The 57,671-nt window shown below is 70.7% G+C and carries 30 protein-coding genes and 1 pseudogene (2 of these 31 running past the window's edge); 26 read left to right on the top strand and 5 right to left on the bottom strand.

The window, feature by feature from the left end; genetic code table 11:
* The 5 genes and pseudogenes from ACFYTQ_RS20665 to ACFYTQ_RS20645 form a co-directional block, all read left to right on the top strand.
* Positions 1-3,902, top strand: the 3' portion of a protein-coding gene (locus tag ACFYTQ_RS20665; RefSeq protein ID WP_387363039.1) for an amino acid adenylation domain-containing protein. 3,475 nt of this gene lie to the left of the window's left edge; the window shows 3,902 of its 7,377 coding nt (coding positions 3,476-7,377); its start codon lies off the left edge, out of view; it ends in the stop codon at positions 3,900-3,902.
* 145 nt (positions 3,903-4,047) lie between these two features.
* Positions 4,048-16,272 (top strand): annotated as a pseudogene (locus ACFYTQ_RS20660) (amino acid adenylation domain-containing protein); the annotation flags it as partial.
* Between the two features lie 142 nt (positions 16,273-16,414).
* Positions 16,415-33,850 carry an amino acid adenylation domain-containing protein gene (locus tag ACFYTQ_RS20655; protein ID WP_387363037.1) on the top strand — a complete coding sequence of 5,812 codons (17,436 nt, stop codon included), beginning with the start codon at positions 16,415-16,417 and terminating at the stop codon, positions 33,848-33,850.
* A 137-nt stretch (positions 33,851-33,987) separates the two neighbouring features.
* The gene (locus ACFYTQ_RS20650; RefSeq protein ID WP_387363034.1) at positions 33,988-35,016 is read left to right on the top strand and encodes an alpha/beta hydrolase; all 1,029 of its coding nucleotides are present in this window, start codon (positions 33,988-33,990) and stop codon (positions 35,014-35,016) included.
* Positions 35,017-35,124: 108 nt separating this feature from the next.
* Positions 35,125-36,372: an Nramp family divalent metal transporter gene (locus tag ACFYTQ_RS20645; protein ID WP_387363032.1), complete on the top strand. Its 1,248-nt coding sequence runs from the start codon at positions 35,125-35,127 to the stop codon at positions 36,370-36,372.
* On the opposite strand, the gene ACFYTQ_RS20640 is transcribed toward ACFYTQ_RS20645, so the two are convergent.
* Positions 36,348-37,226, bottom strand: a complete 879-nt coding sequence (locus ACFYTQ_RS20640; RefSeq protein WP_387363029.1) for a polysaccharide deacetylase family protein — start codon at positions 37,224-37,226, stop codon at positions 36,348-36,350. The genes ACFYTQ_RS20645 and ACFYTQ_RS20640 overlap by 25 nt on opposite strands.
* Positions 37,227-37,290: 64 nt before the next feature.
* On the opposite strand from ACFYTQ_RS20640, the gene ACFYTQ_RS20635 reads away from it, so the two are divergent.
* Complete coding sequence (locus ACFYTQ_RS20635; protein WP_387363026.1) at positions 37,291-37,719, top strand: MerR family transcriptional regulator; 429 nt, start codon at positions 37,291-37,293, stop codon at positions 37,717-37,719.
* A 4-nt stretch (positions 37,720-37,723) separates the two neighbouring features.
* Here the strand turns inward: ACFYTQ_RS20635 and ACFYTQ_RS20630 are convergent, their stop codons facing one another.
* Positions 37,724-39,241: an aldehyde dehydrogenase family protein gene (locus ACFYTQ_RS20630; RefSeq protein WP_387363023.1), complete on the bottom strand. Its 1,518-nt coding sequence runs from the start codon at positions 39,239-39,241 to the stop codon at positions 37,724-37,726.
* Positions 39,242-39,521: 280 nt separating this feature from the next.
* On the opposite strand from ACFYTQ_RS20630, the gene ACFYTQ_RS20625 reads away from it, so the two are divergent.
* Genes ACFYTQ_RS20625 through ACFYTQ_RS20615 form a run of 3 tightly spaced genes read left to right on the top strand, consistent with a single transcriptional unit; the run spans position 39,522 to position 42,165 of the window.
* Complete coding sequence (locus ACFYTQ_RS20625; protein ID WP_387363020.1) at positions 39,522-40,511, top strand: ATP-binding cassette domain-containing protein; 990 nt, start codon at positions 39,522-39,524, stop codon at positions 40,509-40,511.
* Between the two features lie 41 nt (positions 40,512-40,552).
* Complete coding sequence (locus ACFYTQ_RS20620) at positions 40,553-41,320, top strand: ABC transporter permease (RefSeq protein WP_387363103.1); 768 nt, start codon at positions 40,553-40,555, stop codon at positions 41,318-41,320.
* Between the two features lie 5 nt (positions 41,321-41,325).
* Positions 41,326-42,165 carry an ABC transporter permease gene (locus tag ACFYTQ_RS20615; RefSeq protein ID WP_387363100.1) on the top strand — a complete coding sequence of 280 codons (840 nt, stop codon included), beginning with the start codon at positions 41,326-41,328 and terminating at the stop codon, positions 42,163-42,165.
* Here the strand turns inward: ACFYTQ_RS20615 and ACFYTQ_RS20610 are convergent, their stop codons facing one another.
* Entirely contained in the window at positions 42,166-43,371 is a 1,206-nt protein-coding gene (locus ACFYTQ_RS20610) for a TetR/AcrR family transcriptional regulator (RefSeq protein WP_387363017.1), read from the bottom strand.
* Positions 43,372-43,503: 132 nt separating this feature from the next.
* Between ACFYTQ_RS20610 and ACFYTQ_RS20605 the strand changes: the two genes are divergently transcribed.
* Both ACFYTQ_RS20605 and ACFYTQ_RS20600 read left to right on the top strand, forming a co-directional pair.
* Positions 43,504-44,304: an enoyl-CoA hydratase gene (locus ACFYTQ_RS20605; protein WP_387363015.1), complete on the top strand. Its 801-nt coding sequence runs from the start codon at positions 43,504-43,506 to the stop codon at positions 44,302-44,304.
* A 42-nt stretch (positions 44,305-44,346) separates the two neighbouring features.
* On the top strand, positions 44,347-45,369 hold the full coding sequence (locus ACFYTQ_RS20600) for an SDR family oxidoreductase (RefSeq protein ID WP_387363012.1): 1,023 nt from the start codon (positions 44,347-44,349) through the stop codon (positions 45,367-45,369).
* Here ACFYTQ_RS20600 and ACFYTQ_RS20595 read toward each other — a convergent pair.
* Positions 45,316-46,530, bottom strand: coding sequence for a lycopene cyclase family protein (locus ACFYTQ_RS20595; protein ID WP_387363009.1), 1,215 nt, complete (start codon positions 46,528-46,530; stop codon positions 45,316-45,318). The two genes, ACFYTQ_RS20600 and ACFYTQ_RS20595, sit on opposite strands and share 54 nt — an antisense overlap.
* A gap of 119 nt (positions 46,531-46,649) precedes the next feature.
* Between ACFYTQ_RS20595 and ACFYTQ_RS20590 the strand changes: the two genes are divergently transcribed.
* A complete protein-coding gene (locus ACFYTQ_RS20590) occupies positions 46,650-47,675 on the top strand; it encodes an alpha/beta hydrolase (RefSeq protein WP_387363006.1) in 1,026 nt (341 codons plus the stop codon).
* 2 nt (positions 47,676-47,677) lie between these two features.
* Complete coding sequence (locus tag ACFYTQ_RS20585) at positions 47,678-48,607, top strand: esterase/lipase family protein (RefSeq protein WP_387363003.1); 930 nt, start codon at positions 47,678-47,680, stop codon at positions 48,605-48,607.
* A 1-nt stretch (position 48,608) separates the two neighbouring features.
* Here the strand turns inward: ACFYTQ_RS20585 and ACFYTQ_RS20580 are convergent, their stop codons facing one another.
* Positions 48,609-49,085, bottom strand: a complete 477-nt coding sequence (locus tag ACFYTQ_RS20580) for a hotdog fold domain-containing protein (protein WP_387363000.1) — start codon at positions 49,083-49,085, stop codon at positions 48,609-48,611.
* Positions 49,086-49,135: 50 nt separating this feature from the next.
* Here ACFYTQ_RS20580 and ACFYTQ_RS20575 point away from each other — a divergent pair, with 50 nt between their 5' ends.
* The 13 genes from ACFYTQ_RS20575 to rpsC form a co-directional block, all read left to right on the top strand.
* Positions 49,136-49,528, top strand: coding sequence for a hypothetical protein (locus ACFYTQ_RS20575; protein WP_387362997.1), 393 nt, complete (start codon positions 49,136-49,138; stop codon positions 49,526-49,528).
* A 108-nt stretch (positions 49,529-49,636) separates the two neighbouring features.
* Complete coding sequence (locus ACFYTQ_RS20570) at positions 49,637-51,208, top strand: hypothetical protein (RefSeq protein ID WP_387362994.1); 1,572 nt, start codon at positions 49,637-49,639, stop codon at positions 51,206-51,208.
* Entirely contained in the window at positions 51,205-51,633 is a 429-nt protein-coding gene (locus ACFYTQ_RS20565) for a hypothetical protein (protein WP_387362991.1), read from the top strand. The genes ACFYTQ_RS20570 and ACFYTQ_RS20565 overlap by 4 nt, the downstream gene beginning before the upstream one ends.
* Positions 51,633-52,748 (top strand): hypothetical protein, encoded by a 1,116-nt coding sequence (locus ACFYTQ_RS20560; RefSeq protein ID WP_387362988.1) that lies wholly within the window; start codon positions 51,633-51,635, stop codon positions 52,746-52,748. Before ACFYTQ_RS20565 ends, ACFYTQ_RS20560 begins: the two co-directional genes overlap by 1 nt.
* Positions 52,745-53,278: a hypothetical protein gene (locus ACFYTQ_RS20555; RefSeq protein ID WP_387362985.1), complete on the top strand. Its 534-nt coding sequence runs from the start codon at positions 52,745-52,747 to the stop codon at positions 53,276-53,278. The genes ACFYTQ_RS20560 and ACFYTQ_RS20555 overlap by 4 nt, the downstream gene beginning before the upstream one ends.
* 416 nt (positions 53,279-53,694) lie before the next feature.
* Entirely contained in the window at positions 53,695-54,000 is a 306-nt protein-coding gene (rpsJ, locus tag ACFYTQ_RS20550; protein WP_387362982.1) for a 30S ribosomal protein S10, read from the top strand.
* 14 nt (positions 54,001-54,014) lie between these two features.
* Complete coding sequence (gene rplC / locus ACFYTQ_RS20545) at positions 54,015-54,680, top strand: 50S ribosomal protein L3 (RefSeq protein WP_387362979.1); 666 nt, start codon at positions 54,015-54,017, stop codon at positions 54,678-54,680.
* Positions 54,677-55,351, top strand: coding sequence for a 50S ribosomal protein L4 (gene rplD / locus ACFYTQ_RS20540; protein ID WP_387362976.1), 675 nt, complete (start codon positions 54,677-54,679; stop codon positions 55,349-55,351). Before rplC ends, rplD begins: the two co-directional genes overlap by 4 nt.
* 2 nt (positions 55,352-55,353) lie before the next feature.
* On the top strand, positions 55,354-55,665 hold the full coding sequence (gene rplW, locus ACFYTQ_RS20535) for a 50S ribosomal protein L23 (RefSeq protein WP_387362973.1): 312 nt from the start codon (positions 55,354-55,356) through the stop codon (positions 55,663-55,665).
* A gap of 33 nt (positions 55,666-55,698) precedes the next feature.
* On the top strand, positions 55,699-56,529 hold the full coding sequence (gene rplB / locus ACFYTQ_RS20530; RefSeq protein ID WP_387362970.1) for a 50S ribosomal protein L2: 831 nt from the start codon (positions 55,699-55,701) through the stop codon (positions 56,527-56,529).
* A 15-nt stretch (positions 56,530-56,544) separates the two neighbouring features.
* Entirely contained in the window at positions 56,545-56,826 is a 282-nt protein-coding gene (gene rpsS, locus ACFYTQ_RS20525; protein ID WP_019931198.1) for a 30S ribosomal protein S19, read from the top strand.
* Positions 56,823-57,227: a 50S ribosomal protein L22 gene (gene rplV, locus ACFYTQ_RS20520; protein ID WP_387362967.1), complete on the top strand. Its 405-nt coding sequence runs from the start codon at positions 56,823-56,825 to the stop codon at positions 57,225-57,227. Before rpsS ends, rplV begins: the two co-directional genes overlap by 4 nt.
* Positions 57,228-57,671, top strand: partial view of a 30S ribosomal protein S3 gene (gene rpsC, locus ACFYTQ_RS20515; protein WP_387362964.1) — the 5' portion only. 363 nt of this gene lie beyond the right edge of the window; only the first 444 of its 807 coding nucleotides appear in the window; it begins with the start codon at positions 57,228-57,230; the stop codon falls past the right edge of the window.

Here is a 57,671-nt window from a genome sequence, read left to right as displayed (position 1 = left end):
TGCCGATCGCGCTGCTGGGCGCGCTCGTCGCGGGCGCGGGCTACCTGCCGATCGACACCACCTATCCGCGGCAGCGACTCGAGTTCGTGCTCGGCGACGCCGCGCCCACCTGCGTCCTCACCACCGCCGAGGCGCTGGAGTCGCTGCCGCCCACCGACGTTCCGGTGGTGCTGCTCGAGGACACCGACACCCTCGCCGACGAGCCGGTGACCGACGAGGAGCGGATCGCGCCGCTGCGGCCGCACAACCTCGCCTACGTCATCTACACCTCCGGTTCCACCGGGGTGCCCAAAGGCGTGGGCGTCTCGCATCGCAACGTGCTGGAGCTGTTCGCCAACACCCAGCTGCTGTTCGAATTCGACGAGACCGACGTGTGGACGCTGTTCCACTCGTTCGCCTTCGACTTCTCGGTCTGGGAGCTGTGGTGCGCGCTGGCGAACGGCGGCGCGGTCGTGGTGGTGGACTACCCGACCTCGCGGTCGCCGGAGTTGTTCCGCGAGTTGCTGATTCGCGAACGGGTGACCGTGCTCAACCAGACGCCCTCGGCGTTCTACCAGCTCGCCGAGGCCGATCGGGCCGCCGGTTCGGACGCGGACAAGTTCGCGCTGCGCTATGTCGTGTTCGGCGGCGAGGCGCTGGATCTGCGCCAGCTGGCGCGCTGGTACGAGCGGCATCGCGCGAACGCGCCGCAGCTGATCAACATGTACGGCATCACCGAGACGACCGTGCACGTGTCGTTCCTCGAACTCGACGAGCGGCTCACCGACAGCCCGGCCAGCGTCATCGGCCGCGCGCTGCCCGGCCTCGAGACCTACGTGCTCGACGACCGGCTGCATCCGGCACCGGTCGGTGTGGCGGGCGAGATGTACGTTGCGGGACACCAGCTTTCGCGCGGCTACCTGGGCCGCCCCGGGCTCACCGCCACCCGCTTCGTGGCCAACCCGTACGGCGGGCCCGGTGCGCGCATGTACCGCACCGGCGACATCGGCCGCTGGGCCGGATTCAACGGCGAGGCCGCGCTCGAATACGCCGGGCGCAGCGATCAGCAGGTGCAGTTGCGCGGATTCCGCATCGAACTCGGCGAGATCGAGGCCGCGCTGCTGCGCTGCCCCGGCGTCAGCCAGGCGGTGGTGCTGGTCCGCGCCGACGAGCACGCCGGTGATCGGCTGATCGGGTACGTCGTCCCCGAGGGCGGCGCGGACCTCGATTCGGCCGCGCTGCGCGCGCGGGTGAGCGAATTCCTCACCGGCTACATGGTTCCCGACGCCGTCGTGGTGCTGGACGCGCTGCCGCTCACGCCGAACGGCAAACTCGACCGCCGGGCGCTGCCCGCGCCGGAGTTCCTCGGCTCGGCCGCCGCCTACCGCGCCCCGGGCACGCCGATCGAGCAGGCCGTGGCCGATGTGTTCGGCGATCTGCTCGGCGCGCCCGAGGTGGGCCTGGACGACGACTTCTTCGCCCTCGGCGGCAACTCGCTGCTGGCCACCCGCGCGGTGGCGCGGATCAACGAGGCGCTGGACGCGAATCTCGTGGTGCGCGAGCTGTTCGAGGCGTCCTCGGTGGGCGCGCTCGCGGCGCGCGTGGTGCCCGGCGCGGCGGGCGGCGCCGCGCGGCCGAAACTGCTCCCGGCCCCGCGCACCGACCGGGTGCCGTTGTCGCTGGCGCAGCAGCGGATGTGGGTCATCAACCAGCTCGACCCCGATTCGCCGTCCTACAACATCCCGTTGGCGATCCGGCTCTCCGGCGCGCTGGACGTGCCCGCGCTGCGGCAGGCGATCGCCGATGTGGTGGAGCGGCACGAGGTGCTGCGCACCCGCTACCCGGCCAGCGGGCCGGGCGGGCTGCCGTATCAGGAGATCCTCCCGGCCGCCGACGCGCTGCCCGAGGGCCTGACGGTGGAGACGACGGACGATCCGATCGGCCGCGTCACCGAGCTGATGTCCACCGGATTTGATGTGACGCAACAGGTTCCGGTGCGCGCGCTGCTGTTGCGCGGCGGCGACGAATATCTGCTGGCGCTCGTCGTGCACCACATCGCGGGCGACGGCGCGTCGATGGCGCCGCTGGCCCGCGACCTGGTGACCGCGTACCTGGCCCGCAGTCAGGGCAACGAGCCCGGCTGGGCCCCGCTCGAGGTGCAGTACGCGGACTTCGCGATCTGGCAGCGCACCGTGATCGGCTCCGACGACGACGAGAACTCCGTCGCCGCACGGCAATTGGCGTACTGGCGCGACCAGCTCGCGGGCCTGTCCACGACCCCGCTGCTGCCCGCGGACCGGCCGCGTCCGGCGGTGCCGTCGATGCGCGGCGGTTCGGTCGGCTTCCTGGTGCCCGCCGAGGTGCACGAGGGCCTGTTGCGCCTTGCGCGCGAACACAATTCGTCGCTGTTCATGGTCGTGCACGCGGCGCTGGCCGTGCTGCTGGCCCGGCAGTCCGGCAACGCCGACATCGCGATCGGCACGCCGATCGCGGGCCGCGGCGAGCGGGCGCTCGACGATCTGGTCGGCATGTTCGTCAACACGCTGGCCCTGCGGACCGGCGTGAGCACCGCCGACACCTTCGACGCGCTGGTGGAGAAGGCCCGCGAGACCGATCTGACCGCCTTCGCCAACGCCGACATCCCGTTCGAGCGGGTGGCCGAGGTGGTGGCCCCGGGCCGGTCCGGGGCGCAGAGCCTGTTCCAGGTGGTGCTGTCGTTCCAGAACACCGAGGCCCCGACCCTCGAACTGCCCGGCCTGAGCGTCACCGCCTTGGACTCGGACGCGGTGGCCGCCAAATTCGATCTCCAGGTGACCGTCGAGCCGCGCAACGGGCCCGACGGCGGGCCGGGCGATCTGATCACCGTGCTGACCTACGCGACCGATCTGTTCGACGAGTCGACCGTGCGGGCGCTGGGCCGCCGCTTCGAACGCATCCTGGCCGCGGTCGCCGCGGATCCGCAGATCCTGATCGGCGCGATCGACCTGTTCGAGGAGGGCGCGGAGCGGCCCGAGCCGGAGCGGACCGAACCGGTCGAATCCGCCACCACCATCGGCACCACGCTGCCCCAGGCGCTGGCCGCGGCCGTCGAGGACGATCCGGACGGGCCCGCGCTGGTCTTCGGCGAGGACGCGGTCAGCTACTCCGATCTCGACGCGCGGTCCTCGCGGCTGGCGCGGGTGCTGATCGGGCGCGGCTGCGGGCCGGGCGTCGGCGTCGCGCTGCGGATCGAGCGGGGCGTGGAGGCGGCCGTGGCCACCTGGGCGGTGCTCAAGGCCGGTGCGGCGGTGGTGCCGTCGCTGGGCGGCGCGCTGCCGACCGCGCTGGAAACCAAGGTGGGCCTGGCCGATTCGGCCGTGGTCGCCGGGGAGCCGGGCGGTATCGACTGGCTGGTGCTGGACGATCCGAACGTGGTCGCCGAGATCGCGGGGGAGTCCGCCCGCCCGGTGACCTACGCCAACCGCACCCGTGCCCTGCGGGGGGCCGATCCGGCCTTCGTGGCCGTCGGGCCCGTCCCGGACCCGGCCGCACCGGACCGGAGCGGCGTCGGGGCGATCGTGCTGAGTTACGACGGGCTGGCCGCGACGGTGGACCGGGTGCGGTCGCGCACCGACCTCACCTTCGAGTCGCGCACGTTCCGGCAGGGCCGGGCCGACGCCGTCGCCGGTCTGGTGGAGATCGTCGCGGCCGGGGCCACCGGCGCGTCGCTGGTGCTGCCCGCCGACGCGAGCAGTGCCGCGCTGGCCGACGAGTGGGTCACGCACCTGTTCACCGACGCGGACGGGCTCACCGGACTGGATCCGGAACCGCTCGAGGATCTGCGGGCCGTGGTGATCGAGCGTGGTCCGATACCGATGCCGGAATTCGGGGCCGCCGAGGTCGTCGTCGCCCTGGACGAACTGCTGCCGAAAGATAGCCGTTAGCTACCGATCGTTCGTGACCTCGGAATCTTGGGCGTGCGTAACCAGCAAGGATGCGGTATCGGCGCGAGCAAGGCAAGATTGCGAAGATTCGTTGTTTGCACATAGAAGGTTTCAGACTGATGTTCGGATTCGTAGCGTGACGCGCCCGGTCCGGCAGCGACCCGCGCGGACCCGTCGTCCCCGCGTGACCACGCTGCCGCGCCTGCTGCTGACGGCCGTCGAGGCGAATCCGGACGGCGTCGCGGTCGTCCTCGCGGACGCGACCGCCACGCTGGCCGAGCTGACCTATGCCGAACTCGACGAACGTTCCACGCGGCTGGCCCGCGCGTTGATCGAGCGGGGCATCGGGCCGGAGGATCTGGTGGCGGTCGGCATTCCGCGGTCGATCGAGTCGGTGGTGGCGGTGTGGGCCGTCGCCAAGACGGGCGCGGGTTTCGTGCCGGTGGATCCGAACTATCCCGCCGAGCGGGTGGCGCACATGGTCACCGATTCCGGTGCGGCGCTGGGCCTCACGGTGTCGGCGGTGCGGGACCGGCTGCCCGGTGGCGTGGAATGGCTGACCGTCGACGGCGGCATTCGCGCTCGGCTGGAACGCTGTTCGACCGAGCCGGTGACGAACGCCGACCGGGTGCGACCGCTGCGCGCCGAACATCCGGCCTATGTCATCTACACCTCCGGGTCGACCGGCAAGCCCAAGGGCGTGGTGGTCACCCAGGCCGGGTTGTCGAGCTTCTGCGACGAGCAGCGCGAGCGTTACCGCGTCGACAGCGCCTCGCGCGCACTGCATTTCGCGTCGCCGTCGTTCGACGCGTCGGTGCTGGAACTGCTGCTGGCCATCGGCGGCGCGGCGACCATGGTCGTGGTCGCCCCGACGGTGTACGGCGGCGACGAGTTGGCCGCGCTGCTGCGGCGCGAGCGGGTGACCCACGCGTTCATCACCCCGGCGGCGCTGGCCTCGGTGGATCCCGTGGGGCTGGACGAGCTGCGCGTGGTGGTGGCCGGGGGCGAAGCGTGTCCGCCGGATCTGGTGCGACGCTGGGTGATTCCCGTCGCGGGCGGCCGGAACCGGGAGTTCTACAACGGTTACGGTCCGACCGAGACCACCATCATGACCAATATCAGCGCCCCGCTGGTTCCCGGGGAGCTGGTGACGATCGGCGGCCCCATCCGCGCGATCACCGAATACGTTCTGGACGAACGGCTCTCGCCCGTGCCCCCGGGCGCGGTGGGCGAGTTGTACATCGCCGGTGCGCAATTGGCGCGGGGCTATCACGATCGTCCTGAATTGACGGCTGCCCGGTTCGTGGCCAACCCCTTCGGGGATGGTGGGGCGGCTAGCCGCCTCTACCGCACCGGCGACCTCGTCCGCTGGACCGCGAACGGTGAACTGGAATATCTGGGCCGCAACGACTTCCAGGTGAAGATCCGTGGATTCCGGATCGAGCTGGGCGAGATCGACGCGGTGCTGGCCGCGCACGAGACGGTCGACTTCGCCGTCACCGTCGGCCATGCCCTGCCCGGTGGGGCGACGGTGCTGGTGTCGTACGTGCACGCGGCCGGTGCCGCCGTCGACGTGGACGAGCTGCTGGCCTTCGCCGCGCGCAGCCTGCCCGCGCACATGGTGCCGACCGCGATCATGGTGCTCGACGAGATCCCGCTGACTCCGGTGGGCAAACTCGATCGCGCCGCCCTGCCCGCACCGGTATTGCAGGCCAAGCGTTTCCGCGCGCCGGAGGGCCGGTACGAGGTCCTGGTCGCCACCGCGTTCGCGGAGCTGCTGCATCGCGACACCGAGATCGGCGCGGACGACGACTTCTTCGAACTGGGCGGCAATTCGCTGATCGCCACCCAGGTCGCGGCGCGGGTGGGGGCCGAGATCGGCACCCGGGTGCCCGCCCGGCAGGTGTTCGAGGCCCCGACGGTCGCGGAGTTGGCGGCCCGGATCGCCGCGCTCGCGGGGGCGGGTGACCGGTTGCCGCTGGCGCCCGTGCAGCGGCCGGACCGGATTCCGCTCTCGCCCGCGCAGCAGCGGATGTGGTTCCTCAACCGCTTCGACACCGCCTCGGCCGCCAACAACATCCCGTTCGCCATCCGGCTCACCGGCGGACTCGACGTGGACGCGCTCGAGGCCGCGGTCGCCGATGTGGTGGAACGCCACGAGACCCTGCGCACCGTCTACCCGGCGGAGGACGGCACCGGCTATCAGCTGGTGCTCCCGCCCGAACGCGCCCTCCCCGACCTCGCCGCCAAACCCGTCGCGGCGATCGAACTCGAGGATTGGCTGACCGACTTCGCGCTGACCGGGTTCGATGTGACCGTCGAGGTGCCGCTGCGCATCGCGCTGCTCGAATTGGATTCGGGCGCATCCGATTACGTGCTCGCCGTCACCGTCCACCACATCGCCGCGGACGGCACGTCGATCGCGCCGCTGGTGCGCGACCTCATGACGGCCTACCTCGCCCGCCACACCGGCGAGGTTCCGGCCTGGGAGCCGCTGCCGGTGCAGTACGCCGACTACACGCTGTGGCAGCGCGCGGTGCTGGGATCGGAGTCCGATCCGGAATCCCTTGCGGCGAAACAGATCTCGTACTGGCGGGACGCACTCGCGGGCCTGCCGGATCGACTGGACCTGCCCGCCGACCGGCCCCGCCCGGCCACCGCCTCCGGCCGCGGCGGCGAGTTCGCCTTCGAGATCGACGCGGAAACCCATGCGGGGCTGCTGGATTCGGCCCAGCGCGCGGGCGCGTCACTGTTCATGGCCGTGCACGCGGCGTTCGCGGTCCTGCTGGCGCGGCTGTCGGCGACCGACGACATCGCGATCGGCACGCCGGTCGCGGGGCGCGGCGAGCGCGAACTCGACGATCTCGTCGGCATGTTCGTCAACACCCTGGTCCTGCGCACCCGCATCGACGCGGCGCTGTCGTTCGACGAGTTGCTGGCGGCGGTGAAGGACACCGATCTGGCGGCGTTCTCGCATGCGGAGTTGCCGTTCGAGCGGTTGGTCGAGGTGCTCGATCCGGTGCGGTCGCAGGCGCATCATCCGTTGTTCCAGGTGGCGTTGTTCTTCCAGAACATGGACAAGCCGCGTTTGGAGCTGCCCGGTCTGTCGGTGGAGGCGCTCGAATTCGACGGCGCGGTAGCGAAATTCGATCTGCAACTGACCATCGTGCCGCGCGCGGACGACGGCGCGCCGGCCGGTTTCTCGGCGCTGTTCACCTATGCGGCGGACCTGTTCGACGAGGCCACCGTGGCCGGATTCGCGGACCGGTTCGCGCGGGTGCTGCGGACGGTGACCACCGAGCCGCGGCTGCCGATCGGCGGGATCGAACTGCTCTCCGACGAGGAGCTGCGGCGAATCCTGCACGGCTGGAACGACACCCGCCAGGCCGTCCCTCAGGAACTGCTGCTGGACGGCTATCGCCGCGCGGTGTCGCGGTTCCCCGACGCGGTGGCGGTCGCCTACGAGGGCGACGAGCTGACCTACGCCGAGTTCGACGCCCGCGTGAATCGGCTGGCGCGCCTGCTGATCTCGGCCGGGGTCGGCCCGGAAACCCTGGTGGGGTTGGCGATTCGGCGATCGCTGGATCTGGTCGTCGGCATGTACGCGATCGTGGCGGCGGGCGGCGCGTATGTGCCGTTGGATCCGGATCATCCGGCCGAGCGCATCGCCCACATTCTCGACACCGCCCGGCCGCTGTGCGTGCTCACCACCGGGCGGGACGCCGTGGCGCTGCCCGGCGCCGAGGTCCTCGAGATCGATCGACTCGACCTGTCCGGCCACTCCGCCGCCCCGATCACCGCCGCCGACCGGCGCGCGACCCTGCGGCCGGGACATCCCGCCTACGTCATCTTCACCTCCGGTTCGACGGGCCGCCCCAAGGGTGTGGCCGTCTCGCACCGCGCCATCCACAACCAGATCGAGTGGATGCTCGCGCAGTACCCGCTCACGCCCGGCGATGTGTATCTCCAGAAGACGGCGACGACGTTCGATGTGTCGCTGTGGGGGTATTTCATGCCGTTGCGGGCCGGGGCGAAGTTGGTGGTGGCGACGCACGACGGGCATCGGGATCCGGTGTATGTGGCGGAAACGATTGCGGCGCAGCATGTCACGGTCACCGATTTCGTGCCGTCGATGCTCACCGTCTTCGCCGCGCACCTGAGCGCCGGCGCGTGCCCGACCCTGCGCGACATCTTCGTCATCGGTGAGGCGCTGCCGCCCGAGACCGTCGCGGCGCTGCGGCACGTCACCACCGCACGCGTGCACAATCTGTACGGCCCGACCGAGGCGGCCGTGTCGGTCACCTACTGGGAGGCCCGCGACAGCGACCGCGCGAGCGTGTCGATCGGCCTGCCGCAGTGGAACACTCGCGTGTACGTGCTGGACTCGTGGCTGCGTCCGGTTCCGGCGGGCGTCCCCGGTGAGCTGTATCTGGCCGGGGACCAGCTGGCCCGCGGCTATGTGCGGCGGCCCGATCTGACCGCGGATCGGTTCGTGGCCAACCCCTTCGGGAACGGGTCGCGCATGTACCGCACCGGCGACCTCGTGATCTGGCGGGACGCCGACGCCGACGCCCCCGCGCGGCTGGATTACGTGGGACGCACGGACTTCCAGGTGAAGTTCCGGGGTCAGCGGATCGAGCTCGGTGAGATCGAGACCGCCTTGCTGGCGCAGTCGTCGGTGAGTCAGGCCGTGGCGCTGGTGGTGCCCTCGACGCTGGGTGAGCAGCTGGTGGCCTACGCCGTGCCGGTGCCGGGCGACCGTATCGTCGCGGAGGAGCTGCGCGACGCCGTCGCGAAGACGCTGCCCGCCTACATGGTTCCGGCGACGATCGTGCCGCTGCCGGAATTCCCGCTCAATGCCAGCGGCAAGCTCGACCGCAGGGCGCTGCCCGAACCGGTCTTCGCCGCCCGCGAATTCCGCGCTCCCGCGACACCGGTGGAGGAACTGGTCGCGGAGGTCTTCGCCGAGGTGCTGGAGCTGCCGCGGGTCGGCGCGGACGACGACTTCTTCGCCCTCGGCGGCAACTCGCTCATCGCCACCCGGGTGGTGGCGCGGCTGGGCACCCTGCTCGACACCCGCATCCCGGTGCGCGCGCTGTTCGAGACCGCCACGGTCGCGGGGCTGGCGGCGGCCGTGGAATCGCGGTCGCACGGGCGTCGCACCGTCGAACTCGGCGGCGTCGAGCGGCCGGAGCGGCTGCCGCTGTCGTTGGCGCAGCAGCGCATGTGGTTCCTCAACCGCTTCGACGACGGCGCGGGGTCGGCGGCCTACAATCTGCCGTTCGCGTTGCGCCTGACCGGTAGCCTGGACGCCGAATCCCTCAGTGCCGCTTTGGATGACGTGGTGGCCCGGCACGAGGTGCTGCGCACCGTGTATCCCGAGACGCCCGACGGCGCGGTGCAGGTGATCCTGCCGCCCGACACCCGCTTGGGCGTGACCGTCGAGGCCGTCGCCGCGGCCGAGGTGCCCGAACTGGTGCACACGCTGGCCGCCACGCCGTTCGACGTGACGACCCAGGTGCCGCTGCGCGTACGGCTGCTGCGCGTAACCGATTCGCCCACACCGGAATACGTGTTGGCCGTGGTCGTCCATCACATCGCGGGCGACGCCTCGTCCATGGGTCCGTTGGTGCGCGATGTCATGACCGCGTACGCGGCGCGCACGTCGGGGGAGGCCCCGGCGTGGCCGCCGTTGGCGGTGCAGTACGCCGACTACGCGCTGTGGCAGCGCGCCGTCCTCGGCGACGAGTCGGATTCGGATTCCATTGCCGCCCAGCAGATCTCGTATTGGCGACGGGAACTCGCCGGGCTGCCGGAGCTGCTGGAACTGCCCACCGACCGCCCCCGGCCCGCCGTGGCCACCCTCGCGGGCGGACGGGTGCCGTTCGCCGTGGACGCCCGCACGCACGCGCGACTGGTGAGCCTGGCGCGCGAGCACGGGGCGACGGTGTTCATGGTGGTGCATTCGGCGTTGGCGGTGTTGCTGGCGCGGTTGTCGGGTTCCGACGACATCGCGGTCGGAACCCCGGTGGCGGGGCGCGGTGAGGCCGAACTCGACGATCTGATCGGCATGTTCGTCAATACCGTCGTCTTCCGGTCCCAGTTGGATCGTTCGGAGTCGTTCGCGGAACTCCTCGTTCGGCAGCGCGAGGTGGATCTGCAGGCGTTCGCGCACGCGGATGTGCCGTTCGAGCGGTTGGTGGAGGTGTTGAATCCGCGTCGGTCGACGGCGCATCATCCGTTGTTCCAGGTGGGTTTGTCGTTCCAGAATGTCGCCCGCACGCAGTTGGATCTGCCGGGTCTGGCGGTGCGGGGCGTGGACGCGGATCTGGATGTGTCGCAGTTCGATCTGCATCTGATCGTGGCGGACGCCTACGGGGAGGACGGGAGCGCCGACGGTATCGGCGGGTTCCTGACCTACGCCACCGACCTGTTCGACGAGCGCACCGCGGCCTCGATCGCGCACCGCCTCGCCCGCGTCCTGACCTGCGTCGCCGCCGACGCGAGCACGCCCGTCGGCGACCTGCCGCTGCTCGACCGCACCGAACAGCACCGAATCCTGACCCGGCCCAATGCCACCGGCTACCCGCTGGACTCGGCCACCCTGCGCGCCGCCCACGACCGCACCCTCGCCGGACTGCTCGCCGCCACCGTGGCCGCGACGCCCGACGCCGTCGCCCTCGTCGACGACGCCACCGGCGAATCGCTCACCTACGGCGAGGTGTCCCGCCGGGTGAATCGCCTTGCCCGCCACCTGATCTCGCTGGGCGTCGGCCCGGAATCGCGGGTGGCCCTGGCCCTGCGGCGTTCCGCCGATCTGGTCGTCGCCATGTACGCCGTGGCGACCGCCGGGGGCGCGTACGTGCCGGTCGATCCGGACCAGCCCGCCGAGCGCACCGCCTACATCCTCGACACGGCCGCGCCGGTGTGCGTGCTGTCCGATACCGCCGCCGCGTTCGCCACCACGGCCGCCCCGGTGGTGTGGCTCGAGGATCTGACCGTGGGCGAACTGGCCGACACACCGATCGCCGACGCCGAGCGCCGCGCGCCGCTGCGGCCGGAGAACACGGCGTACGTCATCTTCACCTCCGGTTCCACCGGTCGTCCCAAGGGTGTGGCCGTGTCGCACGCGGCCGTGGTCAACCAATTGCTGTGGAAGACAGCGGAATTCGGGCTCGGTGCGGATGACGCGGTGTTGTTGAAGACGGCCGCGACATTCGATTTGTCGGTGTGGGAGTTCTGGTCCGCGGCGGTCTGCGGTGGCCGCCTGGTGATCGCCTCGGCCGACGGCCACCGCGACCCCGCCTACCTCAACGAACTCATGACCCGGACCCGGGTGACCACCCTGCACGCGGTCCCGTCCATGCTCGACGCCCTGCTGACCGACGGTGGCATCCCCGCCCTGCGCCGGGTGCTCGCCATCGGCGAGGGCCTGCCCGGCGCGCTCGCCCAGCGCTTCCGGGCCGCGCGACCGCGCACCGAACTGTTCAACCTGTACGGCCCGACCGAGGCGGCCGTCTCCATCACCCGCCACCGCGTCACCGACGCCGACACCACCACGGTCCCCATCGGCGTGCCGGAGTGGAACAGCCAGGTGTACGTGCTGGATTCGCGGCTGCACCCGGTGCCCGAGGGCGTCTCCGGGGAGCTGTACCTCGCGGGCGCGCAGCTGGCGCGCGGGTACTTCGCGCGACCCGATCTGACCGCAGAACGGTTCGTGGCCGACCCGTTCGGAATCCCGGGCGCTCGCATGTACCGCACCGGCGACCTCGTCGCCTGGCGTGACGGGGAACTGGAATACCGGGGCCGCACCGACTTCCAGGTCAAGGTTCGCGGCTTCCGGATCGAGCTCGGTGAGATCGAGGCGGCGCTGCTGGCGTTGCCCGAGATCGCTCAGGTGGCCGTGCTGGCCAGATCCGATGAGCGGACCGGTGATCGGCTGGTCGCCTATCTGGTGCCGTCCGGCACGAATCTCGATGTGGCGCAGGTGAAGTCGGCGTTGTCGGCGGCGTTGCCGTCGTACATGGTGCCGTCGGCGTTCGTGGTGCTGGATGCGTTGCCGTTGAATGTGAACGGCAAGTTGGATCGTAAGGCGTTGCCGGAGCCGGAGTTCGAGAGCACGGTGTTCCGTGCGCCGTCGACGCCGATCGAGGAGGTCGTGGCGTCGGTGTTCGCCGAGGTGCTCGGGGTGGAGCGGGTCGGGGCGGACGACGATTTCTTCGCCCTCGGCGGCAATTCGCTGCTGGCGACGCAGGTCGCCGCCCGCGTCGGCGCGGCGCTCGAGACCCGGGTCTCCGTGCGCGCGCTGTTCGAGACCCCGGTGGTCGCGGCCCTCGCCGCGGCCGTGGAACGCTCCGCCGACGCCGCGCGGCCCCCGCTCGTCGCCGTCGAACGCCCCGACCGGGTGCCGTTGTCGTTCGCGCAGCAGCGCATGTGGTTCCTCAACCAATTCGACACCGCCGCGGCCGTGTACAACATCCCCGTCGCCATCCGGCTCTCCGGCGACCTCGACGTGACCGCGCTGCGGTGGGCCGTGAACGACGTGGTCGCCCGGCACGAGATCCTGCGCACCACCTACCCGCTCACCGGCACCGGTCCGGTGCAACTCGTGCACCCGCCGCGCGCGATCGACCTCGACACCGAGCCGCGCGAGATCACGCCCGCCGAACTCGAGCGCGTCGTCACCGAGATCGTGTCCGCGGGCTTCGACGTCACCGCCCGGGTGCCCGTCCGCACCGCGCTGCTGCGACTGTCGGAGACCGAGCACATCCTGGTGTTCGTGGCCCACCACATCGCCACCGACGGCTGGTCGCTGGGCCCGCTCACCCGCGACCTCGTCCTCGCCTACACCGGCCGCGCCGCCGGGGAACCGCCCGCCTGGGCGCCGCTGCCGGTCCAGTACGCCGACTACGCGCTGTGGCAGCAACGCGCCCTCGGCTCCGAGGACGACCCGGAATCGGCGCTGGCGCAACAGGTCTCGTACTGGCGCGAACGGCTGGCCGCCCTGCCCGAACAGGTGGACCTGCCGACCGACCGGCCGCGGCCCGCCGTCGCCAGCTACCGGGGCGCGACGGTCACCTTCGACATCGACGCCGACCTGCACGCCGCGTCCAAGGCGTTCGCCCGCGCCCACAACGCCACCCTGTTCATGGTCGTGCACGCCGCGCTCGCGGTGCTGCTGGCCCGGCTGTCGGGCACCCGCGACATCGCCATCGGCACCCCGATCGCCGGACGGGGCGAGGCCGCGCTCGACGATCTGGTCGGCATGTTCGTCAACACGCTCGTGCTGCGCACCGAGATCGACCCGGCCGGAACCGTCGACGAGCTGTTGAAGGCGGTGCGCCGCACCGACATCGGCGCGTTCGCACACGCCGACGTGCCGTTCGAACGCCTGGTGGAACTGCTCGAACCGGTCCGCTCCACCGCCCGGCACCCGCTGTTCCAGGTGGCGCTGGCCTTCCAGAACCTGACCACCGACGAACTGCGACTACCCGGGCTGACCGTGTCGGGCCTGGACGCGCTGCCCACCCCGGCCAAATTCGACCTCCAGCTCACCGTCGCCGAGAACACCGATCCGGACGGCCGACCGCGGGGGCTCGTCGCCGCCCTCACCTACGCGACCGACCTGTTCGACGAGGCGACCGTGCGCGGCTTCGCCGACCGCTTCCGCCGGGTCCTGACCGGTCTGGTGGCCGCCGACACCGCGCTCGGCGATATCGAACTGCGCACCGACGCCGAACGCGAACGCGCCCTGCGCGATTGGAACGCGCCGCTCGCGCCGCCGCGCACCGCGACCGAACCGTCACTGGTCGCGCTCATCGACGCCCAAGTCCGGCGGCGGCCCGACGCGACGGCCGTGCGGGCGGGGGAGCGGACGCTCACCTTCGCCGAACTCGACCGCCGCGCCAACCGGCTGGCCCGCGCCCTCATCGCGGGCGGCGTGGGCCCGGAAACCCTGGTGGCCGTGGCCGTTCCGCGCACCGAGGAACTGCCGATCGCGCTGCTGGCGGTGCTCAAGGCGGGCGCCGGCTACCTGCCCATCGACACCGGCTACCCCCGGCGGCGACTGGAGTTCCTGCTCGCCGACGCCGCCCCGGCCTACGTCCTCACCACCGACGAACTGCACGACGCCCTGCCCCCGCACGGCATCCCCACCCTGCTGACGCACCGCGCCGCGGGCTTCGACGACGGCCCGGTGACCGACGCCGACCGCCGCGGCCCGCTGCGCCCGGACGATCTGGCCTACGTCATCTACACCTCCGGCTCCACCGGCGTGCCGAAGGGCGTCGCGGTCTCGCACCGGAATGTGTTGCAGCTGTTGGTCAATGCGCAACCGCTGTTCGAATTCGACGACACCGACGTGTGGACGATGTTCCACTCGTTCGCCTTCGACTTCTCGGTGTGGGAACTGTGGGCGGCGCTGGCCACCGGCGGCAGCGTGGTCGTGGTCGACCACCCGACCTCACGATCGCCGGAAGCGTTCCGCGAGTTGCTGATTCGCGAACGGGTGACGGTGCTCGACCAGACGCCCTCGGCGTTCTATCAGCTCGTCGCCGCCGATCGGGCCGCCGCCACGCCCGGCGATTTCGCGTTGCGGCACATCGTGTTCGGCGGCGAGGCCCTCGATCCGCGGCGGGTCGCGCCGTGGCGCGCGGCGCATCCCGGGGCGCGCCTGGTGAACATGTACGGCATCACCGAGACCACCGTGCACGTGTCGTTCCAGGTGATCGACGACGCGCTGACCTCGGATCCGGCCAGCGTGATCGGGCGGCCGCTGCCCGGCCTGGCCGTGCACGTGCTCGACGAGCGGCTGCATCCGGTTCCGGCCGGGGTGCCCGGGGAGATGTACGTCGCGGGCGAACAGCTCTCGCGCGGTTACCTGAATCGTCCGGGCCTGACCGCCACCCGCTTCGTGGCCGACCCCTTCGGCCCGCCGGGCGCGCGGCTCTACCGCTCCGGCGACATCGGCCGTTGGCGCGAGACCGGCGACGCGGCGCGGCTCGAGTACGCGGGCCGCGGCGACCAGCAGGTCCAATTGCGGGGTTTCCGTATCGAATTGGGCGAGGTCGAGGCGGCGCTGCTGCGCTGCGCGGGGGTCGGACAGGCCGCCGCCGTCGTCCGGCGCGACGAGCGGACGGGCGAACGCCTCGTCGGCTATGTCGTCGCGGCCGACCGCGATCCGGCCGAACTGCGCGCCGAGGTCGCCGAATTCCTCACCGGCTACATGGTTCCCGATGTGATCATGGTGCTGGACGCGCTGCCGCTCACCCCGAACGGCAAACTCGACCGCCGCGCCCTGCCCGAACCGAAAGTGGTGCGCGGCAACGACTTCCGCGCACCGCGCACCCTGACCGAACGAGCCGTCGCCGCCGTCTTCGCCGATCTGCTCGGGGCCGACCGGGTGGGCGTGGACGACGACTTCTTCGCCCTCGGCGGCAATTCGCTGCTGGCCGCGCGGGCCGTCGCGCGGCTGCGCGAGGCGACCGGGTCCACCCACATCGAGGTGCCGTGGCTGTTCGGCGACGCCACCGTCGAGGGGCTGTCCCGCCGCATCGACGCGCACGACCCCGCGAGCTCGACCGCCTTCGACGTCGTCCTCCCGCTGAGCGGCGGCACCGGGGTGCCGGTGTTCTGTATCCATCCGATGGGCGGGCTGGCCTGGGCCTACTCCGGGCTGGCCGCGCACGTGCCGGGGGCCGCGCTGTGGGGCGTGCAGTCGCCCGCGCTGAGCGAGGACTACCTGCCGGAGTCGTTGCGGGAGATGGTCGTTCGCTATGCCGCCGAGATCCGCGCGGTGCAGCCGGACGGGCCCTACCGGCTGCTGGGCTGGTCGCTGGGCGGTGTGCTCGCACACGCCGTCGCCGCCGAACTCCAGGCGGCGGGCGCGGAGGTGGCGCTGCTGGCGATCCTGGACGGCTACCCCGAGTTGGACGTCACCGACTTCCGCGCCACCCTGCGCAACGCGTTCGCCGAACTCGGCATCAGCGAGGACGCGCTGCCCGAGGGCGATCCGCACGAGCTGAGCGAGGAGGCCCTCGCGGCCCTTCATGCCTCGGTTCCCGCCGACGTGATCACGCTGACAACCGAGGACGTGCTGCGGATCTATCGCGCCGCGGTGCGCGGGGTGGAACTCGCGGCCGACCATCGGCCCGGCGTGTTCCGCGGGACGGTCGAGTTCTTCCGGGCCGCGAACGACCCCTACAACGCCGCCCGCGGCCTGACCTCGTCCGATTGGGCGCCCTACGTGGACGGCCGGATCGTCGACCGCCCGGTGCCCACCACTCATCAGGAGCTGGCGGGCCCCGCCGGACTGGCCGAGATCGGCCCGGTCCTGGCCCGGCTGCTGGGCGGCGATCAGCCGGATGCGTGACCTGTCGCGCCCCGTCCGGGACAATGGTCGGGTCACGCGGCAGTAACAGTCGTGGTGGCTGTGCTCGATTGACCCTAGGGTGGCGCTGGGACAGCGCATGGGCGACGACAGGCAGGGTGAGAGACGTGGTTCGGGTGGTCGGGTGGTACGCGGCGTGGGAAGCGATCACGGCATGACCCGGCCCGCTCGTGTCCGTCCGACCCGTACCCGCAGACCACGTGTCACCACGTTGCCGCAACTCCTGGCGACCGCGGTGGAGGTGGATCCGGCCGCGCTCGCGGTCGTGTTCGCCGACGCCACCGCCACCCTCGCCGAACTGACCTACGCCGAACTCGACGAACGCTCCACCCGCCTGGCCCGCCTGCTGATCGAGCGGGGCATCGGGCCGGAGGATCTGGTGGCGGTCGGCATTCCGCGGTCGATCGAGTCGGTGGTGGCGGTGTGGGCCGTCGCCAAGACGGGTGCGGGATTCGTGCCCGTGGATCCGAACTATCCGGCCGAACGCGTCGCCCACATGGTCGCCGATTCGCGCGCGGTCGTCGGCCTCACCGTCGCCGCCGAACGCGCCGACCTGCCCCCCGAGGTCGAGTGGCTGACCATCGATGACGCCGCCCTCACCGCGCGGCTCGAGGAGTTCTCCGCCGATCCGGTCACCTACGCCGACCGGCTGCGTCCGCTGCGCGCCGAACATCCGGCCTATGTCATCTACACCTCCGGGTCGACCGGCAAGCCCAAGGGCGTGGTGGTCACCCAGGCCGGGTTGTCGAGCTTCTGCGACGAGCAACGGGAACGGTATCGCGTCGACGGTGATTCGCGCACACTGCATTTCGCGTCGCCGTCGTTCGACGCGTCGGTGCTGGAACTGCTGCTCGCCGTCGGCGGCGCGGCGACCATGGTGGTGGCCGCGCCCTCGGTGTTCGGCGGGGAGGAACTCGCGGCGCTGCTCGCCCGCGAGGAGGTGACGCACGCCTTCATCACCCCGGCCGCGCTCGCCTCGGTCGACCCCACCGGCCTGGACGATCTGCGCGTGGTGGTGGCGGGCGGCGAGGCGTGCCCGCCGGAACTGGTGCGGCGCTGGGTGTTCCGGATCGGCTCGACCGGGCGGCCGCGCGAGTTCTACAACGGCTACGGTCCGACCGAGACCACCATCATGACCAATATCAGCGCGCCGTTGCAGCCCGGCGCGCCGGTCACCATCGGCGGGCCCATCCGCAATATCACCGAATACGTTCTGGACGAACGGCTTTCGCCGGTTCCCGACGGCACGGTCGGCGAGCTCTACATCACCGGTGCGCAACTGGCGCGTGGGTATCACGCTCGGCCCGGGCTCACCGCCGCCCGATTCGTGGCCGATCCCTTCGGGGGTGGTGCGGGCACCCGCCTGTACCGCACCGGCGACCTCGTGCGCCGCACCGCCGACGGCGCGCTGGAATACTTGGGCCGCAACGACTTCCAGGTGAAGATCCGTGGATTCCGGATCGAGCTGGGCGAGATCGACGCGGTGTTGGCCGCGCACGAGGCGGTCGATTTCGCCGTCACCATCGGGCACACCCTCGACAGCGGCGCCACCATCCTCGCCGCGTACGTGCATCCCGCGCCCCGCGCGGCCATCGATGTCGCCGACCTGACCGCGCACGCCGAACGCAGCCTGCCCGGGCATATGGTGCCCACCTCGATCACCGTGCTCGACGAGATCCCGCTGACCCCGGTCGGCAAGCTCGATCGCGCCGCCCTGCCGGAACCGGTGTTGCAGACCAAGCGTTTCCGCAGCCCCGAGGGGCCACTCGAGCAGTTGGTCGCCGGGGTGTTCACCGAACTGCTCGATCCGCAGACCCCGATCGGCGCCGACGACGACTTCTTCGAACTCGGCGGCAACTCGCTGGTCGCGACCCGGGTGGCGGCCCGGCTCGGCGCGCTCGTCTCGGCCCGGGTGCCCGCCCGGCTGCTGTTCGAGGCGCCCACGGTCGCCGAACTCGCGGTGCGGCTGGAACCGCTGAAGGGCGAGGGCGATCGACTACCGCTGACCGCCATGCCCCGGCCCGAACTCATCCCGCTGTCGCTGGCCCAGCGCCGGATGTGGTTCCTCAACCAGTTCGATCCGGCCTCCCCGGCCGACAACATCCCGTTCGCCATCCGGCTCACCGGACATCTGGACGTCGACGCGCTCGCCGCGGCCGTCGCGGACGTGATCGAACGGCACGAGACGCTGCGCACGATCTACCCGGCCGTGGACGGCACCGGCCACCAGGTCATCCTGCCCACCGCGCAGGCCACCCCCGATCTGGCGTCGAAACCGTTGCGCGAGGACGAGATCGAGGAATGGGTCGCCGGATACGCGCTCACCGGCTTCGACGTCGCGAGCGAGGTGCCGCTGCGCATCGGCCTGGGCGAACTGGCCCCCGACGATCACGTCATCGCGGTCGTGGCGCACCACATCGCCGCCGACGGCGCCTCGGTCGGGCCGTTCATGCGCGATCTGCTGGCCGCGTTCCTCGCCCGCCGCAACGGGGCCGTCCCGTCGTGGCCGCCGCTGCCGGTGCAGTACGCCGACTACGCGCTGTGGCAGCGCACCGTGCTGGGCGCGGAGTCCGATCCGGATTCGCTTGCGGCGAAACAGATCTCGTACTGGCGCGACGCCCTGGCGGGCCTGCCGGATCGGCTGGACCTGCCCGTCGACCGCCCCCGCCCGACCGTGGCGTCCGGGCGCGGCGCGGAATACGCCTTCGAGATCGACGCGGAGCTGCACGCCGATCTCGAGCGGCTCGCCCAGCGCTGCGGCGGCTCGCTGTTCATGGTGGTGCACGCCGCGTTCGCGGCACTGCTGGCGCGGCTGTCGGCGACCGACGACATCGCCATCGGCACCCCGGTCGCGGGGCGCGGTGAACGCGAACTCGACGGGTTGATCGGCATGTTCGTCAACACGCTCGTGCTGCGCACCCGGGTCGACGGCGGCGCGTCGTTCGACGAGTTGCTGGCGGCGGTGAAGGACACCGATCTGGCGGCGTTCTCGCATGCGGAGTTGCCGTTCGAGCGGTTGGTCGAGGTGCTCGATCCGGTGCGGTCGCAGGCGCATCATCCGTTGTTCCAGGTGGCGTTGTTCTTCCAGAACATGGACAAGGCGCGGCTGGAGCTGCCCGGTCTGTCGGCCGAGGCGCTCGAATTCGACGGCGCCGTCGCCAAATTCGATCTCCAGCTGACCGTGCTGCCGCGCGCCGCGGGCATGTCGGCGCTGTTCACCTACGCCGTCGACCTGTTCGACGAGGACACCGTGGCCGGCTTCGCCGACCGACTGCTGCGCGTGCTCGCGGCGGTCGCCGCCGATCCCGTGCGACCCGTCGGCGATATCGAGCTGCTGCGCCCGGACGAGCGCGAGCGGATCCTGTACGACTGGAACGACACCGGCTATCCGGTCGAACCCGAACTGCTGCTCGACGGCTATCGGCGCGCGGTGGCGGAGTTCCCGGACGCGATCGCGGTGAGCTATGAGGGCGACACCCTCACCTACGCCGAGTTCGACGCCCGCGTGAATCAGCTGGCGCGGCTGTTGATTTCGCGTGGGGTGGGTCCGGAGTCGTTGGTGGGGTTGGCGATTCGGCGGTCGCTGGATCTGGTCGTGGGGATGTACGCGATCGTGGCGGCCGGTGGTGCGTATGTGCCGTTGGATCCGGATCATCCGGCCGAGCGCATCGCTCACATCCTGGACACGGCCCGCCCGGTCGTGGTGGTGACCACCGTCGCCGATTCGGTCGCGGTGCCGATCGACACCCCGCTGCTGCGGCTGGACACCATGGATCTGAGCCGCTTCGATCCCAGCCCGATCCGGGACGGGGAACTCGTGCGCCCGCTGCGGCCCGAGCATCCCGCCTACGTCATCTTCACCTCCGGTTCCACCGGCCGGCCCAAGGGCGTGGCGATCTCGCATGCGGCCATCCACAACCAGATCACCTGGATGCTCGCCGCCTACCCGCTGGGCACGGGCGATGTGTATCTCCAGAAGACGGCGACGACGTTCGATGTGTCGCTGTGGGGGTATTTCATGCCGTTGCGGGCCGGGGCGAAGCTGGTGGTGGCCACGCACGACGGGCATCGGGATCCGGTGTATGTGGCGGAAACCATTGCGGCGCAACAGGTCACTGTCACCGATTTCGTGCCGTCGATGCTCACCGTCTTCGCCACGCACACCTCACCGCACGCCTGCCCGTCGTTGCAGGACGTGCTGGTCATCGGCGAGGCGCTGCCCCCGGAGACCGTGGACGCCCTGCACCGGGTCTCGCCCGCTCGGGTGCACAACCTGTACGGGCCGACCGAGGCGGCCGTCTCGGTCACCTACTGGCCCGCTTGGGGCGAGGACCGCCCGACGGTCCCGATCGGCTTGCCGCAGTGGAACACTCAGGTCTACGTGCTCGACGCGCGGCTGCGTCCGGTGCCTCCCGGGGTTCCGGGGGAGCTGTATCTGGCCGGGGACCAGCTGGCGCGCGGCTATGTGCGGCGGCCGGACCTGACGGCGGATAGGTTCGTCGCCAACCCCTTCGGGGTGCCGGGGGCCGCCAATGGCGGAGGGGTACAGGGGTCCGCCGGATCGCGCATGTACCGCACCGGGGATCTGGTGGTGTGGCGTCCGGCGTCCGGCGATCTGCCCGCGCGACTGGATTACTTGGGGCGCACGGATTTTCAGGTGAAGTTCCGGGGTCAGCGGATCGAGCTGGGGGAGATCGAGACCGCGTTGTTGGCGCAGCCATCGGTGAGTCAGGCCGTGGCGCTGGTGGTGCCGTCGACGCTGGGCGAGCAGTTGGTGGCCTACGCGGTGCCCGCGCCGGGGAAGCGGATCGACGCCGAGCGGCTGCGCGCGGCGCTGTCGGATTCGTTGCCCGCCTACATGATTCCCGCGGCCGTGGTGCCGCTCGCGGAGTTCCCGCTCAACGCCAGCGGCAAACTCGACCGTAAGGCGCTGCCGGAACCCACCTTCGCCGCCCGCGAATTCCGCGCTCCCGCAACACCTGTCGAGGAGATCGTGGCCGAGATCTTCGGCGCGGTGCTGGGGGTCGAGCGGGTCGGCGCGGACGACGATTTCTTCGCCCTCGGTGGCAATTCGCTCATCGCCACCCAGGTCGTCGCCCGCGTCGGCGCGGCCATCGGTGGCCGGGTGCCGGTGCGCGCGCTGTTCGAGACGCCGATCGTCGCCGACCTGGCCGCGGCCGTGGAATCGCAGGCCCATTTCGATACCGCCGTGCCGCTCGGCAGCGTCGAGCGGCCGGAGCGGCTGCCGCTGTCGTTGGCGCAGCAGCGCATGTGGTTCCTCAATCGCTTCGACGACGGTGCGGGCTCGGCGGCCTACAATCTGCCCTTCGCGCTGCGCCTGACCGGTAGCCTGGACGCCGAATCTCTCAGTGCCGCATTGGATGACGTGGTGGCCCGGCACGAGGTGCTGCGCACGGTGTACCCGGAGACGCCGGAGGGTCCCGTGCAGGTGATCCTGCCGCCGGACACCCGGTTGGGCGTGCGCGTCGAGCGCATCGCCGCCACGGATGTCCCGGCCACGGTGCACGCACTGGCGGCCACCCCGTTCGATGTGACCGCCGAGGTGCCGCTGCGGGTGCGGCTGCTGGAGATCTCGGATCTGGCTCCCGGCTCGAAGCGTGAATACGTGCTGGCCGTCGTCGTCCATCACATCGCGGGTGACGCCTCGTCCATGGGTCCGCTGGTGCGCGATGTCATGACCGCGTACGCGGCGCGCACGTCGGGGGAGGCCCCGGCGTGGCCGCCGTTAGCGGTGCAGTACGCCGACTACGCGCTGTGGCAGCGGGCGGTGCTCGGCGACGAGAACGACGCCCGATCCATCGCGGCCCGGCAGATCTCCTACTGGCGGCGGCACCTCGCCGACCTCCCGGACCTGCTCGAACTGCCCACCGACCGGCCGCGCCCGGCCGTGGCCACCCTCGCGGGCGCGCGCGTCCCGGTCGAGATCGATGCCGAAACCCACGCGGGGCTGGTCGAACTCGCCCATGCGCACGGGGCGACGGTGTTCATGGTCGTGCATTCGGCGCTGGCGGTGTTGCTGGCGAGGCTGTCGGGAACCGACGACATCGCGGTCGGGACGCCCGTGGCGGGTCGGGGTGCGGCCGAGTTGGACGATCTGATCGGCATGTTCGTGAACACGGTGGTGTTCCGGACGCGATTGGATCGTTCGGAGTCGTTCGGGGAGTTGCTGATTCGGCAGCGCGAGGTGGATCTCCAGGCGTTCGCGCACGCGGATGTGCCGTTCGAGCGGCTGGTGGAGGTGCTGAATCCGCGCCGGTCGACCGCGCATCATCCGTTGTTCCAGGTGGGTTTGTCGTTCCAGAATGTGGCGCGGACGCAGCTGGATCTGCCGGGTCTGACCGTGCGGGGCGTGGACGCGGATCTCGATGTGTCGCAGTTCGATCTGCATCTGATCGTGGCGGACGCCTACGGGGAGGACGGGAAGGCGGAGGGTATCGGTGGCTTCCTGACCTACGCCACCGACCTCTTCGACCACGACACCGCCGCGGAATTCGTCGAACGCCTCACCCGGCTGCTCGCCGCGGTCGCCGCCGACGCCCACACCCCCGTCGGCGACATCGAACTGCTCACCGCCGCCGAACGCGACCGAATCCTGGTGTCCCGCAACGACACCGCGCAATCGACCGACACCGACCTCACCCTCGGCGATCTGCTCGACCGCTCGATCGCGGCCGCGCCCGACGCCGTGGCGCTCGTCGCCGACCTTCCCGACAGCGTCGACGGACGGCTCGAACTCACCTACGGCGAACTCGGCGCGCGCGTCCACCGCCTCGCCCGGCACCTCGTATCGCTCGGCGTCGGACCCGAGACCCGGGTGGCGCTGGCACTGCGGCGCTCGGTCGACCTCGTGGTGGCCATGTACGCCGTCACCGCGGCCGGGGGCGCCTACGTCCCCGTCGACCCCGACCAGCCCGCCGAACGCATCCGCTACATCCTCACCGCCGCCGATCCGGTGTGCGTGCTCACCACCACCGAGATCGCTTCCGGCGCAACGGTTTCCGAGCGGTCCGCCGAACCGGCCCCGGCCCCGCGCGCCACGTCCGCCGACCGCGGCCACACCCTCGACTGGCGCGGTCGCCGCGACTCCATCCCGGCCCGCACCGAACCCGCGGCCCTTCCCGCGACCCGCCGGACCGGCGGCGTCCTCTCCGGCGTCCCGGTCCCGCTGATCCGGCTCGACGAACTCGACCTGTCGCATTTCCCGGACGAACCGGTGACCGACGCCGAGCGCGTCGCGCCGCTGCGCCCGGAGAACACGGCGTATGTCATCTTCACCTCCGGTTCCACGGGTCGTCCCAAGGGTGTGGCCGTGCCGCACGCGGCCGTGGTCAACCAATTGCTGTGGAAGACGGCGGAATTCGGGCTCGGCGCGGATGACGCGGTGTTGTTGAAGACGGCCGCGACATTCGATCTGTCGGTGTGGGAGTTCTGGTCCGCGGCGGTCTGCGGTGGTCGCCTGGTGATCGCCACCGCCGATGGGCACCGCGACCCGGTGTATCTGCACCAGCTGATGACGCGCGAGGGCGTGACCACGCTGCACGTCGTGCCGTCCATGCTCGACGCGCTGCTGACCGTCGGCACCGGCGCGAGCCCGCTGCGCCGGGTGCTCGCCATCGGCGAGGCCCTGCCCGGCGCGCTCGCCCAGCGCCTGCGCGCCGCGCACCCGGGCGTCGAACTGTTCAACCTGTACGGCCCGACCGAGGCGGCCGTCTCCATCACCGCCCATCGCGTCACCGACGCCGACACCGTCGCGGTCCCGATCGGCCTGCCCGAGTGGAACAGCCGGGTGTACGTGCTGGATTCGCGGCTGCGTCCGGTGCCGGACGGGGTGCCCGGCGAGCTGTACCTCGCGGGCGCGCAACTGGCTCGCGGCTACTTCGGCCGCCCCGATCTGACCGCCGACCGCTTCGTGGCCGACCCCTTCGGGGGACAGGGGGGCGCCAACGGCGAAATCGGCACCCGCATGTACCGCACCGGCGACCTCGTCGCCTGGCGCGACGGCGAACTGGAATACCGGGGCCGCACCGACTTCCAGGTCAAGATCCGCGGCTTCCGCATCGAACTCGGGGAGATCGAGGCGGCGCTGCTCGCGCTGCCGGAGATCGCCCGCGCCGTCGTGCTGGCCACCTCCGACACCCGCACCGGCGACCGGCTCGTCGCCTACCTCGTGCCCGCCGACGCGGATATCGTTGTGGCACGGGTGAAGTCGGCCCTGTCCGGCGCGCTGCCCTCCTACATGATCCCGTCGGCGTTCGTGGTGCTCGACGCGCTGCCGCTGACCGTGAACGGCAAACTCGACCGCAAGGCGCTGCCGGAACCCGAATTCGAGGCCGCCGCCTTCCGCGCCCCGGGCACCCCGGTCGAGGAGATCGTGGCCGCGGTCTACCGCGAGGTCCTCGGGGTGGACCGGGTCGGCGCGGACGACGACTTCTTCGCCCTCGGCGGCAACTCGCTGCTGGCCACCCAGGTCGCCGCCCGGGTCGGCGCGGCGCTGGACACCCGGGTGCCGGTGCGCGCGCTGTTCGAGGCCCCGACGGTGGCCACGCTCGCGGTGAAGGTCGAACGCGGCGCGAGCGAGACCACCCGGACCCCGCTCGTCGCCGTCGAACGCCCCGACCGCGTGCCGTTGTCGTTCGCGCAGCAGCGCATGTGGTTCCTCAACCAATTCGACACCGCCGCCGCCGTGTACAACATCCCCGTCGCCATCCGGCTGTCCGGCGCGCTCGACGTGGCGGCGCTGCGGCGCTCGGTCGCGGATCTCGTCGCGCGGCACGAGATCCTGCGGACCGTCTACCCGGCGATCGACGGGCGGCCCGTGCAGCGGGTGTTGCCGGTCGCCGAGGTGCCGGTGGACCTCGAACCCGTGACGATCGGGGAGGAACGCGTCGCCCACGAGGTCGGCCGGATGGTCGGCGCCGGATTCGACGTCAGCGCCGAGATCCCGTTCCGGATCGGGCTGTTCCAGCTCTCGGCCACCGAATACGTGCTGGTCTTCGTCGCCCACCACATCGCCGCCGACGGCTGGTCCATGGGCCCGCTCACCCGCGACCTGATGGTGGCCTACGTCGCCCGCTCCGGCGGCGGCGCGCCCGCGTGGGCGCCGCTGCCGATCCAGTACGCCGACTACGCGCTGTGGCAGCGCCGGGTGCTCGGCGACGAGAACGACCCCGAATCCCTCGCGGGCGCCCAATTGGCCTACTGGACAACCGAACTCGCCGATCTGCCCGACGAACTCACCCTGCCCGCCGATCGGCCGCGCCCGCCCGCGCAGACCTTCGCGGGCGGCAAGACCGACTTCGTGGTCGACGCCGAGGTGCATCGCGCCCTCGCCGAGCTGGCCCGCGGCCACAACGCGACGCTGTTCATGGTCGTGCACACCGCGCTGGCGGTATTCCTGGCGCGGCTGTCGGGCGGCGACGACATCGCGATCGGCACCCCGATCGCGGGCCGCGGCGAGGCCGAACTCGACGATCTGATCGGCATGTTCGTCAACACGCTGGTCCTGCGCACCCGGGTCGCGCCCGATCGGCCGTTCACCGAGCTGCTGGCCGCCAACCGCGAAACCGATCTGCGCGCCTTCGCCAACGCCGACATCCCGTTCGAGCGACTGGTCGAGGCGCTCGACCCGGCCCGCTCCGCCGCCCGGCACCCGCTGTTCCAGGTGGCGTTGTCGTTCGAGAACCTCGCCGGGACCGCCTTCGACCTGCCCGGGCTGAGCTTCACCGCGCTCGACCCGGCCGCCGACACCGCCAAATTCGATCTGCTGCTGACCATGCGCGAACAGCGCGCCGCCGACGGCTCCGAGGCCGGGCTCGCGGCCGAGATCACCTACGCGCGTGACCTTTTCGACGAGGCCACGGTCGCCGACCTCGGCCGCCGGTTCCGCCGCCTGCTGGCCGCCGTCGCCGCCGCGCCCGCCACCGCGGCCGGGGATCTGGATCTGCTCGACGACTCCGAACGCGCCGACCTGGTCCGCCGCGCGGGCGCCCCGGCCGTTCCGCCGCGCACGCTGCCCGACCTCATGGCCGCCGCGGTCGACGCCAATCCCGACGGCCCGGCCGTGGTCTACCAGGGTCGCAGTTACAGCTACACCCAGCTCGACCTCGCCTCGTCCAAGCTGGCGCGGCGGCTCGTCGAACTCGGCGCGGGCCCCGATGTGCTTGTCGTCGTGGCCATTCCGCGCTCCATCGAGGCGGTCGTGGCGCTCTGGTCGGTGACCAAGTCGGGGGCGGCGTTCGTGCCCGTGGACCCCACCTATCCGGCCGACCGGATCGCGCACATGGTGGCCGACTCCCGCGCCGCGCTCGGGGTGACGCTGCGCGCGGTGGTGGCCGAACTGCCCGAGGTGAGCGGCGGCTGGGTCGTGCTCGACACCCCGGAGTTCGCGTACCAGGTGGACTCGCTGTCGGGGGAGCCGATCACCGACGCCGATCGCCTCGCGCCGCTGCGACCAGGCAACGCCGCATACGTCATCTACACCTCCGGCTCCACCGGGCTGCCCAAGGGCGTCGTGGTCACCCACGCCGGACTGGCCAACTTCAGCGCCGAACAGGTGGAACGCTATGGGCTCGACCATGATTCGCGCGCCCTGGCCTTCGCCTCGCCGTCGTTCGACGCCTCCGTGCTGGAACTGCTGCTGGCCGTCGGCGGCGCGGGCGCGCTGGTGCTGGTGCCGCCGCGCACCTTCGGCGGCGACGAACTCGCCGACCTGATCGCCCGCGAACGCGCCACCCACGCCTTCCTCACCCCGTCCGTGCTGGCCTCGCTGGATCCCGCCGCGCTCGCCGGGATGAAGGTGATCGTCGCCGGTGGCGAGGCCGTGCCCGCCGAACTGGCCGCGAAATGGGCCGGGGCGCCGGGGCGCCGATTCCACAATGGGTACGGGCCGACCGAGACCACGGTCATGACCAATATCAGCGACCCGCTGACTCCGGGCGAGCCGGTGACCATCGGCGGGCCGATCCGGGGGATTCGGGCGCTGGTGCTGGACGCGCGGCTGCGGCCGGTGCCCGAGGGTGTGGCGGGCGAGCTGTACCTCGGCGGCATTCAGTTGGCGCGCGGGTATCACGATCGGCCGGGGTTGACCGCCGCCCGGTTCGTCGCCGACCCCTTCGGGGTCCAGGATGAGGGCCAAGGCCAAGGCCAGGATGGAGGCCAAGGCCAGGGCCAGGATGAAGGCCGAGGCCGGGCCCAGGGTGAAGGCCGAGGCCGGGGCGGCGGACGCCTGTACCGCACCGGCGATGTGGTGCGGTGGCGGCGGGGCGAAGGTGTGCTGGAGTATGTGGGCCGCAACGACTTCCAGGTCAAGGTGCGCGGTTTCCGCATCGAGCTCGGCGAGATCGACAGTGCGCTCGCGGCGCGTCCGGGTGTGGACTTCGCGGTCACCGTGGGGCACGAAACCGACGCGGGCGCAACGATTCTCGTGTCCTATGTGCGGCCCGCGCCGGGCGTCACGCTCGACACCGCCGCGCTCACCGAGGAATTGGGCCGCGTGCTGCCCGAATACATGGTGCCCACCGCGATCGTGGTGCTCGACGAGATTCCGCTGACCCCGGTCGGCAAGTTGGATCGCCGGGCGCTGCCGGAGCCGGTGCTCGAGGCCCGCGCCTACCGCGCCCCGCGCACCCCGGCCGAACAGGTGGTGGCCGAGGTGATCGGGGAGGTGCTCGGCAGGGACCGCGTCGGGCTCGACGACGACTTCTTCGCCCTCGGCGGCGACAGCATCGTCTCCATCCAGGCGGTCTCGCGGGCGCGCGGGCGCGGCGTGCACCTCACCCCGCGCGACGTGTTCGAGAACCGCACGGTCGAGGCGCTGGCCCGCGCCGCGACCGTCGACGCCGACACCGCCGAACCGGCCGCTGCCACCGGTCCGCTGCCGCTGCCGCCGATGGCGGTGCGGCTGTTGCAGATCGACCCCGCCGGTCGCGACAACCGCGCCATCGCCCTGAGCATCCCGAGCGACTGCCCGCCCGCCCGCATCGCCGCAGCCGTCGACTCGGTCCTGGAGCGGCATCCGATGCTCTCGGCCCGGCTGGAACCGGCCGACGGGTCGCCGCCGATGGTCGCCGGGGAACCGGTCGAGACGGACGCGACCCGGTTCCTGCCGGTGCCGACGGTCGCCGCGCCGGGCGAGGTCCTCGACACCGACTGGGCCGAGGCCAAGACGCAGATCCTGCCCGTCGCCGCGGACCCCGAGACCCGGCTGCTGCCGGTGCCGCCCGCCGCCGAGGCGTCCGCGAAACCCGAACCGCGCCTGGCGCTTCCGGAACGGCCGGAACCGGCGGAGCTGCGGCGGTTCGTGCCCGCCGACGACAGCGCCGAGGTGGCGCTGCGCACGCTCGCCGCCGAACTCGATCCGTTCGCCGGTCGCAATATCGGCTTCGGCCTGATCGCCCCGACCGAACCCGACGCCGACCCCGCGCCGGGCACGCTGGTCGTGGTCGCCAACGGCATCGTCGTCGACGACGCGTCCTGGCGGGTCATCGTGGACGAGTTGTCCGCGGCCTGGTCCGGCGGGCACGCGGCCGCCGCGGCCCTCGACGCCGGACCCGCGCGGGTGACCCGCGCCCTGGCCGAGCGCGCCACCGATCCGGCCACCACCGGCGAATTGTCCTGGTGGCGCACCGAACTCGCGTCCGTCCCGGCCGAAGAGCCGATCGACGGCGTCGACCTCACCGCGCGCGGGCGGGTGTCGCTGGTCATCACCGCCGAGGGCGCGGCCGCCGTGGGCGCGGTGGCCGACGCCTATCACGCCTCGGTGGAGGACGTGCTCGTCACGGCCTTCGCGCTCGCGCTGCGGCCGCCGCTGCACGGGGCCGCCGCCGCGCTGATCGGACCGGTCGTGCAACTCGCCGCCGACGGCCGCACCGTCACCGGGCCCGGATCCCTCGGCACCGTGGGCGGTTTCACCACCACGTTCCCGCTGGTGCTCGGCCTCGACGGTGTCGACGTCGAGGACGCGCTCGTCGGCGGACCGGCCGCGGGCCGGGCGCTGGCCCAGATCAAGGAGTCGCGCCGCGCGGTGCCCGACCACGGGGTCGGCTACAGCCTGCTGCGCTATCTGAATCCGGGCACCGCCGACGCCCTCGCCGCGCTCGCGCACGGGCGGGCGGCGCTGCGCTACCGCGATCTGCGTCCCGCGCACGCCTATCCGGACACCCCGGCCGCGGACCTGTTCCTGGATCTGACCGTCGACGCCACCGAGGACGGGCTGCTGGCCCGGTTCGACTACGCCACGGCCGTGCTGGACGTCGAGCGGATCAAGGAGTTCGCCGGGCACTGGGTGCGCGCGCTGGGCGGGCTCGCCGAACACGGAACCCGTTCGGGCGTGGGCGGTTTCACGCCCTCGGACTTCCCGCTGGTGCGTCCCGCGCAGGCCGATATCGATCGGCTGCACGCGGCGTACCCGAATCTGATCGACGTGTGGCCGGTGACCCCGTTGCAGTCGGGGATGCTGTTCCACGCGCTGCTCGCCGACGCGTCGGTCGACGTCTACACCACCCAGTTCAGCCTCGACCTGAACGGCACGGTGGACGAGCGGCGGCTGCGCGAGGCGGCGCAGGCGGTGCTGGACCGGCACGACAATCTGCGCGTCGCCTTCGCCGACGACGCCGACGGCAAGCCGGTGCAGGTGGTGCTGGACCGGGTCGAATTGCCTTGGCGCGCTGTCGATCTCGCCGATCTGAGCCCGGCCGAGGCGCGCGCCGAGCTGGCCCGGATCGAGGCCGCCGACTACGCCGACCGCTTCGACATGCGCACCGCGCCGCTGCTGCGCTTCGCCCTGATCCGCACCGCCGCCGACGCCTACCGGCTGCTGGTGACCAGCCACCACATCCTCATCGACGGCTGGTCGATGCCGCTGCTCATGCAGGATCTGCTCATCCTGTACGCGCTCGGGCCGCGCTCGCGGCAGCTGCCGCCCGTGCACTCCTACGGCGACTATCTGCGCTGGCTGGTCGCCCAGGATCCGGACGCCGCGCGCGCCGCGTGGCGGACCGCGCTGGCCGGGATCACCGAACCCACCCCGCTCGCGCCGGTCGATCCGGGCCGCGAAATCGCCTCGGGCGTGGGCGAAGTCGGCTTCGAACTGCCGGTGGCCGACACCACCGCCCTGACCCGGCTGGCCGCCCGGCTCGGCGTCACCGTCAATACCGTCGTGCAGGCGGCGTGGGGTCTGCTCATCGGGCGCAGCGTCGACCGCGACGACGTGGTGTTCGGCGCGACGGTCTCGGGACGGCCGCCGGAACTGGCGGGCGTGGAGACGATGGTGGGCCTGTTCCTCAACGCCATCCCGGTGCGGGTGCGGCTGCGCGCCGACGACACCCTGGCCGGGTTGCTGCGTCAGTTGCAGGGCGAGCAGGCCGATCTGCTCGACTATCACTACCTGGGGTTGAGCGATATCCAGGAGACCGTCGGCGTGGAGGGGCTGTTCGACTCGCTGGTGGTGTTCGAATCGTTCCCCGTGGACCGCGAGGGACTGGACCGGGCGAGCGCCATCGACGGCATGCGCGTCTCCGGTGTCGGGTCGGTCAACGGCACGCACTATCCGGTGACCGTGATGGTGGTGCTGGATCAGCAGTTGCGGGTGTCGCTGAAGTATCTGCGCGACGTGTTCGACGAGTCGACGGCACAGGCGCTGGCGCAACGGCTTTCGCGGTTGATCGGCCGCTTCACCGCCACCCCGCAGGCCCGCGTCGCCGAGGTGGACGCGCTGCTGGACGACGAGCGCGCCGCCCTCGCCGAACGCAACGCCACCGCCGCCCCCGAACTGGTCGACGACGACGCGACGCTGCTGACGCTGTTCGACGCCCAGGTCGCCCGCACCCCGCACGCCCCCGCGCTGCACTTCGGCGACACCACGCTCAGCTACCGCGAACTCGACGAGCGCTCCCGCGCGCTGGCCGCCGCCCTCACCGCGCGCGGGGTCGGGCCCGAGCAGTTGGTCGCGGTGGCCATGCGGCGGTCGATCGAACTGGTCGTGGCGATCTACGCGGTGCTGCGGGCGGGCGGCGGCTACGTGCCGATCGATCCGGACCATCCGGCCGAGCGCAACGAATTCGTGCTCGGCAACGCCGATCCGGTGTGCGTGCTGACCACCGGGCGCGACGGATTCGCCACGGACACCGGCGCTCTCGTGCTCGACGTCACCGACCTGCCGACCGATCGGAGCGCCGCCCCGGTCGAGGTCGGCGCGGACGGCGTCGCCTACGTCATCCACACCTCCGGCTCCACCGGCCGACCCAAGGGCGTGGTGATCACGCACCGGCAGATGGTCAACCAGTTCCGGTGGGCGCAGCGGACCTATCCGCACGACACCGGCGACGTGGTGCTGCACAAGACGCCCATCACCTTCGACATCTCCACCTGGGAGCTGTTCTGGCCCTTGCAGACCGGCGCGGCCGTCGTCATCGCCGAACCGGACGGGCACCGGGATCCGGCCTATCTGGCGCGGCTCATGGAGGAGCGTTCGGTGAGCACGGTGCATTTCGTGCCGTCCATGCTGGACGCGTTCCTCGATCCGGCCGCCAATCCGCATGTCGCGCAGGGTCTTCCGGCGCTGCGCCGGGTGTTCGCCGCGGGCGAGGCGCTGACCGGGGAGACCGCGGCGGCCTTCGCGGCCCGGTTCGAACAGGCCGAGCTGGTGAACTGGTACGGCCCGGCCGAGGCCACCGTGGTCACGGCGTACCCGGTGGACACCGCGCCCGCCGGGAACGTGCCGATCGGATTGCCCGTCGCCAATACCCGGGTGCACGTGCTGGATCGGCAACTGCGGCCGGTGCCGCCGGGCGCGCCTGGCGAACTGTACGTCGCCGGTGTGCAATTGGCGCGCGGCTATCTGGGCGCGCCCGCGCTCACGGCCGAACGGTTCGTGGCCGACCCCTTCGGGGTACCGGGGGGTGCGACGGGCGGATCGGGGGGCGCGCTTGGCGAATCAGGGGGCGCGCCTAGCGAATCGAGGGGCGCTGCTGGCGGACCGGGGGGCGCTGCTGGCGGACCGGGGGGCGCGCTTGGCGAATCGCGGGGTGCTGCTGGCGGATCGGGGGGCGCGGCTGGCGAATCGGGCGGCGGGCGTCTGTATCGCACGGGCGATATCGTGCGCTGGCGGGACGGCGTGCTGGAGTATCTGGGGCGCACCGACTTTCAGGTGAAGCTGCGGGGGCAGCGGATCGAGCTGGGGGAGATCGAATCGGTGCTGGTCGCGCACGAGTCGGTGCGGCACGCCGTGGTCTCGTTGGTGCGCGACGGCTCGGGGGATCGGCTCGTCGCCTATCTCGTGCCGCCTCCCGGCGGGACGGTGGACGAGGGCGCGGTGCTCGGGCGGGCGCGGGAATCGTTGCCCGCGTACATGATTCCGGCCACGGTCGTGGTGCTGGCGGAGCTGCCGCTCAATGCCAGCGGCAAACTCGACCGCAAGGAGCTGCCGGTGCCGCGGGCGGCCGGGCGGCCGTACCGGGCGCCGTCGACACCGCTGGAACAGACCGTGGCCGACGTGTTCGCCGAGGTGCTGGGCGCCGAGCGGGTCGGGCTGGACGACGACTTCTTCGATCTCGGCGGCAACTCGCTCGTCGCCACCCGCGCGGTCAGCAGGCTGCGCACGCTCACCGGGGCCGAGGTGCGGGTGCAGTGGTTCTTCACCGGCGCGACCGTGGCCACGCTGAGCGAGCGGATCCTGACCGCGCTGTCGCGGGCGCACGACTTCGACCAGGACTCCGACGCGGCGCTGTCGGTGCTGCTGCCGATCCGGGCCGAGGGCGCGGGCAATCCGCTGTTCTGCATCCATCCGATGTACGGATTGTCCTGGTGCTACGCCGGTTTGGCGCGCTACCTCGACGACACCCCGGTCTACGGGCTGCAATCCCCGGCGCTGACCGAGGACGGCTACCTGCCCAACTCGCTCACCGAGATGGCCGTGCGTTACGCCGCGGAGATCCGCGCCGTACAGCCGCACGGCCCGTACCGGCTGCTCGGCTGGTCGCTGGGCGGGGTGCTCGCGCACGCCGTCGCGACCGCGCTCCAGGGCAGCGGCGAACAGGTGGAACTGCTGGCCATGCTGGACAGCCACCCCGACATCGACGTCGCCGACTTCCGCACCGCCATTCGAGAGGCGTTGGCGGAGATCGGGATCGGCGCGGAGGCGCTCGTCGGCGAGGGCGACATCCACGAGCTGAGCGACGAGGCGGTGGCCGCGCTGCATGCCACCATCCCGCCGGATATGGCCGTGCTGACGCCCGATCGGGTGCGGCGCATCTATCGCAGCGCGGTCCGCTCGGCCGAACTCATCGCCGAGTACGCGCCCGCGGTGTTCCGGGGGCGGCTCGACTACTTCAGCGCGCTCGGCCACGACACGGCCGCCCGGAACTGGCGTTTCTACGTGGACGGCGAGATCACCGATCACCCCGTCGCCGCGACCCACGACCAGATGACCTCGGCCGAGGCGCTGGCCGATCTCGGTCCGCGATTGGGACATGTGCTGTCGGTCGCGAGCCAGCGCGCCAGCGATGGCATGATGGGGCGGGCGTCACGTAACGAGCGCCACTGAACGAACGACTAGCAAACCGTGGGGTCGGCTGTCCGACCCGGGCCAAACGGCGCTTTGAACAGGCAATCGAGCGGATAGCGAAGGTGTGAACATTGATTCGTCGACACTTCCGGCGTAGTGGTCTCAGGGCTGCGGCAGTGCTCGCGGCAACAGGAGTTCTCGCCGGCGTGGTCGCCGGAGTCGGAGCGACCAACGCCTCGGCGGACGACCCGATCATCGCGTCGAAGAGTCTGCTGGCCGACCCGAAGGCGCCCGACGGATCCCACATCAGCAAGGCGACCTACAAGGACGACCGCAACATCCGGCTCTACGTCTACTCGGCCGCCATGGACGAGACCTTCCCGGTCGACATCCAGCGCCCGGCCGACGCCTCGGTGCCGCGGCCGTCGCTGTATCTGCTCAACGGCGCGGGCGGCGGCGAGGACGACGCCTCCTGGGTGAAGAAGACCGATATCGTCAACGGGTTCCTCGCCGACAAGAACGTCAATGTCGTGCAGGTCATCGGCGGCAAGTGGAGCTACTACACCGACTGGTTGCAGGACGATCCGGTGCTGGGCCGCAACAAGTGGAAGACGTTCTTCACCGAGGAGCTGCCCCCGCTGATCGACGGCGCGCTGGGCACCAACGGCGTCAACGCCATCGCGGGCCTGTCCACCTCGGGCACCACCGTGCTGAACCTGCCGATCGCCAAGCCCGGCCTGTACAAGGCCGCGGCCGCCTACTCCGGCTGCGCCCAGACCGCCGACCCGGCCGGTCGCGAATTCGTGAAGCTGACCGTCAACGTGTGGGGCGGCGGCGACGTCCGCAACATGTACGGCGACGACGACAACCCCGCCTGGGTGGAGAACGACCCGTACATCAACGCCGAGAAGCTGCGCGGCACCGAGCTCTACATCTCCAGCGGCAACGGCCTGCCCGGCCAGTACGACACCCTCGACGGCCCCTACGCCCTCCCCGGCTCCTACGGCCTGGGCAACCAGATCGTGATCGGCGGCGTCATCGAGGCGGGCACCAATTACTGCAGCCACAACCTCCAGACCAAGCTGAACAACCTGGGCATCCCGGCCACCTACAACTTCCGCAACTCCGGGACCCACTCGTGGGGGTACTGGCGGGACGACTTCATGAACTCGTGGCCCGTGCTGGCCCACGGGTTGGGGATCTGACTCCAGATTCCGCACACCTCGGCCCCGGTCGCTCGATGCGACCGGGGCCGAGTTCGTTTTTTCCGGACACCCCCCAATAAAAAGTTAGGGAACCCGTAAACTCTCTCCATGAGTACGACAACGGCCGACCCCCGGAGTTCCCTGCGCCGCGTGCGCTCGGCCGCCGTGTTGCTCGGCCCGGCGTTCGTCGCGGCGATCGCGTACGTCGATCCGGGGAATGTGGCCGCCAATATCAGCGCGGGTGCGCGGTTCGGGTATCTGCTGGTGTGGGTGATCGTCGTGGCCAATGCGATGGCCGCGCTCGTGCAGTTCCTCTCGGCCAAGCTCGGGCTGGTGACCGGGCGGACGTTGCCGCAGGTGGTGCGGGATCGGGCGACGCGGCCGACGCGGTTGGCCTATTGGGCGCAGGCCGAATTGGTCGCCATGGCAACGGATCTCGCGGAGGTAGTGGGCGGGGCGATCGCGCTGCATCTGTTGTTCCGGTTGCCGTTGCTGGTCGGCGGGCTCGTCACCGGGGTGGTGTCGATGGTCCTGCTGACCGTGCAGAACCGGCGCGGGCAGAAGCCGTTCGAGCGGGTCATCATCGGGCTGCTGGCGATCATCGCGGTCGGGTTCGTGGCGAGTGTGGTCATCTCGCCGCCGTCGGTGCCGGACACGATCGGCGGTCTGCTGCCGCGCTTCTCGGGCGCGGAGAGCGTGCTGCTGGCCGCCGCCATGATCGGGGCGACGGTCATGCCGCACGCGATCTATCTGCATTCGGCCCTCACCCGGGACCGGCACGGCCGATCCGAGGACCGCGCGACGCGAATTCGCCTGCTGCGCATCACCCGCTGGGACGTGGGCACGGCCATGCTCATCGCGGGCGCGGTGAATCTGTCCATGCTGCTGATGGCCGCGCACACGCTGGGCGGACGCGAGGACGTCGACTCCATCGAGTCCGCCCATGCGGCGGTGCGCGATTCGCTCGGGCCGTGGGCCGCGCTGCTGCTGGCCGTCGGCCTGCTCGCGTCGGGGCTGGCGTCCACGTCGGTGGGCGCCTACGCCGGGGCCATGATCATGGAGGGGCTGCTGCGCCGCCGGATCCCGCTGCTGGCCCGGCGGCTGGTCACGCTGGTCCCCGCGCTGATCATCCTGGCCGCGCACATCGATCCGACGCGGGCGCTGATCGTCTCGCAGGTGGTGCTGTCGTTCGGCATCCCGTTCGCGCTGATTCCCTTGGTGCGCTTCACGAGTGACCGTGCCCTGATGGGCGAGCACGTCAACCGTCGCGTGACCACCGCGCTCGCCTGGTTGATCGCAGCCGTCATCAGCACCCTCAACGTGCTGCTGATCTATTTGACCGTCACCGGGTCCTGATTCGCGAAGTGCGCCGCGATGTCGTCGCTCGTGGTGACCCACACCCCCTCGTGATTGACGACGTAGTCCAGCGCCTCGTCCAGATACCGATGCCGGAACGCCTGCCCGGTGACGAACGGATGCAAGGCCAATGCCATCACCCGCCCGCTGTCGGCGGAATCGGCGTACAGCTGATCGACCTGATCGGTGACCATGCGCACGAAGTCCGGCCCGGTCAGTCCCTTGGTGACGAAGACGCCGATGTCGTTGAGCTCCACCGAGTACGGAACGCTCAGCAGGCCGGGCACATTCAACCGATAGGGCTGATCGTCGTTGGTCCAGTCCAGGACGTAGCTCAGGCCCAGTTCGGCCAGCAGCCGCGGGGTGTGGAAGGTTTCGGTGAGGCCCGGACCCATCCAGCCGTTCGGCCGCTGCCCGGTGGCCTTCTCGATGGTCTCGACGATATCGCGCAGCACGCCGCGCTCCGCGTCCTCCGCGAGTCCGGTGTGCAGGTGGCTGTTGCTGCTGCCGTGCGCCAGCCACGCCCAGTCGCGCTCGCGCCCGGCGGCGATGATCTGTGGATAACGCTCGGCCACATCGGAATTCAGCAGCGCGCTGGCGCGAATCCCGTACTTGTCCAGGAGTTGGATCTGCCGCCAGATGCCCACCCGGGGTCCGTAGTCGCGCCAGCCGTAGTTGAGCGCGTCCGGCACCAGCGCGGTGGTGCCCTCGTAGGTCGAGGTGCCGGGCAGATCGACGTAGAAGTGCTCGATGTTCAACCCCACGTAGAACGCGATCCGCTTGCCGTCGGGCCAGTGGATCGGCTCGCGCTCGGTGATGGGACTGTAGTCGTAGAGGGCGATGTCGGTGCTCATGCCGCTATGCTGAAACCCTCACACAGATGTGAAGGTCAAGCCGAATCCTTGTGAGGTGGAGCATATGCGAATCGGTGAACTCGCCCGGCGCACCAACACCTCCCCGCGCCTGCTGCGCTACTACGAGGAACAGGGTCTCATTCGAGTCGCCCGCTGCGCCAACGGCTATCGCGACTACGACGAGCGCCTGGTCGACCAGGTGATCCACATTCGGGGCCTGCTCGAGGCGGGCCTGCCCACCCGCCTCATCAAGCAGATCCTCCCGTGCCTGGGCGACCCCGACGACATCCACTTCGCCGACGCCTCCCCGGAGATCCTCGCCACCCTCGAGGACCAGTGCGCCCGCCTCACCCAGCGCATCGACCTGCTCACCCGCAACCGCGACGCCATGGCCGCCTACATCGCCTCCCTCAAGAGTTGCGCTCGTTCGGATACGTCCGTGGCGAGCGGGAACTCGGGGAGTCTGGCCCGGTCGAGTACGTCCGTGGCGTAGCCTCTCAGATCCTCCCGTGGCGGAGCCGGAAGATGATCCGGGCTATCCGCAGGTGCCGGGGGTGGCGGTCGAAGGTGGAGAGGTTGACCGGGGCGCGGTATTGCTTGCGGGCGATGGCCAGGGTGCGGCTGAACTCGCGCAGGCCCGCCTCGCCGTGGGCGTGGCCCTGGCCGTACTCGCCGACGCCGCCGAACGGCAGCGAGGGGATTCCGGCGTAGGTCATCGACGAATTGATGGTCACCACACCGGTTCTGATGCGTTCGGCGAGTTCGGGGACCGCGCTCACGTCGCGGCTGAACACCGGCACCGTGAGCCCGTGGTCGGCGGCGTTGATCCGCTCCACCGCCTCGTCCATGGTGGCCACCCGGTTCACGACGAGCACCGGCCCGACCGCCTCGCCGGTGATCGCCAGGCTCTCCTCGGGCACGTCGGTGAGCACGATCGGCTCGATATAGGGCTCCCGGAACGATTCCAACCCGCCCACCACCGCCCGCCCACCGCGGGCGAGGGCGTCGGTGACCTGCCGCCGCACCACCTCGATCTGCGCCTCGAGGATCATCGGACCGTAGGACGCCTTGCGGTCGCCGCCGGGCCGCAGCTTACGGGCCTGGGCCACAACGCGTTCCAGGAACGGCTCGTAGACCGATTCGGCGACGTAGGCCCGCTGGATCCCCGCCGGACTCTGCCCGGCGTTGGACATGGCCCCGAAAACCGCTGCCTCGGCGGCATCGTCGAGTTTGGCGTCGACCTGCACCACCATCGAGCCCTTGCCCGCGCGCTCCACCACCACCGGCGTCATGGTCTGCGCGCACAGCGAGATGACCTCGCGCGCACCGGCTTCCGGCCCGGCGTAGGCGATCTTGTCCACCCGCGCCCGGCACAGCGCGACCCCGGTGCCGGCGTCGCCGGTAACCGCTTGCAGCACGGGCTGATTCGGGGCCAGCCGCGCCCAGCTGTCGGCCAGCCACACCCCGACGCCGGAGGTGAGTTCGCTGGGCTTGAACACCACCGCGTTGCCCGCGGCCATGGCGTAGGCGATCGAACTCATCGGCGTGAACACCGGATTGTTCCACGGCCCGAGCACCCCGACCACGCCCAACGGCAGATAGCCGACCGAGGCGCGCTGATTGCGGGTGAGCCAGGTGGAGCCCAGACGCCTTCGGCCCAAGGCGGATTCGGCGTTGCGCGCGGCCCAGTCCAGATTCTCCACCGCGAGCATGACCTCGATGGCCGCGTCCACCTCGGGCTTGCCGGTCTCGGCGCAGACCGTCTCCACCAGTTCCGAGGCGTTGCGGGCGATCGCGCGTTTCCAGTCCAGCAGCCAGCGCCGCCGCCCGGCGAAACCGATTGAGGTCCACCACTTCTCGGCCTGCCGCGCGGCCCGCACGGTACGCGTCACCTCGCCGGTGCCCATGATCGGATGATCGCCCACGGCCTCGCCGGTCCGCGGATCATAGGATGTCAGGACCTTCGAGCGGCCCGGCGGATGCGCCGCCGTGTGCGCTCGGGCGGACTCGGCCATTGGTCACCTCTCGAACAGCTGAGTCGGTGTCGGTTCCCCTCGTCCGCCACACTATGGGCGCGGACGTTGCACGGACAAGGACCGGTCCGCGCGGCATACCGGATGGTCCGGCCCCGGACCAGCGCCGATCCGGAGTCGTACCGACAGGTATTACGAATTGTGAGTAAAGACACAAATATCCGATTCGCGAACTGGGTACCGAGGCGCACGACCAGTAACATCGGCGCGGTTGGAAGGGATCACCATTCGACGCCCCCCGGGCCCCGATAGTGGAGAGTTGATGCCGAGCTTGGACAACGCAGAATCGCACCCCGCGCCGGGTGTGCCCGCCGTGGCGGTCTCGGAGGTCCGCAAATCCTTCGGCGACGTCCACGCCCTGCGGGGCATCAGCTTCACCGCCGAACGCGGCTCGGTGCTGGGCATTCTCGGCCCCAACGGCGCGGGCAAGACGACCACGGTGAAGATCCTGTCCACCCTGCTGCGCCCCGATTCGGGCACGGCCGTGGTGGCCGGGCACGACGTGAGCAAGGATCCCGCGGGCGTGCGCCGCTCGATCATGATGACCGGGCAGTACGCCGCCCTGGACGAGAATCTGTCCGGCCGCGAGAACCTCGAACTGTTCGGCCGCCTGATGGGTCTGAGCAAGAAGGCCGCCCGTCATCGCGCCGACACCCTGCTCGAGGAATTCGATCTGGTGAGCGCGGGCAAGCGTGCGGTCCGGCACTATTCGGGCGGGATGCGCCGCCGCGTCGACATCGCCTGCGGACTGGTCGTGCGGCCCGAGGTGGTCTTCCTCGACGAACCGACCACCGGCCTGGACCCGCGCAGCCGCCAGGGCGTGTGGGATCTGGTGAACGCCCTCAAGGACCAGGGCATCACGGTCCTGCTCACCACTCAGTACCTCGAGGAGGCCGACGTCCTGTCGGACAACATCATCGTCATCGACAAGGGCACGGTCATCGCCGAGGGCACCGCCGACGAACTCAAGGAGAAGACCGGCGGCAGCTACTGCGAGGTGGTTCCGCTCGACCCGACCCGGCTGCGCGCCGCGGTCGACGCCCTGGGCGATCTGGTCCCCGAGACCGTGCGCGCCGAACTCGACGGGTCCGACCGGGTCTCGATCCCGGCCCCCGACGGCGCGGCCACCCTCGCCGAGGCGCTGCGCCGATTGGATTCGGCGGGAGTCGAATTGGCCGACATCGCCCTGCGACGGCCCTCGCTCGACGACGTGTTCCTCTCGATCACCGGCCACTCGGGCGGCCGCCCGTGAGCGCACCCGCCCTCGACGCGCGGGCGCGTCTGTTCAGCGACATGCCCCGCGCGCGACTGTCCGCCTTCGCCCAGTGGCGGGCGCTGACCGGGCGCATCGTGTGGACCATGGCCACCAAGGGCGAGCTGATCGTCGCGGTCGTCACGCCGCTGGTGTTCACGCTCGGTTTCTATCTGCCGCTGAAGTTCGTGATGAAGTTCAGCGGCATCGACTACGCCCAGTTCGTCATGCCGATCATCGTGTTGCAGACCATGTCGTTCACGATGATGTCCAACGCGCAGATCGCCGCGTTCGAGTCGATGACGGGGCTCAACACCCGGATGCAGACCATGCCCATCGGCATGCTGGTCCCGCTCACCTCGCGCATCTCCGCGGGTCTGGTGCGCTCGGTGACCTCGCTGATCGCGGCGATCGTCTTCGGGTACATCATCGGCTTCCGGTTCGTCGCGGGATTCGGGCAGGCCGCGTTGTTCTGCGCGTTCTCGCTCGCGGTGGGGACCGTGCTGGCGATCGGGGCCGACGCGCTGGGGTGTCTGACCAAGAGCCCGGAGTCGCTGAGTCAGGCGCTGACGCTGCCGACGCTGATCTTCGGGATGCTCTCGTGCGGATTCGTGCCGGAAAGCGGCTTCCCGCACTGGATTCGGCCGTTCGTGCGCAATCAGCCCATCTCGCAGTTCTCCTTCGCCATGCGCGATATGGCGGCGGGCGGGGTGAGCTGGCACGTGTTGTGGGTGCCGTTGGTGTGGCTGGGTGGACTCGCGGTGTGCTTCGTGCCGCTGGCGATCTGGGCGAGTGTGAGGCGTTCGTGAGTGCTGTGGAGACCGTCGATCGAATCGAATCCGTGGGCGTGCTGCCGGTCGTGGCGCCGCGCTCGGAGCGCGCGGTGTCGACGTGGGTGCGGCACAGCCTGATCCAGTGCAAGCGGCTGCTGCTGGTGTGGGCGCGCGATCCCGCGACGACCATTCAGACGCTGCTCTATCCCGCGCTGACGCTGCTCATGTTCCGGGTGGTGCTGGGCGATTCGATCACCCGCGCGACCGGGATGCCGAGCGTCTACGGCACGGTCCCGATGATCACGCTCGTGGCGGCCATGTCCGGGGCGGTGGTCAGCGCGCTGGGGTTCAAGGGCGAGAAGTACACGGGCCTGCTGGGCCGGTTCTGGACCATGCCCATCCATCGGGCCGCGGGGCTGACGGGACGGCTGCTGGCCGAGGCGGTCCGGGTGTTCGTGACCACGCTGTTCGTCATCGCGGTCGGGGTGTGCATCGGCTTCCGGTTCTGGAACGGGCCGCTCGCCTCGATCGCGGTGGTGCTCATCCCGGTGCTGTTCGGGGTGGCGTTCGCGGTGCTGGTGACCGCGCTGGCCACCTTCTCCGAGGGCGTGATGCTGGTGAACGTCATCGGCATCATCAATACGCTGCTGATGTTCTTCAACTCCGGCTTCGTGCCGGTCTTCGCCTACCCGATGTGGTTGCAGAAGACCGTGCAGAACCAGCCCATGAGCACGGCCATCGACGCCATGCGCGGGCTGGCGTGGGACGGCCCGGTCGCGGTGCCGTTGCTGAAGACCCTCGCCTGGGTGGTCGGGTTCGTGGTCGTGTTCACCTATCCCGCGATTCGCGGATACCGTCGAGCCGCCGAGACCGGGGCCTGATCAGCCCAGCAGCACCGCGGTCATCAAAGCCTGGACGCGCGCGAGGCTTTCGGGCCGCGGATCGAATTTGAGCCGCCGCCCGGCGTCCACCACCTGGGCGATGGCGGCGTGCACGCGGAAGCGGGCCTCGGCCGGATCGCCGTCGAGCAGATGCGCCCACTCGAGCACGTTCTGCCGCTGGATGGACCGCAGCTTCTGCTGTTCGGCGGCGGGCAGATTGGAGAACTCGGCGAAGTAGACCGGCAGGATCTCCGGCATGGCGAAGGTGAGCCGGGCGAAGCGCTCGGCGATGCGGGTCGCGGCGTCGGCGCGGCTGGTCGCCTCGGCGAGGGCCTCGGCATTGGCGATGGCGACCCGCTCGCCGGTGCGGTGGAAGGCCGCGGCCAGCAGATCGGATTTGCTGGTGAAGTAGCGGTAGACGCTCGAGGCGTTGATGCCCACGGCCGCGCCGATCTCCTCGATGCTGGCCTCGTGATAACCCTGACGGCCGAAGATCCGGATCGACTCCGTGAGGAGCTGTTCGCGTTTCGAGCTCAGCGGCAGGCCGCGCACGGGCGACCGCGGGGCCGCCTGCGTCGGCGCGGGCGGCAGCTCGGTGACGAGCAGCGCGTGGCAGATGTCGATCAGCAGTTCGGTCAGCCGTCCCGTGGCCAGCGCGGTCCGATGCGCGGTGATGCTGCCGATCGCGCCCAGCATGCCGGTCGCGAGCAGCCGCACGTCCGCGTCGGGCAATTCGGGTCGCCGCGCGGCGAGGGCACCCTCGACCGTCGCGTGCAGCCCGTCGTAGATCTCCCGGATGCGGACGCGGTCCTCGCGCTCGAGATACCGGCGCTCCCAGCGGTACAGCCCGCCCTCGCGGCGCACCTCGATGGTGTGCTCGGCGAGCGCCCGGATCAGTGCGGTGAGTCGTGATTCCGGATCGAGTTCCGGGTCGTCGGCGCCCTGGGCGACCTCGAGCAGCTGCCGCGCCCCGGCCTCGGCCGCGGCGACCAGCAGTGCGTACTTGTTGGTGAAGTGGCGATACAGGGCCGGACCGGAGATGCCGACCTCGGCCGCGATCTCGTCCACGCCGACCGGGTGATAGCCCCGTTCACTGAACGCGCGGGCCGCGACCCGCACGATCTGCGCCTTGCGATCCTTGGGCCGGCGCTGGACGGGTTGGCGTCGCGCGGATGCGAGCCCGGCCTCGCTGCGATCCGCGACCATACACCTCTCCTTCTATCGAGCCGCCGTTGTTGACAGCGCCCGACCAGTCAACCTAAGTTAACCACAATTCGCAAAGTTAACCACAATTCTGGCGCGTGCGTCAGCGGCGGCGGTCCACTTCCGGGAGTAGCAATGAGCCAGCTCGACCAACCGACTACCGGCACCAAGTTCAGCGCGATCCGGGACGGCCGGGTGCTCCGCGTGACGATCACCAACCCCCGGCGCAAGAACGCCATCGACTACGACACGATGGTCGCGCTCGCCGACGTCTTCGCCGAGGTGGCACACGATACGTCGGTGCGCGCGATCGTGCTGACCGGCGAGGGTTCGGACTTCTGCACGGGCGCGGACCTGTCCGCCTCGGCGGCCGAGGTCGCGCGCGGGGTCACCCCCGAGATGACCATGGATCAGGCCAACCGCCTGGTGCGCGCGATCGTGGACGCGCCGGTGCCCGTGATCGCCCGAGTCAAGGGCGCGGTGGCCGGGATCGGCGTCGGCATCGCCCTGGCCGCGGACCTCACCTACGCCGCCGACGACTCCTATCTGCTGCTGGCCTTCATCAATATCGGCCTGATGCCCGACGGCGGGGCCGCCGCGATGGTCGCCGCCGCCGCGGGCCGCGCGGTCGCGGCCGAACTGGCCCTGCTGGGCGAGCGGCTGCCGGTGACCGAGGCGAAGCGGTACGGCCTGCTCACCGCGGTCCTGCCCGCCGACGAACTCGACGCCCAGGTGGAGGCGGTGGCCGCGAAGCTGGCCAACGGCCCCCGCCGAGCCCTCGAACTCACCAAGCGCGCCCTCAACCAGGCCGCCCTCGCCTCCCTCGACACCGCGCTCGCGGCCGAAAAGGCCGGGCAGATGGAGCTTTTGACGTCGGCCGATTTCGCCGAGGGCGCGTCGGCCATGCTCCAGAAGCGCAAGGCCGTCTTCGGCTAGTGCCGGTGATCTCGCCCATATCCCTGGCGATAGGCTGACGCTATGGCATACCTGGTCAGCGGGGCTACTGGGTGGATCGGGCGATATCTCGTCCCCGAGTTGCTGAAGCGCGGTGACGAGGTCTTCGTGGTGGTGCGGCCGGGGGTGGACTCGGCGTACCGGTTCGATCGGTGCGTGCGGGAGTGGGTGGGCGGGGACCGGGTGCGTGCCGTGCGCGGGGATCTGGACGTGCACGGACTCGGGATCGACCCGGATTGGCTTGCGCGCCACCGGGGTTCGATCGAGCACGTCTTCCATCTGGCCGGGGGCCACGACGCGACGGGGTTCGGGACGCGCCATCTGGTCGAGGTCGCCGAGCGGCTGGAGGTCCGGATGCTGCACCACGTGTCGACGGTCGAGGTGGCCGGTGCGGCGGAGGGGCTCTACACCGAGGACATGTTCGATATCGGGCAGGTGCTGCTCACCCCGTTCCAGCGGGCCGCCTTCGAGGCCGAACGCGCGGTCCGCGACCAGGATCGGGTGCCGTGGCGGATCTACCGGCCCGCCATCGTGATCGGCCACTCCCGCACCGGCGAGATCGACCGCATCACCGGCCCGTACCACTTCTTCCGGCTGCTGCGGATGGCCGCGCAGCTGCCGCGGCTGCTGCCGCTGGTGGTGCCCAAACTCGGCGAAACCAATATGGTCCCGGTCGATTTCGTGGCCCGCGCCCTGGACCACATCGCGCACCTGCCCGGAAGATCCGCGCGCACTTACCATCTCGTCGATCCGCGCCGCCAGACCGCCGCCGACGTGCTGAACCTGTTCGCCGATCAGGCCGGGGCGCCGCGACTGGTCGAGGTGATGCCCAAGGAGACCCTCGAGCTGTTCCTGCGGGTGCCCGGCGCGAGCTGGGTGCTGCCGCGGCTGGGCGTGCCCCGGGATGTGCTGGAGCACAGCGAGTTCGGCTGCTGGTTCGACTGCCGCAACACCACGATCGCGCTGGCGGGCACCGATATCGTGGTGCCGCCGCTAGCGGCCTACGCCCCCGTCATCTGGAAGTACTGGATCGAGAACTGGGTCTGAGGGCCCGTACTCGTAACCCACCCAGCGGTCGCGGTTGGTCCAGCCCACCAGATCGAACCGCCACCGGAACGGCCACGTCCGTGCCACGGTCAGGAACAGCACCGCCCCCAGGGCGGCGTAGTCCTCGTGCGCCGACAGCAGCGCCCGCTGCTGGCGCGGCGAGGCGGTGAAGAACGCCTCGAACATCGAGATCGACTGTGCCGTGGTCAATCTCCCCAGCCCCCACAACCCCCGCTCCCGCATCCAGTACACCAGCCGCGCCCGCAGCGGCCACAGGTCCCGGATCGGATCCCGTCCGGCCCGCACCGCCTCGATCGCGGTGTCGACCAGGGCCAGCGAATCTGCCACGCTGTAGCCCGTGCAGGGATGCATCATGCCGCCGCGCGCTCCGAACGGCACCGCCATCGACGAACCCGGGCGCGGCGGCGGCTGATCCAGGGGATAGTGCGCGGCCTCGCTCGGTTCGTCGCCGCGTAATCGAATCCCGTGCGCGGCAAGCCGATTCAGCGTGCGCCGCCGCAGTTCCCGTTGCGGCATTCCGCCGCGCAGGCCGAGGCTGGTCTCCTCGAACACGACCGTGCCGTCGCCGAGCGGCACCGCGTAGAGGAACGACGGCGGCTCGTCGGGCCCCGCCCCGTTCTCGGGGCGCCAGTCCAGCAACAGCCCCTCGCCCTCGCCTACCATGGGCGCGGCCCGCTCGGCGTCGACGAAGATGCCGTGCGCGCTGGCGGTGCGCCGGGAGCCGGGGGAGGGCAGCCCGCGCGCGTCGAAGACCACCGCCGCGGTCACGACGGTGTCGTCGCCGAGTTCCACCCGGCGCGCGCCGACCGCGGTGGCCCGGCCCGTCAGCACGGTCGCCTCGGCGAGCGGGAGCGCCGCGCGCAAGCCGTGTTTGGACAGCACGCAGTAGGGCCGATCGATGCGATGCTCGCTCGTGGTCCATACTGTCGGCGCGGCGATCCGGGACGCGACGGCGCTGTCGGGCAACCAGTCCGGCAACTCGTCCGCCCAGCAGGAGAACGTCGGCACCCACGGCCGTTCCGGGCGCGGGTCGATCGCGACCACGTCGAACCCCGCTCGCATCGCGCGGTGCGCCAGCGCCCGACCGGTGGGCCCGAGCCCCACCACACACACATCCGCCCGGACCCGCCGACCACTCATGGGTCAATTCAACCAAGCGGTTCGTATCGGGTTCCGGCCACCCGGTGTTACGCCCCGAAAAATCTTGTCCCAGCAAATTCTGTCGTGAAATGCGTTGGGAGCGTTCATAACCTGAGCGGGTGAACAAGAACGAGGTGCGGACCCGGCGTCGGTGGCGGGCCGCCGGATGGATCGCGGCGGCCGCGGTGCTCGCCGCCGGGAGCGGGCTGACCGCGGCGCCCGGCCGTGCCGCACCCGCCGAATCCGCGATCGTCCAGGTCACCACCGACGACGCCCGGCATCAGACGCTGACCGTGCACTCCGCGGCCATGGACGCCGACATCCCCGTGCAGGTGCAGCGCGCCGCCGATCAGAGCGTGCCGCGGCCGGTGCTGTACCTGCTGCTCGGCGCGGGCGGCGGCGAGGACGGCGCGACCTGGGCCACCAAAACCGATGCCTGGCAATTCCTTTCGGATAAAAATGTCAATGTCGTCACACCCATCGGCGGCATGTTCAGTTATTACGCCGATTGGGAGCGCGACGACCCGCGACTGGGCCGCAACAAATGGCGCACCTTCCTGACCGAGGAATTGCCGCCGCTGCTGAACGCCTATCTGAACGCGAACGGCCGCAACGGCATCGCGGGCTATTCCATGTCGGCGACCACCACCCTCGCGCTCGCGGCCACCACCACGGACCTGTACCAGGCCGTGGCCGCCTACAGCGGCTGCGCGCAGACCAGCGACCCCATCGGCCACGAGTTCGTCCGGCTCACCGTCGAGGAGTGGGGCCTGGCGAACGTCCAGAACATGTGGGGCCCGCCCGACGACCCCAACTGGGTGCGCAACGACCCGTACGTGCAGGCCGAGGGGCTGCGCGGGAAGGCGATCTACATCTCCAACGGCACCGGCATCCCCGGCGTCTACGACGTCTACGGCGGCAAGTACTCGCTGCCGGGGCCGTGGCTGTTCGCCAATCAGATCGTGGTCGGCGGGGTCATCGAGGCGGGCGCCGACTACTGCTCGCGCAATATGCGCACCCGGCTCGACAGCCTCGGCATTCCGGCGACCTACAACTTCCGGCCCACCGGCACCCACTCGTGGGGCTACTGGCAGGACGATCTGAAGGACTCGTGGCCGGTGCTGGCCGCGGGGCTGGGGGTCTGACGATGGGCTCGATCTCCCGCCGCCTGGCGGTGGCGGTCGCGTCGCTGGTCACGGGCGCGCTCGCGCTCGCGGCCCCGGCCGCCGCCCAGCCGGTCGAGGTCCCGGGCCTCGAGGGGGCCAACGACTTCGCCTGCCGTCCCGCGCCCGACAAGCCGAATCCCGTTGTGCTGGTGCACGGTTCGGCGACCGACGCGCCGCGCAGTTTCGCGGTCCTGGCGCCCGCGCTGCGTGCCGAGGGGTACTGCGTGTTCGCCGCCAACCTCGGCCGGGCGCCCGTGCTCACCACCGCGGTCAGCGGGAACGCCGGTCCCGCGTGGCCCGGACTCGGCCCGATCGGCGCCGCGCTGTCGGGCCGGACGCTGTACGGGGTGGCCGACATCGCCACCTCGGCGACCGAACTGGCCGCCTTCGTGACCAGCGTGCGCGCCGCGACCGGGGCGGAACGCGTTGCACTGGTGGGACATTCGACGGGCGGCACGGTCATCCGCCAGTACCTGCGGGCGCATCCGACCGAGGCCACCCGCGTGGTCACCCTCGGCACGCCCTACCGCGGGTCGACCTTCGCCGACCTGCCCGCGAAATATCCGGACCTCGCCCGGCTGGGTCTGGACGGACCGCACATCGCGGCCCAGGTGTTCGGCAGCGCGGGCGTCCAGCAGACCGTCGGCTCCGCCGTTCTGGCGCAACTCAACTCGCCCGCCGAGACGCTGCCCGGCATCGCCTACACCGCCATCGCCAGCCGCGACGACGAGGTGATCACCCCGACCGACACCGCCCTGCTGGCCGCGCCGGGCGGCGCGAACCGCAACCTCTGGGTGCAGGACGGCTGCGCCGGGCCGCATCCGGTCGACCACTCCGAGCTGTTGGAGGATCGGCGCGCGCTGGCCCTGGTGGCCGCGGCCCTGGCCGACGCCGCGGCGCCGCCCTGCTGACCTACTTCGGGGTGATCCAGGTGGTGATGTCGGCGTGCACCACCTCCTGGCCCGAGGCGTCGTAGATCGACACCGGCACCACGAGGTCGCGGCCCTCGGTGAGCGCGTCGAAGTCGGGCACCTCGGGCAGTTGCGCGACCGCGCGCAATCCCGTCTCGGCCTTGGTGAGGTACTGCACGTTCATCGCCTTGGGGATCCAGCGGTGCGTGGTGGGAACCGTTGCCTCGCTGAGCATTCCCATGGCCACCTCGGCGAGGTTGCAGGCGGCGATGGCGTGGAAGGTGCCCAGGTGGTTGTGGATGCCGAACCACTTGGGCGCCCGCACCTCGCACAGGCCCGGCTCGAGCCGCACCACGGTCGGCAGCACCGTGCCGAAGTAGGGCACCCGGGCCACCATCGCCAGCGAGAACAGGGTGTGTCCCAGCCGGTTGTCGGGCAGCCGCTTCCAGCCGCGGAGGGTGGTCGTCTCTTTCGTCATACCGCTATCTTACTTCTGAGTAAGTTCAGTGGTCTTTGCTACGTTGAGCCATGCGTATTCGAACCATCGCCGCGACGATCGGCACCGCCCTCGCGGGCGGCGTCGTCGCCGCGGCTGTCACGGCGGGCCCGGCGGCCGCCTTCAAGCCGGTCATCAACGACACCGAGAGCGGCATCGTGCTCGGCGTCGGCCTCGACCACAACGAGACCGTCGCGGTCGCGGGCAGCCCCGTTCCGGCGGTGTTGCAGCGGGTCTTCCCGAACACCCAGTACTGGGTCGACGCGAAATCCCAATTGCCGCAGGACGATTACTACGTCTACGCCGATCTGCCCGCCGTGTTCACCGAGGCCGCGCGCGCCCCGCAGGGCCGGATCGGCTTCGCCCTCGTCAACCCGTCGGTCTACCAGGGCCACAACACGATTGTCGTGCAGGACCTGGACTGACGGTCGCCCGACCCCGAATCCCCCCGAGAGCGCGTCACTCTCGCGGGGGATCCGGGATCACCTCGGAGCGTGATGCCCTCGCGTCCGCCGCGTTCCTACCATGACCCAGTGACCACCCCCCGCCAACGCGCCGTTCCGGGTCGCGTGACGTCTCTGCTGGTGGCCGCGCTGATCCTCGTTCTCGCCAACCTCGCACCGGCCCAGGCCGATTCGCCGTCGTTCGGCAACGACATCCAGATCGCCCAGACCCTCGGCGACCGCGAACTCACCATCGTGCTGCGGCGCGTGACCTCTATCCCCGGCCCGCTGCGCGTCGAGGCCGTCACGCACACCGGAACCGCCCCGGGTCGGCTCGCGGTGGCGGCGGTGCCCTTGGGCGCGGCGGCGGATCGGCCCGCACCGGGCGCGCCGACCGCGCGGGGTGAACTCGAATTGGCCGCCGCCCTGGGCATGTACGGCACCGATCTGAGCGTGGACCGCGCCGGACCGTGGGAACTCACCCTCGGCGACGGCACCCGGGTCGCCCGCATTCCGTTCGCGGTGCCCGCCCAGGTCGTCTCGCCGCCCGAACGGCTGGTGTACGGCGGCTTCCTGGTGGCCGGTGTGCTGCTTCCGGTGTCGATCCTCGTGGCGGTCCGGGCGCGTCGCACGGCATGGGCCGCGCTCCCGGCGGGCGGGATGGTGGCCGGGGTCGCGGTGGCGGTCACGGCGGCCGTGCTGTCGGCCTCGATGCCCCTGCCCCCGCAGCCCGGTGTGCAGCTCGATCCGACGGTGGACAACCTCACGAACCCCTATGCCCAAGGGCAGCCCCGGCTTTCGGACTTCTCCCGGCCGCCGGTGCTGCTGACGGTCGAGAACGGCGAACTGACCGCGGGCCGTCCGGGCGAGGTGCGCCTGGCGCTCACCGACGCCGCCACCGGCGCGAGCGTGGACGATCTGCTGGTCCACGACAGCGCGCTCATGCATCTGCTGGTGGTCGGGCCGAGCGGAGACCTGCTGCATCTGCATCCCATCCGGACCGGGCCGGGGCGCTACGAGGCGCACCTGACGCCGTCCTCTGCGGGCCGGTACGCGGTGGCGGCGGAACTGGCCCGGCGCGGCGGCGGGGTGCAATTGGTCCGGGCCGCAACGGGTTTAAGCGTCGGGCCCGGAGCGGCCGCCGCGTCGATAGAACCCGTCCGCCTCACCGCCGGGAACACCGCCGCGACCACCGTCGCCGACGTCCCGGTCACGATCACCACCACATCGCCCCGCGCCGGGACGCCGACCACCCTGACCGCGCGGTTCGGCGACCGCCCCGAACTGCAACCCTGGCTCGGCATGGTCGGCCATCTGATCGTCGCCGGACCGATCGCCGACACCGCCGATATCGCGGCGGCCGTGCGGGATTCGCCGGTGTGGGGGCACGCCCACTCCATGGGATCGATGCCCGGGTCCGCGCACGCCGGGCACATGTCCGGTATGGCGGAACCGGGCGGGGGAGCGATGCTCACGCCCGTCGTCAACGGGGACAGCACGCCGGACGAGACCGTCGCCGCCTACGGGCCGGACGTGCCGTTCACCTACACCTTCCCGGCGCCGGGCCGCTACCGCGTCTGGGTGCAGGCCGAACGCGACTACACCGTGCTGACGGTGCCGATCGTCGTCGAGGTGGCGGCGGCCGAGGAGATGCCGCGATGATCGTCTCCCGGAACGCCCGGCGCGCAACGGTTTTCGGCCTCGCCGCCATCGTCGCCCTGGCCGTGCTCCTCGCCTGGTTGCTGTGGCCGCGGCCCGCCGGATCGCTCACGCTGCGCTCGGGCACCGAACGGCACCTCGTCACGGTCACCGTGCGTCCGCCCCGCACCGGCGGCAGCGCGGTCGACATCGCCCTCACCGACCGGGACGGTCACGACACCGACGCCATGGTCCATCTCGAGGCGATCGAACCGCGCATGGGCTACTCCGCGCCCCCGGTCATGGCGAACACCGTGAGCCCCGGGCATTTCCGCGCCGAGTCGGTGCATTTCATGTCGGCGGGTCCCTGGCAGTTGCGGCTGTCGCTGGTCACCGCCGGGGGCGAGGATCGAATCGAATTCCCCCTGTGGATCGAGGAAGGCAGATGATGAGCACCGTCACGACCGACGCGCCGCCGGGCACCGGCACGGCCGCCCGCGCGGGCGCCTGGATCGTCCTGCTCGGCACCGTCGTCACCACCGTCGGGGTGAGCTGGGACATCCAGTGGCACAACGACGTCGGGCCCGACACCTTTTTCACGCTGCCGCACCTGTTCCTCTACTCCGGCAGCGCCATCTCCGGATTCGCCAGCCTCGCCATGGTGCTGCTGGCCACCGCCGCGCAGCGGGCCGGGCGGCCGGTGCCGCGCGCGGGCGGCACCCCGGTCCGCGTGTTCGGCGGGGCGCTCACGGTCCCGCTGGGGTACATGGTGTCGGGGGCGGGCGCGGCGTCGTTCCTGCTCTACGGCCTGCTCGATCTCGAATGGCATTCCATCTACGGTTTCGACGCGGTCCTGGACACGCCCTCGCACGTGGCGCTGTTCCTGTCGATGACCATCACCATGATCGGCAGCCTGATCGTGTTCGCCGCCCATCGCGACGAACTCTGGGGCCGGGCCGGGGTGGTCGCGTCCGTCGCGGTCCTGGTGTCGCACATGCCGATTCCGTTCGTGGCCTTCGATCGGCTGGACCTGCCGGTGGATCCGGTGTTCGCCGGTGCGGTGCTGTGCGCGTCGCTGCTGCTGATCGTCGGGACGCTGCTGCTGGATCGGCCCGGCGCGGCGCTGGTGCTGGCGCTGGCGGTCGGGGCGTTGCAGGCGCTGCTGTGGTGGTTCTCGCCGTGGGCCGCGCAGGTGTACGCCCACGCGGTCGGGCTCCCGATGCGCGACGGATTGCGGTCGCGCCCACCGACTTTCCCGAGCATGATGCCGATGTTCCTGGGCGTGGCCGCCCTCGTGGTCGAGGGCGCGTTCCGGTGGGGGCGGGCGCGGGCGATCGATGCGCGCAAGCTGGTTCCGGCGCTCGGCGTCGTCGTCGGGGTGATCATCGCGGTCACCATGCCGCTGCAATTCGCGCTCACCGATCCCGGCGCGCACGTCGGCGCGGGCGAGGTGCTGGCGACCGCGGTGGTCGGCGTCCCGCTCGGCCTGCTCGCCGGATTCCTCGGCGGTCGATCCGCCGCCATGCTGCGAATGCTGGCCCCGGACAAGGAGATTCACCGATGACCCGCCGGATACTGGTCGCGCTCGCGACCCTCGTCGTGCTCGCCCTGGTCACCGCGGGCCCGGCCGCCGCCTACGCGCCGGTGAACATCGTCCACACCGAACGCGTGCAGGCGGGGCCCTACGCGGTGACCGTCGGCTTCTCCACCTGGCCGATCCGCGCGATGCGCTCGCTGGACTTCACCTTCGCGCCCGAGGGCGGCATCGCGGACAAGTCCGGCACGCTCACGGTTCGCGGTCCCGGACTGAAGGACCGCACCCGGCCGCTGGTCCGCCACCCCCGCAAACGGGACTCGTGGGGTTTGGACGTGAAGGCGTACGACGATCCCGGCGACTACAGTTTCACCTTCGCCATCGACGGGCCGCAGGGGCACGGCGAGGGGGTGCTCGACCACGTCCGCGTGCTCGATCAGCCCGGCCCGCCGCTCGCGCTGAGCTGGGTCGTGGGCTCGTTGCCGCTGGTCGGGCTGCTGGTGTTCGTCGCGGTGGTCTGGCGGCGGACGCGGCCGGGGCGGGTCGCGCTGGCGCTGTAGGGCGTCGCGGGAGTCACAGCACCCCCGATTTGGAGGCGCCCCCGGCCGTCCTGCATACTGTTCGGGTTGCCTGCACCGGGTGGCGTCTGTCCATGCGGCATTCGACCTGATCGGAGCGGGCGAGCAGTACCCAACTTGTATCCCGTCGAGTCCGGCGGGCATACGTCCGGGACACCGTTCCGAGGCCCAGGGGAAACCATGCCGGGGCCGAAGAATGAGAGGCAAAGCGACACGCCCGACCGCGTGGACCGGAAGAACCATGACAGATGAACAGCGGCGATGGATCGGGTCCAGTCCCGGTCGTTGGTTGAGACGGACACGTCTGCTGTGACTTCTTCGGGTTCGGGCATGCAAACGAGGGTGCTTCGGGAGGCGACTCCGGGAGTACGACGAAAGCGGAGAAAAGGACACTCAGCGTGGCGGGACAAAAGATCCGCATCAGGCTCAAGGCCTACGACCATGAGGCGATCGACGCGTCTGCGCGCAAGATCGTCGAGACGGTGACCCGCACCGGTGCCCGCGTCGTCGGGCCGGTGCCGTTGCCGACCGAGAAGAACATGTACTGCGTCATCCGTTCGCCGCACAAGTACAAGGACTCGCGCGAACACTTCGAGATGCGCACGCACAAGCGGCTGATCGACATCCTCGACCCGACGCCGAAGACGGTGGATGCCCTCATGCGCATCGACCTCCCGGCCAGTGTCGACGTCAACATTCAGTGACGGGGACCTCGAATATGACTGACAACAAGACTCGTCCGGCCGCGGGCATCCTGGGCACCAAGCTCGGCATGACCCAGGTCTTCGACGAAAAGAACCGCGTCGTTCCCGTGACCGTCGTCAAGGCCGGTCCGAACGTCGTCACCCAGATCCGCACGGTCGAGCGCGACGGTTACTCCGCCGTGCAGGTCGCCTTCGGCGCCATCGACCCGCGCAAGGTCACCAAGCCGGTCTCCGGCCAGTTCGCCAAGGCGGGCGTGACCCCGCGCCGCCACATCGCCGAGATCCGCGTCGCCGACGCCTCGCAGTTCGAGGTCGGCCAGGAGATCAGCGCCGAGGTGTTCGAAGAGGGCGCGTTCGTCGACGTCACCGGCACCAGCAAGGGCAAGGGCTTCGCCGGCACCATGAAGCGCCACGGCTTCCGCGGCCAGGGCGCCTCGCACGGCGCGCAGGCCGTGCACCGCCGGCCGGGTTCGATCGGCGGCTGCTCCACCCCGGGTCGCGTGTTCAAGGGCATGCGCATGTCCGGCCGGATGGGCAACGACCGCGTCACCACGCAGAACCTCTCGGTCCACAAGGTGGACGCCGAGAACGGCCTGCTGCTGATCAAGGGTGCGATCCCGGGCCGCAGGGGCGGCGTCGTGATCGTCAAGAGCGCTGTGAAGGGTGGTGCCCGGGCATGACCAGCACCGAAACCAAGACCAACCTGACGCTGCCGGTCAAAGAGCCGGGCGGCAAGACCAACGGCACCGTCGACCTCCCCGCCGAGATCTTCGACGTGACCGCCAACATCGCGCTGATGCACCAGGTCGTCGTGGCCCAGCAGGCCGCGGCCCGCCAGGGCACGCACGCCACCAAGACCCGCGGCGAGGTCCGCGGCGGTGGCAAGAAGCCGTACCGCCAGAAGGGCACCGGCCGCGCCCGTCAGGGCTCGACCCGCGCCCCGCAGTTCACCGGCGGTGGCACCGTGCACGGCCCGCAGCCGCGCGACTACAGCCAGCGGCTGCCGAAGAAGATGAAGGCCGCCGCCCTGCGCGGCGCGCTGTCGGATCGCGCGCGCAGCGAGCGCATCCACGTGATCACCGAACTCGTTGCGGGACAGACGCCTTCGACCAAGGCCGCCAAGAGCTTCCTGGCCGAGCTGACCGACCGCCGCAAGCTGCTGGTCGTCGTCGGCCGCGAGGATCTCGCCGCCTGGAAGAGCGTGGCGAACCTGCAGAACGTGCACCCGATCGCCCCGGATCAGCTCAACACGTACGACGTGCTGAACAGTGACGACGTGGTGTTCAGCGTCGAGGCCCTGAACGCCTTCGTGCACGGCCCCGCCGAGGCCGCACAGGAAGAAGGGAAGTAATCGTGCCCACCCAAGTGCAAGCCGACCCCCGCGACATCCTGCTGGCGCCGGTCATCTCGGAGAAGTCCTACGGACTGATCGAAGAGGGCACCTACACCTTCCTGGTGCACCCGGACGCGAACAAGACGCAGATCAAGATCGCCGTGGAGAAGGTCTTCGGCGTGAAGGTGACCAGCGTCAACACCGCCAACCGTCAGGGCAAGCGCAAGCGGACCCGCTTCGGTTACGGCAAGCGCAAGGACACCAAGCGCGCGCTCGTGACCCTCTCGGCCGACAGCAAGCCCATCGAGATCTTCGGAGGCCCGGTCGCGTAAGCGGCGGGGATTCCAGAAAGCAGAGAAGAACTCATGGCAATTCGTAAGTACAAGCCGACAACCCCCGGACGCCGCGGGTCGTCCGTCTCCGACTTCGCCGAGATCACCCGGTCGACGCCCGAGAAGTCGCTGCTGCGCCCGCTGAGCAAGTCCGGTGGTCGAAATGCCCACGGCCGCATCACGACTCGTCACCGCGGTGGCGGGCACAAGCGGGCCTACCGCATCATCGACTTCCGTCGCCTCGACAAGGACGGCATCCCGGCCAAGGTCGCGCACATCGAGTACGACCCGAACCGGACCGCGAACATCGCGCTGCTGCACTTCGCCGACGGCGAGAAGCGCTACATCATCGCGCCCAAGGGCATCAGCCAGGGCACCCGGATCGAGTCCGGTCCCGGTGCGGACATCAAGCCCGGCAACAACCTGCCGCTGCGCTCGATCCCGACCGGTACCACCATCCACGCGGTGGAGCTGCGTCCCGGCGGCGGCGCCAAGCTGGCCCGTGCCGCGGGCATGAGCATCCAGCTGCTGGGTAAGGAAGGCGCCTACGCCGTCCTGCGCATGCCCTCCGGCGAGATCCGTCGCGTCGACGTGCGCTGCCGCGCCACCGTCGGCGAGGTCGGCAACGCCGAGCAGTCGAACATCAACTGGGGCAAGGCCGGTCGCATGCGCTGGAAGGGCCGCCGCCCCACGGTCCGTGGTGTCGTGATGAACCCCGTCGACCACCCGCACGGCGGTGGTGAGGGCAAGACCTCCGGTGGTCGCCACCCGGTCTCGCCGTGGGGTCAGCCGGAGGGCCGTACCCGTAAACCCAACCGTCCGAGCGACAAGCTCATCGTCCGCCGCCGCGGCAAGAAGCGTTAAGGAGGAGGTCAAGACATGCCTCGCAGCCTCAAGAAGGGCCCGTTCGTCGACGAACACCTCCTCAAGAAGGTGGACGTCCAGAACGAGAAGGGCACCAAGCAGGTCATCAAGACCTGGTCGCGTCGTTCGACCATCATTCCCGACTTCATCGGGCACACGTTCTCGGTCCACGACGGCCGCAAGCACGTGCCGGTGTTCGTCTCGGAGAACATGGTCGGGCACAAGCTCGGTGAGTTCGCGCCGACCAGGACGTTCAAGAGCCACGTCAAGGAAGATCGGAAGAGCAAGCGGCGATGAGCACTGATACTCAGATCACGACCGCGCGCGCGACCGCGAAATTCGTTCGCGTGACGCCGATGAAGGCTCGCCGCGTCGTGGACATGGTCCGCGGCAAGCGGGTCGAGGACGCGCTGAACATCCTGAAGTTCGCGCCGCAGGCCGCCAGCGAGCCGGTCGCCAAGGTCGTGGCCTCGGCGGCGGCCAACGCCCAGAACAACTTCGGCTTGAATCCGGACACCCTGGTGATCTCGACGGCCTACGTCGACGAGGGCGCCACCCTGAAGCGGTTCCAGCCGCGCGCGCAGGGCCGGGCGTTCCGGATCCGCAAGCGGACCAGCCATATCACCATCGAGGTCGAGAGCTTGCCTAACGCTGCCAGTGCCTCCTCACGTAATCGCCGGAAGGGAGGGGCGCAGTAAATGGGACAGAAGATCAATCCCCACGGCTTCCGCCTCGGTATCACCACCGACTGGAAGTCGCGTTGGTACGCGGACAAGCAGTACGCGGACTACGTGAAGGAAGACGTCGCGATCCGCAAGCTCCTCGCCACCGGCATGGAGCGGGCGGGCATCTCGAAGGTCGAGATCGAGCGCACCCGGGATCGCGTGCGGGTGGACATCCACACCGCGCGTCCGGGCATCGTGATCGGCCGTCGCGGCGCCGAGGCCGACCGCATCCGCGCCGAGCTGGAGAAGCTCACCAAGAAGCAGGTGCAGCTGAACATCCTCGAGGTCAAGAACCCCGAGAGCGATGCCCAGCTCGTCGCCCAGGGTGTGGCCGAGCAGCTGTCGAACCGCGTCGCGTTCCGGCGCGCCATGCGCAAGGCCATCCAGTCGGCCATGCGTTCGCCGAACGTCAAGGGC

The organism is Nocardia sp. NPDC004068 (genome assembly GCF_042874315.1).
Taxonomy (GTDB): domain Bacteria; phylum Actinomycetota; class Actinomycetes; order Mycobacteriales; family Mycobacteriaceae; genus Nocardia.
Note: the sequence above shows the minus strand (reverse complement) of the source record. Positions and strands in the feature narration are given on the sequence as shown.

Coding starts and splice junctions, on each gene's coding strand:
- rplB (WP_387362970.1), top strand. CDS start 55,699: ATGGCAATTCGTAAGTACAAGCCGACAACCCCCGGACGCCGCGGGTCG.
- rplV (WP_387362967.1), top strand. CDS start 56,823: ATGAGCACTGATACTCAGATCACGACCGCGCGCGCGACCGCGAAATTC.
- ACFYTQ_RS20600 (WP_387363012.1), top strand. CDS start 44,347: ATGGCATACCTGGTCAGCGGGGCTACTGGGTGGATCGGGCGATATCTC.
- ACFYTQ_RS20585 (WP_387363003.1), top strand. CDS start 47,678: ATGGGCTCGATCTCCCGCCGCCTGGCGGTGGCGGTCGCGTCGCTGGTC.
- rplD (WP_387362976.1), top strand. CDS start 54,677: ATGACCAGCACCGAAACCAAGACCAACCTGACGCTGCCGGTCAAAGAG.
- ACFYTQ_RS20620 (WP_387363103.1), top strand. CDS start 40,553: ATGCCCCGCGCGCGACTGTCCGCCTTCGCCCAGTGGCGGGCGCTGACC.
- ACFYTQ_RS20555 (WP_387362985.1), top strand. CDS start 52,745: ATGACCCGCCGGATACTGGTCGCGCTCGCGACCCTCGTCGTGCTCGCC.
- ACFYTQ_RS20645 (WP_387363032.1), top strand. CDS start 35,125: ATGAGTACGACAACGGCCGACCCCCGGAGTTCCCTGCGCCGCGTGCGC.
- ACFYTQ_RS20625 (WP_387363020.1), top strand. CDS start 39,522: ATGCCGAGCTTGGACAACGCAGAATCGCACCCCGCGCCGGGTGTGCCC.
- ACFYTQ_RS20605 (WP_387363015.1), top strand. CDS start 43,504: ATGAGCCAGCTCGACCAACCGACTACCGGCACCAAGTTCAGCGCGATC.
- rplC (WP_387362979.1), top strand. CDS start 54,015: ATGACTGACAACAAGACTCGTCCGGCCGCGGGCATCCTGGGCACCAAG.
- ACFYTQ_RS20610 (WP_387363017.1), bottom strand. CDS start 43,371: ATGGTCGCGGATCGCAGCGAGGCCGGGCTCGCATCCGCGCGACGCCAA.
- ACFYTQ_RS20560 (WP_387362988.1), top strand. CDS start 51,633: ATGAGCACCGTCACGACCGACGCGCCGCCGGGCACCGGCACGGCCGCC.
- ACFYTQ_RS20640 (WP_387363029.1), bottom strand. CDS start 37,226: ATGAGCACCGACATCGCCCTCTACGACTACAGTCCCATCACCGAGCGC.
- ACFYTQ_RS20630 (WP_387363023.1), bottom strand. CDS start 39,241: ATGGCCGAGTCCGCCCGAGCGCACACGGCGGCGCATCCGCCGGGCCGC.
- ACFYTQ_RS20575 (WP_387362997.1), top strand. CDS start 49,136: ATGCGTATTCGAACCATCGCCGCGACGATCGGCACCGCCCTCGCGGGC.
- ACFYTQ_RS20595 (WP_387363009.1), bottom strand. CDS start 46,530: ATGAGTGGTCGGCGGGTCCGGGCGGATGTGTGTGTGGTGGGGCTCGGG.
- ACFYTQ_RS20580 (WP_387363000.1), bottom strand. CDS start 49,085: ATGACGAAAGAGACGACCACCCTCCGCGGCTGGAAGCGGCTGCCCGAC.
- ACFYTQ_RS20635 (WP_387363026.1), top strand. CDS start 37,291: ATGCGAATCGGTGAACTCGCCCGGCGCACCAACACCTCCCCGCGCCTG.
- ACFYTQ_RS20565 (WP_387362991.1), top strand. CDS start 51,205: ATGATCGTCTCCCGGAACGCCCGGCGCGCAACGGTTTTCGGCCTCGCC.
- rpsS (WP_019931198.1), top strand. CDS start 56,545: ATGCCTCGCAGCCTCAAGAAGGGCCCGTTCGTCGACGAACACCTCCTC.